The following is a 57671-nucleotide window of genomic DNA, read 5'->3' as shown; positions in this document are numbered from 1 at the left end:
CAACCGGCGGCTCCGGTACCTCCGGTTCCGGCTCGCCCGGCCCGGAAGCCTCCGACGCAACCGGCGGGTCCCCGGCCGGAGGTGAGCCCGGCTCGGCCGCACCGGCACGACGCCAGGCCGGGGACGCCATGGCGCAGGGCCGCAGGGACGCGCCAGTCGTCCTCGTCGAATACGCAGATTTCGCCTGCTCGTTCTGCGGGAAGTTCGCCCGTGACACCGAACCCGGGCTCGTACGGAAGTACGTCGACAGCGGCGTCCTCCGTATCGAGTGGCGCAACCTGCCGATATTCGGCGAGGATTCGGAACGCGCCGCACGCGCTGCCTGGGCGGCCGGCAGGCAGCACCGCTTCTGGCAGTTCCACCGGGCGGCCTACGCCGACGAGGACTCCAAGGCCAAGGGGTTCGGGCAGGAGCGCCTGGACGCGCTGGCGCGCGAGGCCGGCGTCCCGGACCTGAAGCGCTTCCGCCGCGACGCCGGCAGCGACGCGGCACGCGCGTCCGTGCGGCGCGACCAGGAGGAAGGGTACGGGCTGGGCGCGACCAGCACGCCGTCCTTCCTCGTCAACGGGCGCCCGATCGCGGGGGCCCAGCCCGGCGAGGTCTTCAACCAGGCCATCGACGCGGCCACGAAGGCGGCACGCAAGCAGCCGGGCGGCAAGGGGGCCGCCAAGTGACGGAGATCGGTTACCTGGCCGCCTTCCTGGGTGGTCTGCTCGCGCTCGTCAGCCCGTGCAGTGCCCTGCTGCTCCCGGCGTTCTTCGCGTACTCCATCGAGACCCGGGCCCGGCTTTTGGCCCGGACGGGGATCTTCTACCTCGGTCTGGCGACCACGCTGGTGCCGCTGGGGGCGGCCGGTTCCGTTGCGGGCCGGCTCTTCACCGGGCACCGGGACGTGCTCGTGGCCGTGGGCGGCTGGCTCATCATCGCGCTCGGCGTGGCCCAGATCCTCGGCCTCGGCTTCGCGTCCCGCCGGCTCCAGGCGGCGGCGGGACGCATCCGGCCCACGTCCGCCACCTCCGTCTATGCGCTGGGCGCGGTTTACGGGCTGGCCGGCTTCTGCGCGGGTCCGATCCTCGGCAGTGTGCTGACGGTGGCGGCGGTGGGCGGCAGTCCGGCGTACGGCGGCGCGCTGCTTGCCGTGTACGCGCTGGGCATGGCAGCGCCCCTGTTCCTGTTCGCCCTGCTCTGGGAGCGGTTCGACCTGGGCGGGCGCCGCTGGCTGCGCGGCAGGCCGCTGCGGATCGGCCGCCTGCGGCTGCACACGACGTCGCTGGCGTCCGGGCTTCTCTTCGTCGTGATCGGCACGGTCTTCCTGCTGTACGACGGGACGTCGGCGCTGCCGGGTCTGCTCGGCGTCAACAGCGCGTTCGCGGCGGAGCGTTGGGCGCAGCGGCTCGGGGCGGCTGTTCCGGACACCTTGCTGCTGGCGGGTGTGGTGGGGACCGTCGGGGCGGTCCTCGTCGTCCAGGGAGTGCGCGGCCGGCGGTCGCTCCACGAGCGGCGACCGGCCCGGAGCGAACGGCGACCGGCCCGGAGGGAGCGGCGACCGGTCCGGGACTGAAGGCGTACGGGGGGGCGACCCACGCCGGCCCACGGGAGAGCAATCCGCGCTCCGCGAGGCGCACGCCCGCTCCACCCCCGGGTGGGCGTGCGCCGAGCCGTCGGACCCGGGTGACGCGACATTGAACCGACGCGGCCGAACCGACGCGCGACGCGCACGAGGTGACGGCGGAAGCCGAGGCGGGAGGAGGAGGTGGCGCCACGGGCCGATGAGCCACGGTGCAGCGAGTTCCGGTCATCCCGGACCGGGCGGCGCGAGCCGCCGTGAACGGCGGGGGCACCCTGGGCGACCCCGGGCTCACGCCGCGTTCCATCGCCGCGGCTCACCACATCTCCCTCAGCTACCTGCACCGTCTCTTCCAGCACGAGGGGAAGACACTCGCCGCCTGGATCCGGCGGCAGCGTCTGGAGCGCATCCGCCGCGATCTCACCGACCCGGCGCTGGGGGGCACCCCCATCCACGCGCTCGCCGCCCGCTGGAGCTTCCCCCGCGCCGCCGACTTCAGCCGCGCGTTCCGCAGGGCGTACGGGGTTCCGCCGAAGGATTTCCGCCTGGGGGCGCCGGCAGGCCTCGAGGATGCGTGACACCGAGCGGGTACGGACTCTCATCGGGCTCCGGGCGCTCTCCGGCACCGCGGCTCCCGCCCCCTCGTCTGCGCCGCCCGGTCCTCCGCGGGCTCGGCTTCCGGGGCCGGACACCTAGACTGGGCGGCGCGAACGCGGTGGTGACGATCGGGGCGGGACGGGAGAAGGCTGTGGCGGCAGGCGTCGATGGCGTCGAGGATCCGTCCGCGGAGGTACTGGCGGAGGCGGCCGCGGCCTTCGGGCTGCTTGCCTCGTCGGCACGGCTGCACATCATGTGGGCGCTGGCCCAGGGCGAGAGCGATGTGACGCATCTCGCGGACCGTGTGGGCGGGGCCCTGCCGGCCGTCAGCCAGCACCTCACCAAGCTGAGGCTCGCCGGCCTCGTGCGCGCCCGACGCGAAGGACGGCGGCAGGTGTACTTCGTCGACGACCCCGACATCGTCACCGTCGTACGGCTGATGGTCGGGCAGCTCGCCGCACGCGCCGGGGAGGCCTCCGCCCCCGTCGCCCGGCTGCGCGGGACCGGTGCCTGAGAAGGCCGTGGCATCCCGGCACGCCCTGGTCACCGATGCCGGGAGCGGGGAGCCGGGCGCGCCGACCGTACTGCAGGTGCTGCGGCGGCTCGACAGCGGTACGCGCGGGCTGACCGAGGCGGAGGCCGGGGAGCGGCTGGCCCGCTACGGGCCGAACGCGGTGCCGGACCGGCGCGGCCCGTCCTGGCCGCGGCTCTTCGTGGGCGGTCTGCGCGACCCGTTCACCGCGGTGCTGTTGTGTGCCGGGCTGGTGTCGGCGGCCGTGGCCTCGTGGGGCACCGCCTGTGTGGTCCTCGTTCTGGTCGCGATCAGCGGTGCTCTCCGCGCGCAGGGGGAACACCGGGCCGACCGGTCGACGACCGCTCTGCGCGAGCTGGTGGTGAGCACGGCCACCGTGCTGCGCCGCGCCGGTGCGGACGCGACTCCGGTGGAGCGGGAGATCCCCGTGGAGGAGCTGGTCCCCGGCGACGTGATCCGCCTGGGCCCGGGCGACATGGTGCCCGCCGATGTGCGTCTTCTGCGGTCGCACGGCCTGACCGTGCACCAGGCGGTACTCACCGGCGAGGCGTCCCCGGTGGTGAAGGACGCCGCCGACACCGTGGACGTGGCGGGCGGGGGCGTGTTCGGTGTGCCCCAACTGTGCTTCCAGGGCAGCGGCGTTGCGTCCGGCAGCGGCACGGCGGTCGTCGTCGGGACCGGCGAGCGGACACGGTTGGCCGGGGCGTATGCGCTTCTCGCGGTCCGGCGCGGGCCGAGCGCGTTCGACCGCTGTGTGCACGGCGTCTCCTGGACCCTGGTGCGGTTCATGCTGCTGGTGCCGCCGCTGGTGCTGCTCACCGACGCTGCGCTCCGCGGGCACGGTCTGGCGACGCTGCCGTTCACGATCGCGGTGGCGGTGGGACTGGTCCCGGGAATGCTCCCGGTCGTCGTCACCACCTGCCTGGCGCGCGGGGCCGCGGTGCTGGCCCGTACGCGCATGGTGCTCGTGCGGCGGCTGCCGGCGTTGCACGACCTCGGTGCCGTCGATGTGCTGTGCCTGGACAAGACCGGCACGCTCACCCGGGACCGCCCCGCGGTCCACCGCGCGCTGGACGGGCAGGGCCGGGAGGACCCGGAGGTGCTGCACTGGGCCGCCGTCAATGCCTGGTGGACGCTTCAGCTCGCCGATCTGCCCGTGCCGGACGCCCTCGACGAGGCGGTCCTGAGCGCGGCCGGTGAGGAGGGCCCGGCGGCGTACGAGGGGGTGGCGGCGGAACCGTTCGATCCGGTGCGGCGCCTGTCGGTCGCCGTCGTCCGCACCCCGGGGCGGCTCGGCACGCACACGGTGGCCGTCAAGGGCGCGGTCGAGACCGTCCTGGAGCGCTGCGTACTGACGGACGAGGAGCGGGAAAGGCTGTCGGCTCTCGCCGCGCGCAGTGCGGGGCGTGGTCTGCGAGTGCTGGCGGTCGCCACCGCCGAACGGACCGCCCGCCTCCGTACGCCCTCGCCCGCCGAGACGCGCGGCTTGACCTTTCGCGGCTTCGTCACCCTGCGGGACGCGGTGGCGCCCACCGCCGCCGAGGCCCTGGCGGCGCTCGCCGGCCGGAGCGTCGCCGTCAAGATCCTCACCGGCGACCATCCGGGCACGGCCGTGCGCGCCTGTCGCGATCTGGGGATCGCGGTGGCCGCGGGAGGCGTGCTCACGGCCGACCGCATCGACGGGCTGAGTGATCACGAGCTCGTCGAAGCCGCCGAGCACACGACGGTCTTCGCCCGATGCACTCCCGGGCACAAGGTGCGGATCGCCAGGGCGCTGCGCGCCGGCGGACACACCGTCGGCTTCCTCGGTGACGGCATCAACGACCTGCCCGCGCTGCGCAGCGCGGACGTCGGGATCGCGCCGCGCGACGCCGTGCCCGTGGTCCGCGAGGCAGCGGATGTGATGCTCGCCGGGAAGGACCTTGCCGCAATCGGTCACGCCATCGCGGAGGGGCGGCGTGCGACCGGCAACATCATCTCGTATCTGCGCGTCTGCCTGTCGTCGAACCTCGGCAACGTGATCGCGATGCTCGCCGCGGGCCTGCTGCTGCCCTTCCTGCCGATGCTCCCGGCTCAAGTGCTCATGCAGAACCTGTGTTTCGACGCGGCCCAGCTCGCCTTCGCCCACGACCATCCCCCTCCGCAGGTGCTGCGCCGCCCGGCCGTCCTGCGCGCCCGCGAACTGCTGTGCTTCGTCACGGGATTCGGTGCGCTCAACGCCGTCGCAGACCTTGCCACGTTCGGTGTTCTGGAGCTCGCGTTGCACGGATCGGGTGCCCTGGGCGACGAAGCACTGTTCCATTCGGGCTGGTTCACCGAGAATCTTCTGACCCAGGCGGTGGTGATGCTGCTCCTGCGTACGGTTGGAGGCACCGCCCGGAGACGGTGGCCGGGCCCGGTCGCCTGGGCGGCAGTCGCCCTGGCCGCCGCGGGACTGCTGCTGCCGCTCTCGCCGCTCGGCCCGCCGCTCGGTCTGACGGCGCTGCCCCTCCTCTCGTACGCGCTGCTCACGGTCGTACTCGCGCTGTATTCGGCCGTGTTGGCGGCTTTGCGCGGACGGCAGCCGTAGGACGCGGACCACACACGCAGGACGCGGACGTCACCCGTAGGAGAGGCCGGAGCACAGGTCGTCGTCGGCGGACCGGGACCCGTCCTTCACGCTCGGCGGAACGGGGGTCTCCGACGCATCGCCCGTCCCTCCTGAAGGGGACTGCGTTCCCTTCCGCCTGCGTCCGCCCTCGCCGCCCGCGTCCTTGCTGCCCGCTCCCTCGCCGCCCGCGTCCTTGCCGTCGATCGTGCGGTCGTCCTTGATGGCGCGCCACAGGGTGTCGGCGTCCGGCTGGATCAGTCCGACACGCTGACCCTCGTACCGCCAGGGGACCGTGACGAACCTGATGTCGGGCAGGTCGATGTCCTTCAGCGTCATGGCGAACGAGATCAGCCTGCGGGCGGTCCCGAGTCCCGGGTCGACGGTCACGGACTTCGTCGCGGCGTCCGCGAGCGGCAGCAGTTGGGCGGGGGTCAGCCCGTTGCTCTTCACCTTGGTGATCAGACTTGCCACGAATGCCTGTTGCCGCTTGATGCGGCCGATGTCGGAGCCGTCGCCGATGCCGTGCCTGATGCGTACGTAGTCCAGCGCCTTGCGGCCCGCGACGGTCTGCCTGCCCTTGCGCAGCAACCTCTTGCCGCGGGTGGCGCGGCCCGGGTCGAGGTCCTTCTGGTAGACGTCCTGGGGCAGGCACACGGGCACGCCGCCCACCACATCGGTCAGCCGGGAAAAGCCCTTGAAGTCGACGACGATCGTGTGGTCGACGCGCAGCCCGGTCAGCTTCTCCACCGTGTTCTGCGTGCAGGCGGGATTGCCCTCGGGTGTCTGCCCCACCGAATACGCCTCGTTGAACATCGTGTTCCTGCGTGTCCTGGTCCAGCTTCCGTCCGGGAGCCTGCAGGGCGGGATGTCGACCAGGGTGTCGCGGGGGATGGACACGGCGACGGCGTGCCGGCGGTCGGCGTAGATGTGGAGCAGGAAGGCGGTGTCGGAACGGCCCGTGTCGTCCTTGCTGCCGCCGCCCAGCGCGGTATTGCCGGAGGTGCGGGCGTCGGAGCCGAGGACGAGGATGTTCTGGCCCTTGGACGAGCCCCGCCCGGGGCGGTCGCGCGCGATGCCGTCCGCGCCGAACGTGCCGATGTTGCGGTCCAGTTTGAGGTACACCCACCCGGCGCCGGCCATGACGAGGGCGAGCACGACCGCCGTGACGGCCAGGGCCGTCCTCGTACGGCGACGTGCGCGTCCGCGCCTGCGCCGCGTGCCTCCGGCGCCGCGGCGGGTTCCGCGCCCTGGACGACGGTGCGACCTCGGCGGTGTTCTGCGGTGGCGCGGGGTCGCCCGGCGGCTGATCGGCGTCGTGCGCCTCCGTGTGCGCGTGGAACTGCGGCTCATATCAGGTGGGACGAGCGATGGCGTCCATTGGTTGTACAGTTGCGCAATATAGCAATTATTACGAGAGGGAGGGACGGATGTTCCGCAACGCACTCGAACCCTGGCACCTGCTGATCGTGGTGGTCGTCGTCATCGCGCTGTTCGGCTCCAAGAGACTGCCGGACACCGCGCGCGCCTTGGGCAAGTCCCTGCGGATCCTCAAGAGCGAGGCCACGGCGATGAAGGACGACACCCCGCCGGCGCCCGGGCCCCCCGCGTCCACACCCCGTGACGCACCCGGGCAGCCCGTTCCCCATGCCGTCACAGCGGCGCCGGGCGAGGCACCGCGGCACCGGTCCGGCGAGGGCCCGACGGTCCACTGATGTCCGCGCCGGGTCAGGTGGCGTCGGGGTCGAACGGCGGACGCGCGGGGCCCTCGGCGGGTTCGCTCCCGGCCGGGGCCGGGCGGGGCGCCGCGGCCGGAGGCGGCGCCGCGGCCGCTGTCGCGGACCGGCCGTCGGCCACGTCCCGTACGGCGTCGGCGATCTCCGCCATCTCCGCCGTCGGATCGAGGGCGCGCCGAATCTCGTCGAGCCCGGGGCGGCCACCCCCGCTCCGGAGCTGTTTGCGCACGAACGCCCCCGGGTTGAGATCCTCGAACTCGAAGTCCTCGAATTCCGGCCCCAGTTCTGCACGTATCCGCTCCTTGGCGCCATCCGAGTACTCCCGTACCGCGCGCAGAAATCCCAACACCTTCCGTACGGCCTCGGGCAGCCTCTCCGGACCGAACAGCAGGAAGCCGAGGACGGCCATGGCGACCAGCCCCAGCGGGCCCACGTCAGCGAACATCCGTCACCCCTCACGCTCCGCATCACCGGCGCCCTGGACACTTTCAATATTGCGCAACTAATGTAACCATGACGTTCGGGCCGGGCGAGCAGGAGGACCGGTGCCGGGTACGCACCGGAGGGTTCCGGTGCGTACCGCAAGCAGTACGCGTCGTGCGTTGCCGTTCAGAACGTGAGGACGGCGGGGTGGCGGGGGCCGAGGAAGACGGTGACGTCCCCGCTCTCCGGCGCGGGGCGATCGACCTGCCGCCAGCCCATCCGCCGGTAGAAGCGGACGGTGCTGCGGGCTCGTACGGAGGTGAGCAGCCAGCACCGGCCGTCCTCGGCCGCGTCGGTCACCAGTCGCAGGAGACCGGCGCCGAGGCCCAGGCCGCGTGCCCGGGTGCGCACGGCGAGTTCGTCGACCTCGCGGGCGCCGCACAGCCAGGAGCCGGTGCGTTCCGGCCCGAGCGCGGCGGCGGCGAGCGGATAGCCGCGGTCGGCAGGGAAGGGATCCGGGGTGGTCCAAGCGGTGGCGAAGCCCAGCACCCGGGCGCCGTCCCGCGCGAGCGCCGCGACGAACCCCGGCCGCGTCACATCGACGGCCAGGCGCTCCATATACGCCTCGGCCATCGCTTCATCCGCACCCCAGGGCGGCTGGGCGAAGGCGTCCGCGTACACCTGGCGCAACCCTTCGCCGTACGCCAGCAGCCGCTCGCCGCCGACCAGTTCGGCCTGCGGGCTCATGCCACGACCACCGGAACGGATCCGGTGGCCCGGCGGCGCTCCCGGGCCGGCGGGCACAAGCGGGCGCAGGCGGCCACCCTGCCGACCTCGACGAGGCCGCCCACACCGTGAACGGGCGGGGCGGCAACCGCCGTGATTCCCAGCACCACCGGTGACGCCATGCTCCACTCCCCTTGTCCGGACCCGTCGTTGCAACCCAGTGCCTCCCCCGGCAGGGTCTGCCCCACTCGCCGCCCTGGCACAACCGACCGCTGCGTCGTCGGACCAGCCGAGCAGATGCCCCCCACGAGACCGATCCGGCGCCTTGCGTCCGACCGCACCAGGACACCTCGCCGTCGGGCAAACCTCGGCGGGGGCGGCACTCGGCGCAACCAGCCGGGCAGGGGGACGGGGTCCCGGGGAGGAGTCGCAGGTCGCGTGGCCAGTAGAGTTCCCTTCCGAACCGGCCTCCGCCACCCGTACATCCATCCCGTCCCCGAGGAATCCCGCTTGAGCCCCGCACACCGACCCGCCGTGACCGTCGTCGGCATCGGCGCCGATGGATGGAACGGGCTCCCCGCGCCGTCGCAGGATGCGCTGCGGAAGGCGGAGACACTCATCGGCGGGGCGCGCCAGCTCGGTCTTCTCCCCGAGGAGTGCACCGGCGAGCGCGTGGCCTGGCCGTCGCCCCTGCGGCCCGCCGTCCCCGGGCTGCTCGCCGCACACGCCGGGCGCCGGGTGTGCGTCCTGGCCAGCGGGGACCCGATGTTCTACGGCATCGGGCGTGCCCTCACCGACGTGCTGGGCGCCGGGGCGCTCCGGGTGCTGCCGCATCCGTCCTCCGTGGCGTACGCCTGCGCGCGCCTGGGCTGGCCGCTGGAGGACACCGAGACTGTGACCCTCGTCGGGCGTCCCGTCGCGAACCTGGTGGCGGCGCTGCACGACCGCCGCCGGGTTCTCGTTCTCAGCGCCGGATCCACTACCCCGGCCGAGGTCGCCGGCCTGCTGCGGCAGGGCGGGTTCGGCCCGAGCCGGATGCACGTACTGGAGCAGCTCGGCAGCGAGAAGGAGCGGTGCACCGAAGGCATCGCCGACACGTGGGACGAACCTCCCGGCGACGCGCTCAACATCGTCGCCGTCGACTGCCGCATCACCCCGGACGCCGTGCGCCTGGGCTGCGTTCCGGGTCTGCCCGACGAGGCGTACGACCATGACGGCCAGCTCACCAAGCGACATGTCCGCGCCGCGACGCTCGGCGCCCTCGCGCCCTCTCCCGGTGAACTCCTCTGGGACATCGGCGGCGGCTCGGGCTCCATCGCCATCGAGTGGATGCGCGCGCACCGCTCGTGCGCCGCGATCAGCGTCGAGCGCGACCCGGCACGCGCGGAGCGCATCGCCCGCAATGCAGATGCTCTGGGCGTACCGGGACTGCGTGTGGTCACCGGAGCCGCGCCCGGGGCGCTGGCCGGACTGCCCGCTCCCGACGCCGTGTTCGTCGGCGGAGGGCTGACCTCTCACGGCCTGCTCGAGGCGTGCTGGGACGTGCTGCCACCGGGCGGCCGGCTCGTCGCCAACACGGTCACCCTGGAGTCCGAGGCCGTGCTCGCCGGGTGGCACCGCCGCCACGGGGGCGACCTGGTGCGGCTGTCGGCCGCGCACGCCGCCCCCGTGGGCGGTTTCACCGGATGGCGTCAGGCCATGCCGGTGACCCAGTGGTCCGTCCGCAAGGAGACCACCGGCATCACCCCCCATTCCGACAGGATCGCCACTGCCGCCAACATCCCGACGGGAGACGAGAGATGACCGTGTACTTCATCGGCGCGGGGCCCGGTGCCGCCGACCTGATCACGGTACGCGGTGCCCGTACGCTCGCCTCCTGCCGGGTCTGCCTGTACGCGGGGAGTCTGGTACCGCGCGAACTGCTGGACGAGTGCCCGAAGGGCGCCCGGCTGGTGGACACGGCGAACCTCACCCTCGACGAGATCACCGCGGAAGTGGTACGCGCCCACGAAGAGGGGCACGACGTGGCCCGGCTGCACTCGGGCGACCCTTCGGTCTTCAGCGCGGTCGCCGAGCAGATGCGGCGTCTGGACGCGGCCGCCATCCCGTACGAGGTCGTGCCGGGCGTACCGGCCTTCGCCGCAGCCGCGGCCGCCCTGAAGCGGGAGTTGACCGTGCCGACGGTCGGCCAGACCGTCATCCTCACGCGTGTCGCCCAGCAGGCCACGCCCATGCCCGAGGGCGAGGATCTCGGCACGCTCGGGCGCAGCGGGGCCCTGCTCGTGCTCCACCTCGCCGCCAGGTACGTGGACCGGGTGGTGGACGAGCTGCTGCCGCACTACGGCGCGGACTGTCCGGCCGCGGTGGTGGCCATGGCCAGCCGTCCCGGCGAACTGGTGCTGCGGGGAACGCTCGACGGCATCGCGGGCCAGGTGAAGGAGGCGGGCATCGTGCGGACCGCCGTCATCATGGTGGGCCGCACGCTGGGCGCGGAGCAGTTCCGCGACAGCCACCTGTACTCCTCGGAACGCGACCGGCACTAGCGCGGTGCCGCACGGTTGGATCCACGCCGAGGCCGCTCCCCGTCCCGACGCTCCTGTGGGGTCACGGCGTTCGAGATCGAAGGGGGGCGAAACGGCTTCGGGCAGCGGACGAAACGACTTCGGGCAGGCGGTCGAGGTGCCGGGCAGTGTCCGAATTGTGGTCTTCCCCTGTTCCTAGTGCCTGGCAGTGTCCGGGTCGTGAGCAACGTCCGACTCGTGAGCAGTGCCCGGGCCTGGACAGCGTCCGACTCGTGAGCAGTGTCCGGGCGGTGGGCGGGACGTCAACGCCGGGCGTGACGGCCCGTCAACCATCCCCACCCGATCGCCCGGACGACAACGGCACACCCGGGCGCGGTTGCTCGGCCGCTATGCGGGGGCGCACCGGCCCACGATCGTGCCCGCACGGTCGATGCAGATGACGTCGACCGCCACGGGCTCCCCGCGCAGCACCTCCAGGGCCCGGTCGCGGGCGGTCACGGCGACGAGGTCGCCCAGGGGCACGCCCCGCGCCCTGCACAACTGGAGCGCGGCGAGGCCGGTGTTGGCGGCCGCGACCTCCGCGGCGAGAGCTTCGTCGGCGCCGCCGTGCCGGGCGAGCTCCGCGAGGAAGGCCTTGTCGACCTGGGAGCGGGCCGAGTGCAGGTCCAGATGGCCGGCCGCCAGCTTGGACAGCTTGGCGAAGCCACCGCAGACGGTGAGGCGTTCGACGGGGTGACGGCGCACGTACTTCAGCACCGCCCCGGCGAAGTCGCCCATGTCGAGCAGGGCGTCCTCGGGCAGGTCGTACACGGCCACCACCGTCTTCTCGGAGGTGGATCCGGTGCATCCGGCCAGGTGCGTACGTCCCGCCGCCCGCGCCACGTCCACACCGCGGCGGATCGAGTCGATCCAGGCCGAGCAGGAATAGGGCACGACGATGCCGGTCGTCCCGAGGATGGAGAGGCCGCCGAGGATGCCCAGCCGGGGGTTCCAGGTGGAGCGGGCGATTTCCTCTCCGTCGTCGACGGAGAGGGTGATCTCGACGTCGCCGCTGACCCTGTGCCGTTCCGCGACCCGCGCCAGGTGCTCGCGGATCATCCGCCGCGGCACCGGATTGACCGCGGGCTCACCCACGTCTAGGGGCAGGCCGGGGCGGGTGACGGTCCCCACACCCGGTCCCGCCCGGAACACCACGCCCGACCCGGCGGGCAGCGGCCGGACGGCAGCGCGGACGAGGGCACCGTGGGTGACGTCAGGGTCGTCGCCGGCGTCCTTCACCACCGCCGCCATGGCATGTCCGTCGCCCAACTCCTCGGCGGCCAGCGCGAATGCCGGGGTCTGTCCCCTGGGGAGGCTGATCGTCACCGGGTCCGGGAAGTCACCGGTGAGCAGGGCGGTGTATGCGGCGGTGGCGGCCGCGGTCGCGCACGCCCCGGTCGTCCACCCGGGGCGCAGCCCGGTGTGCTTGAGTTGAGCGCTGCGCCCGCCCGCGGCCCTCCGTCCGCCCCTGCCCGACTCAGCCATGAAAGGCTCCCATGCACGCGATACGCCATGTGCTGATCCTCGGCGGCACGACGGAGGCCCGCCGTCTCGCGGAGGCGCTCGACGGCCGCGTCGCGGCCCGCCCGCAGCCGGACCTGCGCGTGACCACCTCGCTCGCCGGACGGGTGGCCAAGCCCGCGCTGCCGCCCGGCCAGGTGCGCATCGGCGGTTTCGGCGGCGCGGAGGGACTCGCGCGGTGGCTGCGCGAGCACAGGGTCGACGCGCTCATCGACGCCACACATCCCTTCGCCGGCACGATCAGTTTCCACGCCGCCGTCGCGGCCGCGGAGGCCCATGTTCCCCTGCTCGCCCTTCGCCGTCCCGGCTGGGTTCCAGGTGACGGTGACAGCTGGCACGCGACCGGTTCGCTGAGCGAGGCGGCCGCGCTCCTGCCGTCCCTGGGGCGGCGGGTGTTCCTCACCACCGGGCGCATGGGGCTCGCCGCCTTCGCGGATCTGGACGGGCTGTGGTTCCTCGTACGGTCCGTGGACGCGCCGGAGGCCCCGTACCCCGCCGCCATGGAAGTCCTGCTGGACCGCGGGCCGTTCACGCTCGACGGCGAGCACGAGCTGCTGCGCCGCCACCGCATCGACGTTCTCGTCACCAAGGACAGCGGCGGCGAGGCCACCGCGCCCAAGCTGTCCGCGGCCCGCGAGGCGGGCATTCCGGTCGTGGTGGTTCGGCGGCCTCCGGTGCCCGGGGGCGTACCGGTGGCGGCAACTCCGCTCGGGGCCCTGGCCTGGCTCGACGCCCTCCCCCGCGCTGTGGAGGCGGACAGGGGTCAGGACTCCGGATAGCGGCGCGGAGTCCAGACGACTTCCTGCCCGTCACCGCGCCGCACCACCCGGGTCTGCGAGGAACCCACGAGGATGATGGAGCGCATGTCGACCGCGGACGGGTCGAGATCGGCCAGGCGCACGATCCGTACGCTCTCCTCCGGACCGCCGACGTCCCGGGCGAGAACGACCGGGGTGTCCGGGGCGCGATGCTCCAGGAGCAGTTCCCTGGCCTTGTCGACCTGCCAGGTGCGGCTGCGGGAACCGGGGTTGTACAGGGCGAGCACGAGATCGGCAGCCGCCGCGGCGTGCAGGCGCCCGGCGATGACCTCCCACGGCTTGAGGCGGTCGGAGAGGGACAGCGCCGCGTAGTCGTGACCGAGCGGGGCACCGGCCTTTGCGGCGGCCGCGTTGGCGGCCGTCACTCCGGGAAGCACCCGGACCGGGACGCCTTGGTACTCCTCATGCGCGGCCGCCTCGAGGACGGCGGTGGCCATCGCGAACACCCCCGGATCGCCGCCGGAGACCACGGCCACCCGGCGCCCGCGCCGGGCGAGATCGAGTGCGAACTCGGCCCGCTCGGACTCCACCTTGTTGTCCGAGCCGTGCCGGCGCTGGCCGGGACGTACGGGCACCCGCTGAAGGTAGGTGGTGTAGCCGACCAGGTCGTCCACGGAGGCCAGGGCTCCCCGCGTCTCGGGCGTGAGCCAGAGCGGGCCGGCGGGCCCGGTGCCCACGACCACGACCTCCCCGGTACGGGCAGCGGTTTCGGTGGCGGTTTCGGTGGCGGTTTCCGTGGCGGTGTCGGTGGCGGTGTCGGCTCCCTGCGTCCCGACTGGTGCGCCGTTACGGCTGGGCAGCACCGCGACCGAGAAGTACGGCACCGACTCCGGGTCGGTGCCGGCCAGTCGACCGGTTCGCTCCCCGGCCATGGTGGCCCGTTCGACGTAGTGAGCCTCCGCCAGGCGCCCGGCGCGCTCGAACGCCCGCCGTACGCGCGGGAAGGTCCGGCCCAGTTTCATGACCACGGCCGCGTCCGTCGAGGCCAGACGCGCCGTCAGTTCCTCCTCGGGCAGAGTGCCGGGAAGGATGGTGAGGACCTCCTCGCCCTCGGCGAGCGGGGTTCCGAGCCGGGCCGCGGCTGCGCTCACCGAGGTGACACCGGGAATCACCTCGGTCGGGTAGCGGTCGGCGAGACGCTTGTGCATGTGCATGTACGAGCCGTAGAAGAGCGGGTCGCCCTCCGCGAGCACGGCGACCGTGCGGCCCGCGTCGAGGTGCGCGGCCAGGCGGGCGGCGGCCTCCGCGTAGAACTCGTCCAACGCGCCCCGGTAGCCGCCGGGATGGTCGGTGGTCTCCGTGGTGACGGGGTAGACCAGCGCTTCCTCGATGTGGTCCTCGCGGATGTGCCGGGCGGCGATGGAACGGGCGATGGACCGCCCGTGCCGGGCACTGTGGTAGGCGATGACGTCGGCCCCGGCGATGGTCTCCACGGCCCGTACGGTCATCAGCGACGGGTCCCCGGGGCCGAGCCCGACTCCGTAGAGCCGGCCGGTCTGCTGCTCGCTCACTCGTCCTCACTCGCGATCGCGTTGAGCGCGGCCGCCGCGAGGGCGCTGCCCCCGCGGCGGCCGCGCACCACCAGGTGCTCCAGGCGCGAAGGGTGCGCGGCGAGCGCGTCCTTGGACTCGACCGCGCCGACGAATCCCACCGGCACGCCGATGACGGCGGCGGGGCGGGGGGCGCCCTCCTCGATCATCTCCAGCAGCCGGAAGAGTGCGGTCGGGGCATTGCCGACGGCCACGACCGCGCCCTCCATGCGCTCACGCCACAACTCCAGTGCGGCGGCGGTGCGTGTGGTGCCGAGCTCCTGCGCGAGTCCGGGCACCGCGGGGTCGGAGAGGGTGCACACCACGTCGTTGTCCGCAGGCAGCCGCTTGCGGGTGACGCCGCTGGCGACCATGGCCACATCGCACAGGATGGGTGCGCCCGCCCGCAGGGCCTTCCGCGCGGCGAGCACCGCGTCGGGGGTGAAGCGGAGGTCGCGGACCAGATCGACCATGCCGCAGGCGTGGATCATCCTGACGGCGACCTGGCTCACCTCGGCGGGCAGACCCGCGAGGTCCGCCTCCGCGCGGATGGTGGCAAAGGACTGGCGGTAGATCGCCGCGCCGTCCTTCTCGTAGTCGAACACGGTGCTCTCTCTCGTCACTGCGTCGGTGGTGTGGTCCTCGCCGCAGCGATCGCGGCGGCGAGGTCGGTGGGTCCGGTGAGTGCCGCGTGTTTCCGTACGCCGCCGGCGCGGATGTCGTAGCCGTCGCGGGTGGCCAGCACATCCACCCAGTCCCCGCGGGGGTGACCGCAGCGGCGTTCGCAGCCGGACCAGTACACGGGGAGCCCGCCGGGTACGGGCGGCGTCAGGGACAGACAGGCGTCGGCCCGTACGTCCGCCAGGGACTTGGCGCACCCGGGTCGTCCGGTGCACGCCCCGACCCCGAGCCAGGGCGACCCTGAGTCGGTGACCAGACCGGCGGCGCGGAGGTCGTCGAGGCAGCGGACGGCGCGCTCACCGGAGAGTCCGGGAACGACCACTCCGCGCCAGGGCGTGAGGCGCAGTTCACCGCGCCCGTCCCGGTGGGCGATTCGCGTGAGCAGCCGCCACTGCGCGACAGTGAGCCGGCCGAGCGGTGCCAGGACCGACAACGCACGGCTGCCGCCCGGTCCTTCGACCGGGCCCGGCGCAGGTCCGGAGCCCCGGGGCAGGACGGCATCGGCCGGAGCGGCCGCCATGCCTTCCCCCACGAGGCGTCCCACCACCTCGCGCGTCAACGCCTCACCGCCGTCGGGCAGTTCGCGTATCCGCCAGGCTCGAGTGCCGCTCTCCCGCCCCGTGGCGAGGAAGGTCTCGGCGGCGGCGAGTGCGGCCCGCGGCGCCTCCTCGGCCGGTACGCGGACTGCCCAGGAGCCTCCCAGGTGCACCGCCGCGTACGGTGAGCCGGTTTCTGCGACGATCGTCACATCGGCGTCGAGTCCGGCGACATCACCGCGCCCGTCGTCGAGGGCGAACAGGAACCGCCCGGAGAGGTCGGCGGCGGCTTCGCTCCCGCACACCAGGGCGTCCAGGGAGCGGGCCCAGGGCTGCACTTCGGGCCGGCCCGATCCGTCGATGCCCGACAGCGGCGAGGCCACGAAGTTGCGCACCCGCTCGTGCCGGGGCGAGGGCAGGAGCTCCGCGGCGCGAAGGCGTTCGGCGAGTTCGCCACCGCAGCCCTCGCCGAGCCCGCGCAGCTGCACATTGCCGCGCGAGGTCAGATGCAGCGATCCGTCGCCGAGCCGTTCGGCGGCTCCGGCGAGCGCCCGTGCCTGGCCCGTGTTCAGCACCCCCGCCGGCACGCGCACGCGCGCCAGCGCCCCGTCGTCCGCGGAGTGGAGACGGAGCGCACCGGGGCACGCGTCGTCACGGTTCCGCGCAGGTGGGAGCGGTGCGGAGGGGGAGGGCATGGCGGCGAGCATACCCATCGCCCCCTCGGCCGTATGCCCCGCATCCACCGGCCGCCCTTACTATGATCCCGGCGGGCCGACCGGCCCGCCATCGCCGATCGACGGCGACAGGGGAGGAAGCCCGGTGCGAATCCGGCGCGGTCCCGCCACTGTGAATTCGGCGACAGCCGGATGAGCCAGGAACTCCCGCCGACCGACACCGCCCGGGGCGCGGACACCCCGAGGAAGGCCAGACGCCGCATGATCCTGCTCCTGTCGACGTCCGACACCGATCTGCTCAGCGCCCGCGCGGCGAACGGGCCCGTGTCCTACCGCTACGCCAACCCGGCGCGGCTCGCCCTCGACGGGCTCCCCGCACTGCTGGAGGGCGTGGACCTGGTGGTCGTACGCCTGCTGGGCGGCGTACGCGCCTGGCAGGAAGGCCTGGACCAACTGCGCGGCACGGGCCGCCCGGTGGTCGTCCTCACCGGTGAACAGGCCCCCGACGCCCAGTTGATGGAGGCCTCCACCGTCCCTGTCGGCATCGCAGCGGAGGCTCACGCCTATCTGGCCCATGGCGGCCCGGCCAATCTCGAACAGCTCGCCCGGTTCCTCTCCGACACCGTGCTGCTCACCGGACACGGCTTCGAACCGCCCGCACCCGCGCCGACCTGGGGTCCGCTGGAGCGCACCGTGCGTACGGACGCCGATGGCCCGTGCGTCGCGGTCCTCTACTACCGCGCCCACCACATGAGCGGCAACACCGCCTTCGTCGACGCTCTCTGCTCGGCGATCGAGGACGCCGGCGGGCGGCCGCTACCCCTGTACGTCGCCTCCCTCCGCGCCCCCGAACCCGAACTCGTCGAGGCGCTGCGCGGTGCGGACGCCGTCGTCACCACCGTCCTGGCGGCCGGCGGCACCAGCCCCGCCGAGGCGTCCGCGGGCGGCGACGACGAGAGCTGGGACGCCGGAGCGCTCAGCGGCCTGGACGTGCCCGTCCTGCAGGCACTGTGCCTGACCGGATCACGCAGCGACTGGGAGCACAACGACGAAGGGGTTTCGCCGCTCGACGCCGCCAGCCAGGTCGCCGTGCCCGAGTTCGACGGCCGGCTCATCACCGTCCCGTTCTCCTTCAAGGAGATCGACGAGGACGGCCTCCCCGCCTACGTCGCGGATCCCGAACGGGCCGCCCGGGTCGCCGGGATCGCCGTACGCCACGCCCGACTCCGCCACATCGCCGCCTCCGGCAAGCGCCTTGCCCTCGTCCTCTCCGCCTACCCGACCAAGCACTCCCGCATCGGCAACGCCGTCGGGCTCGACACCCCTGCCAGCGCCGTCGCACTGCTGCGCCGACTGCGCTCCGAGGGCTACGACTTCGGCGACGAGCCCGTCCCCGGCCTGGAGTCCGGCGACGGCGACGAGCTGATCCGCGCGCTCATCGACGCCGGCGGGCACGACCAGGACTGGCTCACCGAGGAACAGCTGGCCCGGAACCCGGTGCGCATCCCGGCCGCCGACTACCGGCGCTGGTTCGCCACGCTCCCCGCCGCACTGCGGGAAGCCGTCGAGGAGCACTGGGGGCCCGTGCCCGGCGAGATGTTCGTCGACCGCAGCAGCAACCCCGAGGGCGACATCGTCCTCGCCGCTCTGCGCCGCAGGAATCTGCTCATCCTCATCCAGCCGCCCCGCGGCTTCGGCGAGAACCCGATCGCCATCTACCACGACCCCGATCTGCCGCCCTCCCACCACTACTTGGCGGCCTACCGCTGGATCGCGACCCCGGAGGCGGACGGCGGCTTCGGCGCCGACGCCATGATCCATCTCGGTAAGCACGGCAATCTGGAGTGGCTGCCGGGCAAGAATGCCGGACTGTCCGCCGCCTGCGCCCCTGACGCCGCGCTCGGCGACATCCCGCTCGTCTACCCGTTCCTGGTCAACGACCCGGGCGAGGGCACGCAGGCCAAGCGCCGCGTCCACGCCACGCTCGTCGACCACCTCGTACCGCCCATGGCCCGCGCCGAGTCCTACGGGGACATCGCGCGCCTGGAGCAGCTCCTCGACGAGTACGCAGCGATCTCCTCCATGGACCCCGCGAAGCTGCCCGCGATCCGTGGCCAGATCTGGACGCTGATCCAGGCGGCGAAGCTCGACCACGACCTGGGCCTGGAGGACCGTCCCGACGACGACGGCTTCGACGACTTCCTGCTCCACGTCGACGGCTGGCTGTGCGAGGTCAAGGACGCCCAGATCCGCGACGGCCTCCACGTCCTCGGTCAGCCGCCCGCCGGAACCGCGCGCGTCAACCTCGTCCTCGCCATCCTGCGCGCCCGCCAGATCTGGGGCGGCACGGCGGCCCTGCCCGGACTCCGGGAGGCCCTGGGCCTGGATGAGTCCGCGGCCACCCGTACCGCCGCGGACACGGTCGAGGAACGGGCCCGCGCTCTCGTGCAGTCGATGGAGGACGCCGACTGGGACCCGGCCGCCGTCGAGCGCGTTGCGGACGGGCACCCCTCGGACGTGGCCCGCATCCTGGACTTCGCCGCGCGCCAGGTCGTCCCGCGGCTCGCCGCCACGACCGACGAACTCGACCACGCCGTGCACGCGTTGGCCGGCGGATTCGTCCCGGCCGGGCCGTCCGGCTCGCCGCTGCGCGGCCTGGTCAACGTGCTGCCGACCGGACGCAACTTCTACTCGGTCGACCCCAAGGCCGTACCCTCGCGGCTGGCGTGGGAGACCGGCCAGGCGCTCGCCGACTCGCTCCTGGAGCGCTACCGCGGCGACAACGGCGAGTGGCCCACGTCCGTCGGGCTTTCCCTCTGGGGCACCAGCGCGATGCGCACCTCCGGCGACGACGTTGCCGAAGCCCTCGCGCTCCTCGGCATCCGGCCGGTGTGGGACGACGCGTCCCGCCGCGTGACCGGACTCGAACCGGTCCCCCTCGACGAGCTGGGCCGCCCGCGGATCGATGTGACGCTGCGCATCTCGGGCTTCTTCCGCGACGCGTTCCCCCACACCATCGGCCTCCTCGACGACGCCGTGCGGCTCGCGGCCTCGCTGGAGGAGCCCGCCGAGTCCAACTTCGTCCGCGCCCACACCCAGGCCGACCTGGCCGCGCACGGCGACGAACGCCGGGCGACCACCCGTATCTTCGGCTCCCGGCCGGGCACGTACGGCGCCGGTCTCCTCCAGCTCATCGACAGCCGGGACTGGCGCACCGACGCCGACCTCGCGGAGGTCTACACCGTGTGGGGCGGCTACGCCTACGGGCGGGAGCTGGACGGCTGCCCGGCGCGCGAGGACATGGAGACCGCGTACCGGCGCATCGCCGTCGCGGCGAAGAACACGGACACGCGCGAGCACGACATCGCCGATTCCGACGACTACTTCCAGTACCACGGCGGCATGGTCGCGGCCGTGCGGGCGCTGCGCGGCTCGGCGCCCGAGGCGTACATCGGGGACTCCACCCGCCCCGAGACGGTGCGCACCCGCACACTCGTCGAGGAGACCTCACGGGTCTTCCGCGCCCGCGTGGTCAACCCCCGGTGGATCGAGGCGATGCGCCGCCACGGCTACAAGGGCGCCTTCGAACTTGCCGCCACCGTGGACTACCTCTTCGGATACGACGCGACGACGAACGTGATCGCCGACTGGATGTACGACAAGCTCACCGAGACGTACGTCCTGGACCCCGAGAACCGGGCGTTCCTGCAGGGGGCCAACCCGTGGGCGCTGCACGGCATCGCCGAGCGCCTGCTGGAGGCGGAGTCCCGCGGAATGTGGGCCAAACCCGACCCCGCGGTGCTCGACGCGCTGCGCCAGGTGTTCCTGGAGGCGGAGGGCGACCTGGAGGGCGAGGACTGAGGGGCGGCAACGCACAGCCACGCTCGCAGCAAGCCGCCGAGGCTGTCGACACGGTACTGGACGCGATCCTCGTAGACCGCATGAGGTAGTCGTTACTCACGCGTACGCGACCCGTTTCGTACGAGAGTTCAGCACGTCGTACGAGGGCTCCGCACCGTCCTCGGCCGACCACCGGCAGAGCGCCACCACGTATCGCAGCCCTGACCAGCCGCAGTACACCGGAGGTCGACCGTGATCAGCACACCGAGGAATCCAGGCCGTCGCCGCTTCGTCCGGATCGCGTTGGCGGGGTGCGCGGCCGGGGCGATGGGGCTCGCGGGAACCAGAGCGTCCGCGGGGGAAGCGGCCGCGGGGCGCCCCGCCGGTGGAGGCGTGAGGCGAGCGACGGCGAACGGGATTCCCGACCGCCCTGCGGACGCACGGCCCGGAAGTGCCGTACTGGCCGCGACCGATGGCCTGTCGTACGAGGAGCGCGACCAGGTCTTCGCCGACGAGCTGGCAGGCGGCAACCTCCCGGAGTTTCTTCGCTCCTTCATCGAGATCGAGCTCACCGCCTCGGACGGTGCGGGGGCGCAGACGGTCGTCGTCCGCGTGATGCCCGACTATCTCGCCGTGGGCTCCGACGACGACTGGGTCCGCGTACCTCTGATGTGCATGTCGGCGCAGAGCCTGGCCGATGCCTGGGGCATGCAGATCCCCACCACGAAGGTCGTGGACGCCGCCTGGCAGCAGGCGGCGCTGCGGCTCACCCCGTATCCGCTCCCGGCCGGACCGGACATGGGCTCGAACGCCTACATCGCCAAGCACCAGGAGCGCATCGAGGAGCAGCGCGGGGACGCTCCGCACGACCTCACGGCCGGGCAGAAGAAGGATGTGGTGGTGTCCAATCGCCTGGCCTCCCATCCGAGTTCAGTGGCGATCTACGGTTGGCACGGACAGGACGGCGTTCCGATCCAGCCGCTCAGCACGGCTCACGCGAAGACGTACACGGACTACAGCCACGGCATCCGCCTGGTCGGGGGAACGGTACGCGTGGACGGCGAGGACCGTCCGTTCGCTGACGTCGTGGCGGACTCCGCACTGGCCGGGCTGCTCAGCGACGAGGGTCCGATCACCACGCCGCACTACTGAGAAGGGCGCTGGTCCGGGTGGCCGCCGGGAGGTGGGTGTTCACGTGCGGCAGGGTGACTGGAGGGCCTGGGAGTATCGCGTCCACGGTGGAACCGCGCACCGCCGTGGGCGGTCTCACCAAGGGCAGGAGCAGGGCGGGTCGGCGATGTCACTGCCGCCGCACGTGACACCGGCCCGTGGCGAGCCCGCCCGGCGGAGAGGGAGGATCATGGCCAGCGCAGCAGCAGGACCGGCGCAGCGTCCGCGAGAGGTCGAGACGGCGTTCTGGCTGTCGGTGGTCGCAATGGGCGTCCAGCTCGTCATGTGGGTGCTGGACGTGTTCGTCATCGCGCCGACGGGGCTGGAGCAGATGCGCGAGGCGGACGGGCAGCGCGGAGCCGTGGTGCAGGTCGCGATCTCCGGCGGCGTCACGGTCGTCGCCACGGGGCTTTGGCTCTGCGTCGCCGTGATGATGCGGGCGGGCCGCAACTGGGCCCGGATCCTGCTCGCCGTCGGCGGCGCCCTGAGCGTGTTCTTCCTGATGAACAGCTTGGGCATGAGCGGCTTCGCCTGGGAGGAGCTGGTCCGCGTCGCTCCGGACGCGCTGGCCACCGCGGCCATCGTGCTGTTGTTCCTGCCGCCGTCTCAGGCGTACTTCTCCCCCTCGCCGCGGACCGCATAAGGACTTGTTCCGGTCGTGGCCCCGCTCCCGTTCCCAACGGGCGGCGGGGCCACGGACGTTGTGGCCGCCCCCGGGTCGCCCGTCACGGGTACGACCGCCTGGTAGGACCACCCGGTGCGACCGCCCGGTAGGTCCACCCGGTGCGCCCGAACGGCACGACCGCCCCTGCGCGCGCCGGTCGGTGGCGGTCCGCGCTCGCCGCGCCCGGTTCCGCGGTCGGTGACCACGGCCCCGGAGGCGAGCGCTGCCCGGGTGCTCCCCCGCGCGGAAGGGTGTACCCAGCACCACCTCAGAAAGTCGCCTTCCGTCTCCGGGAAGGTGGGCCTCGGCGGCTGGGAGCGAACGTCGCCCATTCCTAGCGTCGGGCCCTGACGTTTTCGCACCTCGAACCCGGAGAAACACCATGAGGCACAACCTCGCGGCCCGGCTCGGCATATGGAGTTCACGCCACCGGAAAACCGCGGTCATCGGCTGGCTGCTGTTCGTCGTCCTCTCGGCCGGGCTCGGCGGCATGTCCGGACTGGACGTGATGACGGACTCGCAGAACGGGGCGGGCGACTCCGCGCGCGCTACCAGGATCCTCGAAGACGCCGGTCTGGAGAAACCGGCCGGCGAGATGGTGATGGTGAAGAGCGCCTCGCCCGGCGGATGGAAGAGCGCGGCGCGCGATGTCTCGTCCGCGCTGCGGGACACCCGCGAGGTACGGCACCTTCAACCGCCGGTGGCCTCCAAGGACGGCCGGTCGGCCCTGATCAGCTTTCAGATGAAGGGCAAGGCCGACACCGCCGGGGAGCGGGTGCAGCCCGTGCTGGACGCGGTCGAGGAGACCGAGTCCGCCCATGACGGCGTCGAATTGTTCCAGTTCGGCAGTGCCAGCGCGGACAAGGAATTCACGGATCTGCTCGCCGAGGACTTCTTCGCCGCGGAGATGACCGCCGTTCCGCTGGCTCTCGGCATCCTGCTGGTCGCCTTCGGCGCGGTGGTCGCGGCCCTGCTGCCGGTCTCGCTCGCGCTGTCCGCGTGCGTGGCGGCGTTCGGCCTGATGTGCCTCGCCAGCAAGGTGATGCCGCTCAGCGAGCAGACGTTCTCGGTGATGTTCCTGATGGGGCTGGCCGTCGGTGTCGACTACTGCCTGTTCTATCTGCGACGGGAGCGTGACGAGCGGGCGCTGGGCCGTGACCCGGAGACGGCGCTCCGGATCGCCGCGGCCACCTCGGGCCGCGCGGTCCTCATCTCGGGGCTGACCGTCATGGTGGCCATGGCGGGCATGTTCCTGTCCGGGATGATGCTCTTCAAGGGCTTCGCCGTCGTGACCATCATCGTTGTCCTCATCGCCATGCTCGGTTCCGTGACCGTCCTGCCCGCCCTGATGGCCTGGCTGGGAGACCGCGTCGAGAAGGGCCGTCTGCCCCTCATCGGCCGCCGCGGGAAGCGTGGCGCTGGGACCGGCGGCCGCTTCGCCGGCCGGCTGCTGAGGCCGGTCCTCATGCGTCCGAAGCTCTTCACCTTCGCCGCGGTCGCGCTGCTCCTCGCCCTGGCCGCCCCGGCGGCCGGGATGAAGACCGAGCAACTGTCCGTGCCGCAGCAGCTCGGCCAGGACTCGCCTCTGGGTGCGGCCGGCGCGGAGATCGCCAAGACCTTCCCGGGCGGGCCCTCTCCCGCGGAGGTCGTCGTCGAGGCCGACGACATCGACTCGCCCAGGATGCGTGCCGCGTTCGCGGACTTCCGCGACAAGGTGACCGCTTCCGGTGAGTTCGGCAAGACGGTCGGCATCACGGTGCACAAGAAGGAGAACGTCGCCGAGATCGAGGTCGCGCTGGCGGGCGACGGACGGGACAAGACCTCACGGCATGCCCTGGAGACCCTGCGGGAGGAGCTCGTCCCCGGCACGCTCGAACCGGTGGCGGAGCAGGCCTGGGTCGGCGGTGACCTGGCTCAATCGGTCGACGCCAACGAGCAGTTGGAGAGCGGCATCATGCCGGTCTTCACCTTCATCGCGGCCGTGACGTTCCTCATCATGCTGTTCTGCTTCCGCTCGATCGTCATCGCGGTCACCTCGATCCTCCTCAACCTGCTGTCGGTCGTGGCCTCGTACGGCGTCATCGTGGCGGTCTTCCAGCACGGCTGGGGCGACGAGCTGTTCGCCACGGAGGCGCCCGGGGCCATCCAGAGCTGGATGCCGCTGTTCGTCCTCGTCGTCCTGTTCGGCCTCTCCATGGACTACCACGTCTTCGTGGTCTCCCGGATCCGCGAGGCCCGCGACCGCGGGCAGTCCACGCCGAACGCGATCGCCGAGGGCATCCGCTCGACCGCCGGTGCCGTCACGGGGGCGGCGGTCATCATGGTGGCGGTGTTCGCCGTCTTCGCCACCCTCTCGATGCAGGACTTCAAGCAGCTGGGTGTCGGCCTCGCCGTCGCCGTCCTGCTCGACGCGACGGTCGTCCGGATGGTGCTTCTGCCGTCGCTCATGGCCCTGCTGGGCGAGCGCAACTGGACGGTGCCGCGGTGGCTCCGCTGGCTCCCCCACATCTCGCACGGGGAAGGAGAGGCGGAGTTGGCGCTCGCCGGGACCCAGGTGGGAGCTGCCGGCGCGGCGGCGGGGGCCGTCCGCTCGGCGCCGGCGGCGTACGCCGGGCAGTCCCCGTACGCGGATCCGGCCCCGTGCGCGGACGACGTTCCGCACGCGGGCGGCGCCCTGTCCCAGCGCGGGTGGGACAGGCCGGGCCACGGCCCGGCAGGAGCGACGGCGACGGGCCACGCCGGGCCACCGCAGAACTCCCCCGGCGCCCCGCCCCGGCAGCGCCGGGAGCCGAGCCGTGACGTGCCTGCGGCCCCGGACCCGGAGGTGTCCACGCGGCACCTGTCGACGCCCCGGGACAAGACGGCTTACGAGGGACCGTACGGGGGCGCGCGTGCGCACCGCCCGCAGGCCGATGTGCGCGTCCCGGCGCCGGTCCCCCACGAACCGGCGCCGGTTGCCCACCGCCGGACGCCGCCCCCCGGACAGACGCCGTACGACCGTCCCGGGCCGGAATGGGCCGGGCAAGGGGACCGTGGGCCGTACCCATCGGGCGTTCCGCGGGACACGGCCCGAGGGGAGCGCCTCGCCCCCAACGGCCTGCCCTACTCCCCCAAGTCGAAGAACGTGGCGGGTGTGCTCCAACTCCTGCTGGGCTTCCTCGGCGTGGGCCGGTTCTACACCGGCCACATCTGGACGGGTATCGCCATGGTGCTCACCGCGGGCGGCGGCATGATCTGGGCCCTGATCGACGCGATCATGTACTTCGTCACAAGTGACCGCACCGACAAGAAGGGGCGCATACTGCACGGCTGAGTCGCGCGGTGAGCGCAACGTCGATGCCGCGGCGCCTGCCGAGCGCCGCGGCATTGCCTGCGCCGTCCGCGATCCACCCGGCAGTCCGCCCCCTCCTCCCCCGGTCATTCCCATGCCTCACCGGGCCGCGTCGGCCACCGGTGAGTCGGCGACCACGGAAGCGGCCCCCGCGATGAGCGCGTCGTCGTAGTCGGCGTCCCGCGTGTCCCGGCTCGACAGCACCGCGATCACGATGGGCTTGCCGCCCGGGGGTGTCACCACGGCGATGTTGTTGCGTGTGCCGTACTCGCCCGCTCCGCTCTTGTCGGCGACGGTCCAGTCCTTCGGTACACCGGCCCGGATGAGCGTGGAACCGGTCTTGTTGGTTCGCATCCATGTCGTGAGCAGGGCACGCTCGTCCTTCCCCAGTGCGTCGCCGAGGGCGAAGGAGCGCAGATCCGTGGCGAGGGAGCGGGGGGTGCTTGTGTCGCGCACGTCGCCCGGGGTCGCCTCGTTGAGTTCCGTCTCGCGGCGGTCCATGTGCGTGACGTCGTCGCCGAGGTCTTCGAGTAGGGCATCCAGGGCCTGCGGACCGCCCAGGGCGTCGAGGAGCAGATTGGCAGCGGTGTTGTCGCTGTAGCGGACCGCGGCGTCGCACAGGGCGCGCAGGCTCATGCCCGTGCCGGTGTGCTTCTCGGTGACCGGCGAGTGGGCGACCAGGTCGTCGCGGTCGTAACGGATCACCTTGTCAACGCCCTTCACGGAGTATTTGCGCAGGATCGCCCCCGCGGCAAGTGCCTTGAACGTGGAGGCGTACGCGAACCGTTCGTCCGCCCGGTAGGCGACCTCGCGCCCCGTACCGGTGTTCAGGGCGTACACCCCGAGGCGGGCGCCGGATTCACGCTCGAGCTTCTTGAACGCGGACGTGGAGGCGGCCGCGGATCCGGTGGCTCCCGGCGCCGCTTCCGATGCGGATGTCTTCCGGGGTGTCGCGGACGAGCCGGCGGCGTCGCCCTGTGCGCAGGCCGCGAGCGAGGCGAGCGTGAGGGCGAGGGCCGCCCCGAGGGCGGCGCGAGGGGCGAAGCGTTTCTGCGTTTTCAACACAATCCGTTACCTCCAGGTGACCGTACGCGCCGGCGCACGGGGCGTCTCATGACGGGGCGCTGTGGCGGGCGCGCCCCGGTTCACTGGGGCAACCCTCGCGTGGCTGGGGTTATGCGGTCCAAGACGCAGATGCGCGGTTCCATGCGGATTCGGCATAGGCTGTGCCTGTGGATCTTGTCGCAGCGTGTCGGGCCTTCATCCATGTGGGCGAGCGCGGCAGCTTCACGATCGGTGCGGCGGCCGCCCGGATGTCCCAGTCGGTCGCCAGCCGTCGTGTCGCCGCACTGGAGAAGCACTTCGGCGAGCAGCTCTTCGAGCGGACCCCGCGCCGCGCCACCCTCACCCCCTTCGGCCGCGACATGCTGCCCATGGCCAGACGGCTCGTTCTCCTCGCCGACGACCTCGAACGCGAGGCGGAGACGGCCAAGCGCAAGCCGCTGCGGCTCGCGGTTCCGGACACCTGCAGCACGGCCTCGCTCGCGCACCTCGTCGCCGACGCGCGCGACCAGGGCATCTCGCTCGAGCTGCGCATCGCTCCGCCCGCGGAGCGGATGGAGCTGGTCCACACGCAGGAGGCCCGTGCGGCGCTGATCGCCGTACCACCCGACCAGGCGTGGTGGTCCGTGCCGCTGGGGCTCGCCGGCCGGCACGACCCCGGGGTGTCCCGCGTCTACGTCGAGACCCTGCGGGCGGGACGCGCCGACCCGTCCCCGCCGCGCCGGATCTGGATCCAGCCGGAGGACGACGTCCCCCACGTCAGGGACCGTATGACGCGCCTGTGCGACGCCGTCGGGTTGCGGCCCGCACAACTCCTCGTCGGGAACAGCCTCCCGAGCGCCTCCGCCGAGGTGCTGTGCTCGCACGACGTCCTGCTGTGCTCGCCCCAGCAGGCCGCCGAACTCGGCCTGCACTGGCGGCCGGTGGGCGAGACGGGCCCGGTGCGGGGTTTCGCCGTCGCGGCCACCGCGGCCGGAGACCCCGAGCGTCTGCGGACGCGCCTGGGCGGCGAGATCGCCCGCTGCCTCGGTGCCTCCCCCGCGACCGGGCAGGAGCGGGACCTGACGGGGGGGGCCACGGTGAGCCCTGAACGGCTGGCGCGCGATCTGCGCCGAAGCCTGGACGAGGGCGGGCTCTACGGATCGTTCCTCGTACGGGATTTGGAGACGGGGGACGAACTGGGCATCGACCCGGACACCGAGCTTCCCTCCGCCTCCCTGGTCAAGGTCCCGCTCGCGCTCGCGACACTGGAGCGCATCCGCCGGGGTGAGCTCGACGGGTCGGCGACGCTGGACGTCCAGCCCGGACGGATCACATCCCCGGGGCCCACCGGGCTGAGCCGATTCCGCCACCCGGCCCGCATCGCTGTCGACGACCTGCTCTACCTCAGCACCTCCGTGAGCGACGGGACGGCGACCGACGCGCTGTTCGGCCTCACCCCGCCCTCCCATGTCGCCCGGATCCTCGGGGAGTTGGGACTGCGCGGGCTGTCCGTGCGCCATACGATGCGTGACCTGGTCGACACCCCGGCGGAACGCTTCGACACCGCGCAGGTGCACCTGGCCCATGCCATCGCGATCGACGCGGGGACGACCGGTCGCGGGCACCGGCTGCCCCAGCTCGATGTGTCCCGCGCCAACACGGGCACCGCACGCGCCTTCGTCGATCTGCTCCAGGCACTGTGGAGGCCGTCGACGATCGACGCCGCGGTGGCCGAGCGGGTGCGTCGCCTCATGGGAGCCAATCTGATGCGCCACCGGCTCGCCCCGGACTTCACGTCCGACGCCTCCTCGTGGTCGTCGAAGACCGGAACGCTGCTCAACCTCCGGCACGAGATCGGCGTCGTCGAGCACGCCGACGGGCAGTCCTTCGCCATCGCGGCCCTTACCGAGTCGCGCGTTCCCGCGAGCAACCAGCCCGGCGCCGAAGCTCTGATGGCGCAGGTCGCCCGTACGCTGCGGGACCGGCTGCGACAGCTTTAGGGTTCATTCACTGGGTGATTCCCCGCATATCACGTCCGACCGATACCGGTCGATGCACGGCCAGGAGAGTTCAGGGCCCCAGGTCGAACCAGAGCACCGTGCCCCTGCCCGAAACTCGGCTGCCCCATTCTCGGGCAAGCTGCTCGACGAGGAGCAGACCACGGCCGCCCTCATCCTCGCGTGCGACGACGTTCGTGCGATGCCAGTCCGCGCGACGACAATCCGTGGAAACGCGAGAACTCCTGGTAGTCGGCTGGGCCCACGAGAACGACATGCTGGGCCCGAGGGACGTCACTACGCGGGCCGAAACGCTCGGCCTCCACGCAGCGCCGGACGCCCGCCGCTTTCCCCGCGCCGAAGACCCGGGCGGGCGGTCAGCGGTTCGTCGCGTCCGGGATGTTGTCGCAGTTGGTGAAGCGGTACCGGGCTGGGCCGTCGGTGCTGCGCAGCACATCCGCGGGCGTCGTCGTCTGTCCGCTCTGGCCACGGTAGAAGTGGCATCCGTCGTAGACGAATCCTCCACGGGTCTGTCGGGGGCCGTCGTACGTGTGGCGGCCGGCCAGGGCGCAGGAGCGGTAGCGGACCGTCGGGCCGTTCCCCTGGTCCCACCACGGCTGCCCGACGTACCGGTGCATCGTCCGCCCGTAGCTCGCGGTGTTCTGCATGGAGCCCACGTCGGAGCAGTCGTCGAAGGTGACCGTCCCGGTGCCCCACGCGCAGTCGATGACCTTGTGTCGGTCGCCCTTGGGCTCGAACCGCACGTCCCGGACGCTGAGTTGGGCTGCCGTCCGGCTGTTGCTCTGCCCGTTCGGCATGAGGAACCAGGTGATCTCCCCGTCCGCCGTGGCCGCGGACCACGAGCCCCGGGACACCCGCAGGGAGCCGCCCTTGTCCAGCCGGAAGACCACCCCGGCGCTGAGGGTGAGGCAGCAGTCCTCAACCCAGTAGTTCAGGAACTGGTTCTGCTGCGGGTACGTGCCGCTGATGCCTCCGGTACGGAAGAAGGCGTCCCGGAAGGTGGAGTTCGTCGCCGTGAACAAGCGCCGGAAACTCATCTCGCTGTTGAGATTCGAGTCCTGGCCGCCGTCGATGCCGAAGACCCGGTCCCAGGGTCCGCTGAATTCCACATCGTGCACATGCCACGCCTGGTTGAACCCCCGGGTGTCGCTCAGGAGATAGGCGAAGCGGTTCTTCGCTCCGTTGCTGACGACACTGAATCCGCCGAGGGTCGCCCAGCGCAAGCGGCGTACGGCGGTGATCAGGTTGTTGGCCATGGGGTCCCCGGGAGCATCCGTGCCCGGGTTGTCCCAGAAGATACGCGTCGAGCGGATTCCCTGGCCCTGGACGGAGAGTCCCTGCAATTGCTCGTCATTGGTCGCGGTGGACGTGAACAGCGGCTTCGTCAGATGGAAATCACCGGGCGGGAAGACCAGCGTTTTGCGGAGGGCTCCCCCCTGCGCACTGGCGATCACTTCGTCCATGGCGGCCTTCATGGCGGCGTCGTTGAACCCTTCCCTGACGACGACGCGCTCCCAGGACCGTTCCGCGACGGCTGATATGGCGGATTCGGGCATGACGTCTCCTCGGCGGGACATGGAACCAAGGTGTTCCGGACATCCCCCGGTCCCCCGTTGTGTGATGTCCCGGTTATCCCCGCCGCTGTCCCCATGCGATCCGCCGCCCAGGACGCGCGTGAGGGCGAAAGGTTGCGAATACCCGTACGGACCGGCCTGATTGCGCGCCTCTTCCGGAATCACCACCCCGCTCGCGCTGAGGGACGATCCCCTTGCAGTGCACGGCCTGAGACGCAGTAGTGGCCCCCGGCCGCACGTGGGGGGACCGGTGACCGGTGTCGACACCCCGGCTAGGCTGCGGGCTCGCACACCCCGCCCCCGCGACGCCTCACCCTGGAGCAGGAGCAGACATGACGCAGAGTCCAGTGGACGGGTCCGCGACGACCTCCCGGCGCCTGAGCATCGCGGTCCTCGGGGCGGGCAGCATCGGATGCCACACGGGCGGGCTTCTCGCGGGCACGGCCGATGTGACCCTCATCGGGCGCACCGCCGCCATGGAGACCCTGCGGCGGAACGGTCTCACCATCACCGGAGGCAGCCGGTCGGTGGAGCTGACCGTGCCCGGCGACCTCCGGGTGGCGACGGGCCCCGAGGCGGCCGCCGGAGCGGACTACGTGCTGATCGCGGTGAAGTCGTCGGCGACCACCACCGCCGCCCGAGAACTCGCGCCGCACCTCGGCCCGTCCACGGTCGTCGTCAGTCTGCAGAACGGCCTGCACAACGCCGCGGCCATACGCCGCGAGATCCCGGACCGCACCGTGCTCGCCGGAACGGTCCCCTACAACGTGGTGCAGACGGCACCCGGCGTCTTCCACCAGGGTTCCGCCGGAGCACTGACCGTCGAGGACCACGACCGGGCCGAGCCCCTGCTGTCGGCGTTCACGGCGGCCGGTATGGCCTCGGAAACCCGCGCCGACATGCGCGAAGTGCAGTACGCCAAGCTGCTGATGAACCTCAACAACGCGCTCAACGCTCTCTCCGATCTGCCGTTGCGCACCGAGCTGTCGCAGCGCGCCTACCGCCGATGCCTGGCCCTGTGCCAGACCGAGGCCCTCGCGGTCCTGCGGGCGGCCGGGGCGAAGCCGGCGCGGCTCACGCCCGTACCGGCGCGGCTCATCCCGTACGTGCTGCGGCTGCCGGACACGCTGTTCCGGGTCTTCGCGGCCTCGACACTGCGGATCGACGCACACGCCCGCTCGTCGATGTGGGAGGACCTCCAGCGCGGCCGCCGCACCGAGATGGACGAACTCCAAGGCGAAATCGTTGCGTTGGCTCAGCGGCACAGCCTCACCGCCCCGGTCAACGCCCGCCTCGTGGACCTGGTCCGGGAAGCCGAGGCGGCGGAGCCGGACGCCCGGCGCAGGTGGCCGGGCGAGAGCCTGTGGCGCGAGCTGCACTCCGCTCACCGGGGCGGCCACAGGGCGCGGCCCGACGGGGCGTGAGGCGGAACGCCCGACTCGGCGCGCGACGGCCCGCCGGCCGCGCCGGCCGCCGGGCCGGGGCTGGTACCGCGCGGAGGCATCGGGCCGGGGCTCGACATCGGGCCAGTGATCGGGCCGGGGCTGGACATCGGGCCAGTGAATCGGGCCGGGGCTGGGCTCAGCCGGGCATCGGGCCGAGGCTGGGCACCGGAGTGATCGGGCCCCGGCTTCAGCGGGTCGCGGCCCATGGCGGCACGGAGCTGGGGCAGCCTGGGGAACCACCTGAGGCCCCGCCCGCGCCGCCCCCCCCACAGAGAGTCCACGCATGGGTACCGACTCCCCTGCCCCGCACGACGCCCCCGAGCCGCCGACGGCGCTGACCACCCGCCATCGCCGCAAGGTCGCCACGGTGGCCGCGCTCGCCTCCTCGCTGGAGTGGTACGACTACTTCGTCTTCGCCGTGGCCGGCGCCCTCGTCTTCGGCCCGCAGTTCTTTCCGTCCGACCGCCCCGTCACGGGCGTGCTGGCGTCCTTCGCCACCTTCGCCGTCGGCTTCGCGGCCCGCCCCGTGGGCGGCATCGTCGCGGGCCACCTGGGCGACCGGCACGGGCGCAAGCCGATGCTGGTGTGGGCGCTTGTGCTGATGGGCCTGGCCACCACCGCGATCGGGGCGCTCCCCTCGTACGGCACGATCGGTGTCGCGGCTCCCGTTCTGCTGGTGATCCTGCGGATCGTGCAGGGTCTCGCCCTCGGGGCGCAGTGGGGTGCCGCCATGCTGATGACCACCGAGTACGCCCCTCCGGGCAAGCGCGGGCTGTACGGAAGCCTCGTCCAGATGGGCGTGCCCATCGGCCTGGTGGTCGCCAACACCCTCTTCCTCGTCTCGTCGGCCGCCATGAGCAACGACGCCTTCTCGTCCTGGGGCTGGCGGCTGCCGTTCCTCTGCGGAATCCTCGTCCTGGTCCTGGCCCGCTACGTCCACCGGCACGCGGAGGAGACACCCGAGTTCCGCGAGGCCGAACGCGAACTCGCCGTGGAGGAGAAGCTCCACTCCCCGCTGCGGACGGTCCTCCGTCACCACCTCGGCACGGTCCTGCTGGCGGGCGGTTCCCTGGCCGTCAACGCCGCGACCTTCTACATCATCGTGACCGGTGTCCTCGACTACGCCACGCGCGAGCTGGGCATGGCCCGCAACAGCGTCCTCGCCGTCTCCCTCCTCGTCAATGTGACCCAACTGGCCCTGATTCCCACCGCGGCTGCCGTCTCCGACCGGGTCGGGCGGCTGCGCATCTATGCGATCGGGGCGTTCGGCGTCGTGGCGTGGGCGGTACCGATGTTCCTCCTGATCGACACCGGGTCACTGGCCCTGCTGGGCATCGGGATCTTCATCGCCAGCTGCTTCGTCAGCATCATGTACGGCCCGCAGGCGGCTCTGTTCGCCGAGCTGTTCACGACCGGGATGCGCTACACCGGCGCCTCGCTGGGCTACCAGCTCGCGGCGGTCCTCGGCGGTGGTCTGGCCCCGTTCGTGATGGTGCTGCTCCTGGAGGAGACGGGGACCTCAATGTCCGTCGCGGCCTACATCATCGGACTCGGGCTGATCGCGCTGGCGTCCATCGCGGTGCTCGCACGTCGGGGGGCCGTTCCCCGTCCGCACGGAACAGGCTAGTCCCGGTTCCGTTCCTGGCTCGGCTCTCTCGAGCCGGATGGGGAGTTCAGCGGCATGCATTGATGGCCGGGAGGCTGAGACGTCCGGCATCCCAACCGTTCACCCATCACCCATCAGCCGTCACCCGTCACCCGTCACCCGTCACCCGTCACCCGTCACCCGTCAGCCGTCAGCCGTCAGCCGTCAGCCGTCAGCCGATGCTTTCCCGGTCGGCGGCGCGAGCGGGGCTGTCCGGACACCGGGGCCGGCGCGGGGGCAGGGCTCTCTGCCGTGTCCGCCGGGGAGGTGGGCACACGTGGGCCCGGGGGCGTTCGTCCAACCCCCGGGCCGGATGCGTAGCTTGGAGGGACCGGGCCCTACTGCTGCGCCAGCATCCTGGTGCGCAGCACGCGAAGGGTACGGGAAAGCAGCCGTGAGACATGCATCTGCGAAATGCCGAGCACCTCACCGATCTGGGACTGGGTCATCTCCTGACCGAATCGCATGCTCAGGATCCGCCGGTCCCGCTCGCCCAGTTCGGCGACGAGCGGCTTCAGTGACTCCAGATTCTCCACACCGTCCAGTGCCGGATCGTCTTCGCCCACGTAGTCGGCGTAGGTGGAGGAGGCCGTGTCGTCCGCGGCCTCGTCCAGCGGGGCGTCCAGAGAGGCGGCGTTGTAGCCGTTGCTGGCCACGATGCCCTCGATGACTTCTTCCTCGCTCAATTCCAGGTATTCGGCGAGTTCCGTGGGAGTGGGATCACGGTCGAGTTCCTGGGACAGCTTCTCGCCGGCCTTCGCCAGCTCGATGCGGAGCTCCTGGAGACGCCGCGGAACATGTACGGCCCAACTCGTGTCCCGGAAGTACCGCTTGATCTCGCCGACGATGTAGGGGATGGCGAAGGTGGTGAACTCCACTTCGCGGGACAGGTCGAAGCGGTCGATCGCCTTGATCAGTCCGATGTGGCCGACCTGCACGATGTCTTCCATTTCATCGGCGCGACTGCGGAACCGTCCCGCGGCGAAACGCACCAGTGAAAGGTTGAGTTCGATCAGTGTGTTCCTGGCGTACTGGTACTCGTGCGTGCCCTCCTCGAGAATGGCGAGCCGGTCGAAGAACACCTTCGACAGCGCCCTTGCGTCCTGCGGCGCCACCTCCGTGGCATCTTCGATCCACGGCAGCGTTCCCTCCCCGGACTCCCTCTCTCCCGCGGAAAGCTCCGGACGCCGTGGAGCGTCGGCCGTCTGCAGGATTGTGGTCATGTAGGTCCGCCCTCCTCTGTGCTGAACCGATGGGACGTGCCACCGAGTGCCCCGTCATCTCCAGGTCAATCCATGATCGTTCAGTGAGCCGCGCCTCATCGCCGCGGAAAGGGTCGTGCACGGGTGGCATCGCCCTCTCGATACGCAGGCTCTCGATACGCAGGCGGATCGTCAGGCTGCCCGCGTCAGTTCGGCTCGGCCGAAGGGGCACGCAACGCCGCGGACACCGTGACGTACGGGTGCCGGGGGCCGGTACGTCCCGGTCCCCGGCACTGGGGAATGACTTGGCCGCAGTCACGCACGGCCGCGTGCGGAACGGGAGACTCCGCCGAAGAGCCGCGCGACGGCACGGAACGGCAGGGTGACCACGGTCGCGATGGCGCCGCCGATCTGGCGGAGAACGTCGGCGATGGCACTGAACACGAGAACTCCCAACGTGAGTTGCATTCCGGTCTGGTCCCGCGAGTTGCCGGGCAGCAGTCGGCCAAACCTGCCGTAGTGATTTCGCAGCATCGGCGGCCGGGGATCCGGCGCAGACGAGCCAGGACCACCTCGCAACCGGGCGCATCGCGCGGCGTGCCGTCACGGCAGCGCCGCAAGGGAAGCCGACCGCCACCGGGACGCCGCAGCACATGGCTCCGGGAAAAGCGGCTGCCAGCGGAGAGCAACGGGGACATCGGAATTCCCTGCTCGGCCCGCAGAACCCCGGCTCGCTCCGCGCGCAGGACGTAACAGCCCGTGATCAGCGCATCATGCCGATGGTCCGGGACGTGACGCGCGTCATCAGAGGAAGCGGACCACGCGCGGTAGCCTGACCGCCGCTTTCGCCCAGCGTCCTTCGCGCCGTACTGGAAGGGGCCGGTCCGCATGTCCATCGACCTCTCATCCGTCATAGCAGCCACCACGCAGTGGCTGGTCAGCGCCTACCCGGCCGTCGGCGGCCCGCTGACGGGCGCGCTGGCCGAAGCGCAGGCGCGCCAGGCAGCCACGGTGGCGGCCTGGCTGCGCTACCCGACCTCGCTCGACGCCGAGCTGCTCACTCTGACCGGCCCCGGTGGATCGGCGCACCTGGACTGGCTCGTCGGCGCCGACTCCGAACAGCCCGAACCCGACCGGAGCGGCTGGCGCACCTGGGTCGACGAGGTCGTGGCCAGCTGGGCGGCCACGCTGCTCACCGATCCCGCCCTCGCCGCCTCGGCCACGGCGGCGCTGGAGGGTTCCGATCATGCCTCCGGTTCCCCGGTCGACTTCCGCCGCCTGACGGACCCCGACGCGCGGGACCGGGATGCGGCTGCCCTGTTGCGCCACCCCGACTGCACCGGCCCCCTCGCAGCCCTGCACCGAGGGGCGCTTCTCGAACGCCTCGGCACACAACGGTTGGCCGTCGACGAAGCCGACGGATAGACGCACCAGTCCCCTGCCCTCTCCGTACCGCACTTCCGCCGGAGCAGCAGCCCCCGGCCCGGCGCCGTACGGCACTTCCGCCGGAGCAGCAGCCCCCGGCCCGGCGCCGTACGGCACTTCCGCCGGAGCAGCAGCCCCCGGCCCGGCGCCGTACGGCACTTCCGCCGGAGCAGCAGCCCCCGGCCCGGCGCCGTACGCATGCACTCTGTGCGCCCGGCTCGTGCCCTGACCCGATCGGGTACGACCGGAGCCGCGGGTGTTGTCACGTAACGGTGGACAGTGGGGCGCTTGAGCGCATCGCGGCACGGCGACCGCGCCGACCGGCTGGACGTACACGTGACCGTGTACGGACTGCTGGCCTTCAGCGGCCGGTCGTGCTGCGGACTGCTGGCGCTCAGCGGCCGGTCGCGCTCCGGTGGAGGTGCTCGAGAGCGTCCCTGACGACCGTGTGCTCGTACCACTCCAGCCACGTGCCCACCTGCGAGCCGATCGTGGTGAGCCGGCGCTCCTGGCCGTTGGACAGGGGCCGGCCCGGGCGCGGAAGGTGCACCGAATACACCCCGAACACCCGGTGGGACCTCCCGGCCATGGGGATGCTGTGCACGGTCCGCGACTCGGCAGCCAGCAGCACCTGGCGGCTCGGCTCGGGGTAGACGGGGTCGGTGGCGACATCGGCCATCACGTACTGCCTGCGGGCCGCTGCCTGGAAGCAGGCGGTCCGCTCACCGTCGACATGGGCGAAGAAGTCCAGGAAATCCTGGTCGAAGCCGTGGTGGTGGTGCATCTCGAGGGCGCCGTTCGCGCCGGTGAGCTGAAGATCGCCCATCTCGCTGTCCGCGCAGGTGAGGGCTTCGGCCAGAAGGGCCTTGATCGTGGCGCTGTGGCCGGCGCTGTCGCCGCGGAGGAACCCGAGCGGGGGTGGCGACGTACGCTGCCGCCCCACGAACCACACCGCGCTGTCGTCGTCAGGGCCGTCGAAGCGGACCACCGCCTCCGCGATCGTCCGCAGCTTCACATTGAACTGCTGCGAGGCCCCCCGCATGAGTGCGAACGCGGCCTCACCGCCCTGCAGTCGGTATCGCTCCTGCAGGATGCCCTGCGCCTGGGCGATGAGCGGGCGCGAGCGGACCTGCCTGCGGAGGTCGCGGATCTCCTGGTGCAGCCGGGCGGCCTCCGCCGCGCCGTCGGGCATCACCCTGACGCCGTCTACCGACTCCGGGGGGCGGGCCGCGTGCGACGTGGATGATCCGGTGACCCTGCACGCGGCGACGGCCGCATCGACGCTCGCGAAGACGTCCAGGGCCTGCGTCGCCTGTGTGACCTGCAGGATCTGTATGACGAGAGGGGAGGGTCCGGCGAGCAGCAGGCGACGCCCCTGCTGGGCCAGCGCCTCCGCGTGCTCCAACAGGGCGCGGACCCCGGCGGCGGACAGCAGCGATACGTCGCTGACGTCGATCACCACATGCGCGAAGGTGCCGTCATCGCCCGCCGTCAGGGCTTCGCGGAGGATGCGCTCGTTCGCGACGTCGACGCAGCCCGTCGCGCGCAGCAGCCTGACGTGACGCGCATCCGATCCGAGTGGCACCGCGTGCACCTGGAGCGGGGAGACATCGAAGGACATACCACACCTCCCGCAGGCACCCGTACACCCGCAAAGTCCACCAGATCATCTGAGGCTGCCCCGGTCAACAGACTCCTGTGGCGAGGTACGGACGCCGCGGTGATCGACTGCTCTCGTTCAGTGTCCGGCGGGATCGCCGTACGAACCCGGGTCGGGCGTTCGGCCCCCTCCTGCCAGTGCACCCGGCAGATGAGGCGGCCCGGGCCGTACGGTTCCGGGGCGCGGCGTCGGCCGGTTCGGACAGCAGCCGACGGCGCTTCCACCCGCCGTCATTTCTCGCCTCCTATGGTGGGCTCCGTCGTCGCATCCGAAACAGGGAAGGCCCTTCATGGGGGTGGGAGTGTCACACCCCGACCTGGGTATGCGGTCCTTCACCGCCCGGCGCGATACCGCTACGAATGGGCGGTAAGTCGGCAAAATCCCTTGAGGAGAGAGGAGACGGCATGTCGTCCAAGCGACGCCGCAAGAAGAAGGCCAGGCGGAAGAACGCCGCCAACCACGGCAAGCGCCCTCAGTCCTGAGCATGAGGGCCCCCGCCGCGACGGGGGCTCTGGTGCCCGGTGCTGAGACTGAACACCTGCCCCGACCGAGCACCTGCCTCGACCGAGCACCTGCCCCGGAAGGGTCCCTGATCACGCGGTGTCGGGAAGGGTTCTGGCGAGTTCCAGTGCCATCAGCAGCTCCAGGGGATTGTCCCGGGTGGAGGTCGGCAACAGCTCCTCCGCACGCCTGACCCGGTGGGTGACGGTGCTGCGCGCCACGAGCAGCCGGTCCGCGGCGCAGCGGAGGCTGCGCTCCGTGGCGAGATAGACCCGCAAGGTCTCGCGCAGCTCCCTCATCCGTGAGTCGCGCGACGCGAGCGGCCCCAGAATCTCGGGGACGAACCACCGGGCGTGCTCCTGGTCGGCGCTCGCCAGCGCGGCGAGCCGCACCTCTCGGTAGTCGCACACCCAGTCTCCCCGGCCGAGCCGTGCCATCCGCTCGGCCTCGCGGGCACCCATGTGGCTGCGCCGCATGCCCGCGGGCCCGTGCGCGGGCGGGCCGAGTGCCAGACGCAGCCCCTCGAAGGGGCCGAGACCGGCGCGTACGGTGTCGGCGAGGAAGGCGTCGGCATCCGCGGGCAGGGCGAGCCACAGCCAGACCGTGTCCTCCCCGACCGGTACCGTCAGCAGTTCGCGGGCCACTGCCGTACGGGCCAACTGGTCCGCGAGCCGGTGCAGCCGATCGGCCGCCGTGCGGGGCCCGGCGGAGTGATCGCACCACAGGATCGCGGCGACGTGTGTCCGCGTGAGGTCGTACCGCAGACGGCGGATCGACGTCTCCTCATCGATCCGCCGCCCCGCGACGATGTCGTCGACGATGTGGCGGCGGGCCGCCTCATCGCTGCCGCGCCAGCGGTCCCTCTCGGCGATGTACTCCTCGGCCATGAGGCCGGCGTGCGCGTCGGCGTAGTGGCACAACAGCTCGTTGAGGCGCCGCAGTTCGGCCGGATGCCGATCCTCGCCGACGTATCGCTCGACGGCCGCCGTGAGCTCCTGGGCGAGGTGGGCGTGACCCAGCCGTATGCCGCGGAGGACCCGGTCGAGCGGAATGCCGCGGCGGGCGAATTCCCGGTCGCCCTCCAGCGCTTCCTCGGTCATGGCCGACACGTCACCGACTCCCTCGTACAGGAGGTGCCGCAGCGCCGCCAGGACGAGGGATTCGGTGGAGCGCCGCAGGGTGCGCAGTGCACCGTGGCCCCCATCGTGCTCGGGCATCTGCTCCATGATCTCGTCGGCTATGGCGTCGGCGGTGCACAGCGCCCATTGGGTGGGGCCGCGCCCCAGTAGGGCTTCGGCCGCGGCGACGGTCGCCGGTGAACTCGAAGGCTCGACCGGGTCGGCCACATGCGGCCGGAGCTGCAGAAGCCACTCACGTGTCACGCCGGGTCCCATCTCGTCCGCCGCCCGTTCCGGACCGACGAGGCGGGCAGCAGCGGCGACGGTCCCCGACCGCCGCGCCGGGCCGGACGGTCCGCAGCCGCTCGCGCGGGCCCCGGTCCGTCGGCTCGACCACCGCCCTTGCCCCGCCACCGGAGTCGTTACCGGAACGCTGGCGGGGCGTCAACCGACTGCGTGAGCCGAGTTCCGAGGAGCGGGCGATGGGGAGGAAGGTGGCCTGAACTCTGCGGCCGCGAAGGTCAGGCTCTCTGCGGTGCGGCATTTCCGGCGAAGTGCTTTTCGAGCACCTTCATCACATCCGCGGCACGGCTGTTGAGGTAGAAGTGTCCGCCGGGGAAGGTCCGCAGGTCGAAGGCCGCCGTGGTGTGCTTCCCCCAGTCGCGGGCCTCGTCGACCGACGTCTTGGGGTCGCGGTCCCCCACCAGCGCGGTGACCGGGCAGCCGACCGTGACGACCGGCTCGCATTGGTAGGTCTCCACCGCCCGGTAGTCGCCGCGCAGCGCGGGCATGATCATCCGGATCAGCTCCTCGTCGCCCAGCAGCCGGTCGTCGGTCCCGCTCATCGCCTTGACCTCGGCGATGATGCCGTCGTCGTCGCGCTGGTGCACGTTCTCGTCGCGGTGGCGTGAAGGGGCGCGCCTGCCCGAGGCGAACAGCCGTACCGGTCCGGTGCCGTCCCGCTCGAGCCGCCGGGCAACCTCGAAGGCGACCAGCGCGCCCATGCTGTGTCCGAAGAAGGTCAGCGGTCGGTCGTCCCGGTCGCGGCGCAGTACTTCGTGGACCCGGTCCGCGAGTGTGCCGATGTCGTCGATCAACGGCTCGAGGCGACGGTCCTGGCGCCCCGGGTACTGCACGGCGACCACGTCGACGCGCGGGCTGAGGGCCGTGGAGACCGGGAGGTAGTAGCTGGCCGAGCCACCTGCGTGGGGGAAGCAGATCAGGCGGTCGGGGGCGTCGGGGGCCGGGTTGAACCGGCGGCACCACAGGCCGTCGTCGGCGGGGGAAACGCTCACGCTGCTCGTCCGTCCTCTGTTGGCGGATTCCAGTGGGTCCGGAGCACTGGCTTGCTTGTTTCGGTTCGGTTGTGCCGGTTCGTGTGCCGGTTCGGTTGTTCCGGCTCGCCGGCACCGGCGTGCTGCAGGGACGCGCGGCCACCGCTTTCTGCCGATGTGCGGCCACTATCCGGCACTCCTGGACCCCGTACGGCTGCAGACGGTCAAAGTCTGGGCGTTTCCCCTGTTCTTGGCCTCGCGGTGCGGGATTGCGTTGTGCGGCCGGCCCGGGCAGTGGCATAAATCGGAACGCCGGACGCGTATCGAGGCGCCGGACGCGCAGCGAGGAGTTCCCATGCCCACCACCACGGGTCGGCGGCCCGCGCCCAGCGAGGCAGCGACGCGGTGAGCCGGGTCACGGGCGGCAGGCTCTTCGCGGTCGGTGACCTGCACGTCGCCTACGAACAGAACCGTGCGGTCGTACGGGACCTGCGTCCCACCGATCCCTCCGACTGGCTGATCGTCGCCGGTGACATCGGGGAGCTGACCGCGGACGTCGAGTGGGTGCTCAGGCTGCTGGCCGACCGGTTCGCGACCGTCGTGTGGGTACCGGGCAACCACGAGCTGTGGACACATCCCGACGATCCGGTGGACCTGCGTGGCGAGGCCCGCTACCACGCCCTGGTCGAGCTGTGCCGGTCGCTGGGGGTGCTGACCCCGGAGGACCCGTACGTGCAGTGGCCCGGCCCGGACGGACCGGTGGTGATCGCCCCACTGTTCCTGCTGTACGACTACTCGTTCCTGCCGCCGGGCGCGACCGGCACCGCCGACGCGCTCGCCCGCGCGGAGAAGGCGGGGGTCGTGGCCACCGACGAGTTCCTGCTGCACAGCGACCCGTACCCGGACCGCGCCGCCTGGTGCCGGGCCCGGCTGGCGTACACCCGCGAGCGGCTGGACGCCTGCCCGCCGGACCTGCCGACCGTGCTGGTGAACCACTTCCCGCTGATCCGCGAGCCCACCCGCATCCTGCGGTACCCGGAGTTCGCGCTGTGGTGCGGGACCACCGCCACGCACGACTGGCACCGGCGCTACCGGGCGGCCACCGTCGTCTACGGCCATCTGCACATCCCCCGCACCACCTGGCACGACGGGGTCCCGCACCGAGAAGTGTCCCTGGGCTACCCCCGCGAGTGGCAGGCCCGCGGGATGCCCGATCCGCTGCTGCGCGAGATCCTCCCCCGGCGAGGTGCCCGGTGACGCCGCCGACGCGCCGGCTGCCGACGGAGGCGCACCGCGGACGGCGCCGCTGCCCGAGGTGCAGACCGCACGGTCCGCGGCAGGAGCTGCGGACCGACGATCCGATGTGAGAGGCAGCGATGCCCCGACTCAACGCGACCGGGCCGACGCCCGACACCGATGCGCTCCTCGCCGCACGGCTCGCGGTGTCCGCGAGCGCCGACGGCGGCGAGGCGATGTCCGACGTCGGGTTCTTCGCATGGCTGGACGAGCGCCGGCGCAAGCACAGCCAGGAGGTGCGCCGCACCACCTTCGCCGAGCTGTCCGGCTGGCACTTCGCCCCGGACACCGGTGACCTGGAGCACCGCAGCGGCCGCTTCTTCGCGGTACGGGGGCTGCGAGTGCGCACCGACTTCGGTCCGGTCCCGGAGTGGAGCCAGCCGATCATCCGGCAACCGGAGATAGGCATTCTGGGCCTGGCGGTTCGCGAGATCAACGGCGTGCTGCACTGTCTGATGCAGGCCAAGTCCGAGCCGGGGAACGTCAACGGGGTGCAGCTCTCGCCGACCGTGCAGGCCACCAAGAGCAACTACACCAGGGTGCACGGAGGTTCGTCGGTGCCGTATCTGGACTGTTTCCGCGAGCCACGGGCCCGGGGCCACCGGGTGCTTGCCGATGTGCTCCAGTCCGAGCAGGGGTCGTGGTTCTTCTGCAAACGCAACCGCAACATGATCGTCGAGGTGGGCCCGGAGGTGGAAGCGGGCGAGGACTTCTGCTGGTTGACGCTGCGTCAGGTCAATGGGCTGCTGCACTACGAGAACCTGGTCAACATGGATGCCCGCACGGTGCTGTCCTGTCTGCCCGACTGGCACCACGCCGCGCGCCCGGCCCCAGGCATCCACTCCGATGTCGCGGTCCGCAGCTGGATCACCACGCAGCAGAGCGAACGGGAGGTCAGCGCGGCCCTGTTGCCGCTGCGCGAGGTGGAGGGGCGCGGCTGGTACCGCACGGAGGACCGCATCTCCCACGAGCGCGGCCTCTTCTTCAGCATCGTGCCGGTGGACGTCGTCTCCATCCGGCGCGAGGTGGCGTCCTGGTCGCAGCCGCTGCTCGAACCGCACGGCACCGGGGTGGTGGCGATGCTGATGCGCCGGATCGACGGCGTACCGCACTGCCTGGTCCACGCACGGGTGGAACCGGGCTACGTGGACGTCGTCGAACTCGGCCCCACCGTGCAGTGCACGCCGGAGAACTACGCCCATCTGCCCGCGGACCGCCGCCCCCGTTTCCTCGACCTGGTGGAGGCCGCCCGCTCGGAGCAGATCCTGTTCGACACCGTGCTGTCGGAGGAGGGCGGCCGGTTCCTCTTCGCGCAGAACCGCTATCTGATCGTCGAGGTGGACGACGGCATCCCTGGCGATGTCCCGGACGAATACCGATGGGTGACGTTGCGTCAGTTGGGCGAGCTGCTGAAGTACAGCCACTACCTCAATGTGCAGGCGCGGACCCTGGTCGCGGCCCTGCGCACGGTTACGGGCATCGCCGACGGCCTGCCCGTGGCCGGGTTCGGGCTCCAGGATGTCGGCAGGATCCTTCCGGGCATGGGAGCCGGTCGTGCGGATCATCGGTGACGGATTCCTGGGGCGCAATCTGGCCGCCGCGTTCGGCGAGCGCTTCCCGGACGTGACGGCCGTCGCCTGCGGGGTGTCCAGCACGACGACAGCGGCTCTCGCCGAGTACGACCGCGAGGCCGGCGTCGTCTACGACGCGCTGGAGACGTGCCGGCGGGAGGGGCTGCGTCTGCTGTTCTTCTCCACGGCCTCCTTCTCCATGTACGGCTTCCCCGACGGCGAGGCGGCCGAGACGGATCCCGTACGGCCGCCGAACGCGTACGGGCGGCACAAGCTGGCCCTGGAGACCGTCGTGCGCTCCTCGGGAACCGAGCATCTGATCCTGCGCCTGAGCCATGTGGTGGGCCGCCACCAGCGGCCGCATCAGCTGCTGCCCACGCTCGTCCGGCGCATCGGAGAAGGCGAGGTCACGGTCCATCAGGGTGCCCACCGGGACCTTCTGGACGTACGGGACCTGCTGCATGCCATCGGGCGGCTGCTCGAAGACGGGGTGACCGGTGAGGTGCTCAACGTGGCCTCCGGGATTCCGCAGCCCGTGGACGCGATCGTGACGGCGATCGAGCGGCGCCTGGGCGTGACGGCACGCCACGTCCACCGCCCCGGCTCCCCGGCCATCACGCGTGCGTCGGTGGAGCGACTGCGCGGATTCGTACCGGACTTCCGCTCGGCACCGGATCCGGAGTACCTGGGCGCCCTGCTGGACGCCTATCTGCCGTACTACACGGCCCTGTCGAAGGACCTGGCGGGACTTCCCGGCCGGTGACGTGCGCCGACTGCGAGAATCCCTAGACATCTCCCTCGGGCGCGGACTGAAGCGCTTCGTCCGCCTAGCGTGTGCCGCATGATCGAGCTTGTGGGAGTGACCAAGCGGTACGGCGAGAAGGTGGCGGTCGACAACCTCACGTTCAAGGTCCGGCCCGGTTGCGTCACCGGATTCCTCGGCCCCAATGGGGCGGGCAAGTCCACCACGATGCGGATGATGCTCGGTCTCGACCGCCCGACCTCGGGTCACGCGCTCATCGACGGCAAGCCCTACGCCCGGCTCCGCAAGCCGCTCCGCCACGTCGGGGCCCTGCTGGACGCCAAGGCGATGCACGGCGGGCGCACCGCGTACGAGAACCTCAGATGTCTGGCGCTCACCAACAACATCCCAGTGTCGCGGGTCGAGGAGGTCCTGCACGACGTCGGGCTGGGCAAGGTCTCCAAGAAGCGGCCCAAGGGCTTCTCCCTGGGCATGGGGCAGCGGCTGGGCATCGCGGCGGCGCTGCTGGGCGATCCGAAGATCGTGCTCCTGGACGAGCCGGTCAACGGTCTCGATCCGGAGGGCATCCACTGGGTGCGCACCCTCATGAAGCGGCTGGCGGAACAGGGACGCACGGTCTTCGTCTCCAGCCATCTGATGAGCGAGATGGCCCTCACCGCCGACCATCTGATCGTGATCGGCCGCGGGAAACTGCTCGCCGACACCAGCATGCAGAACTTCATCGACAGCAGCTCCCAGTCGGTCGTACGGATCCGCACTCCCGAACCGGAACGACTCCGGGACGCGCTCGCCGCGTCCGGTATCACCCCCGCCGAGGACGGGGTCGGCACGTTCGAGGTGACCGACGTCCCGGTGGAGTGGCTCGGGGAGCTGGCACTGCACCACGGCATCCTGCTGCACGAGCTGAGTCCGCAGCACGCGTCTCTGGAGGAGGCGTTCATGGCGCTCACCAGCGATGCGGCCGAGTACCGCACCGAACCGGCCGCCCGGGCCGCGTCGAACGGCGGCCGGCCGGCGTCCCATGCCGGCGGAAGGGGGCGCTGACCGATGCCCGCGTCCCTGCGCTCCGAGTGGGTCAAGCTCTCCACGGTCCGTTCCACGGGGTGGACCCTGTTCGCCGCCTTCGCCGTCACCGTCGCCTTCGGCACGCTGGTGAGCGCACTGTCCAACGCCAACTACGACGACCTGTCCCGGCAGGAGCGGCTCACCTTCGACGCGGCCGGCACCAGTTTCACCGGAGGCATCCTCGGCCAGCTCGCGATGATCGCGTTCGGGGTCATGGTGATCGGCTCCGAGTACAGCACCGGCATGATCCGCAATTCGCTGACGGCGGTGCCGCGGCGCGGCGTCTTCTACCTCAGCAAGCTGACGGTGGCGACCTTCGCCGCCCTGGTCGTCGGCATGATCACCAGCTTTGTGACCTTCTTCGCCGGCCAGGCCGCGCTGGGTTCGCACAGCACGACGCTGGGTGCGGACAATGTGCTGCGCGCGACGCTGGGTGCGGGGCTCTACATGGCGCTGATGGCCGTGTTCTCGATGGGCGTGGCCACGATGCTGCGCAGTTCCATGCTGGCCATGGGCATTCTCATGCCGCTGTTCTTTCTCGTGACCCGCATTCTCACCTCGGTGCCCGGTGCCAAGAAAGTCGCGCATTACCTTCCCGACCAGGCCGGCGAGGCGATGGCACGGGTGGTGGCCAAGTCCGATGTCCCGTACGGGCCGGGCGGCGGTCTCACCATCATGCTGCTGTGGGTGGGTGCAGCGGTGATCGGCGGCTACATGGTCCTGCGCAAGCGGGACGCCTGAAACGGCGGACGATCGGCGAAACGGCGGACGAGCGGACCGGCGACCGGCGACCGGCGACCGGCGACCGGCCTGGAAGTCTAGGAGATTGCCCGCACTCCGCGGGCCACACTGAACGCGGCATTCCACGGCTTCAGGGAGATTTCATGACCGACATCAGGCCCGTTCAGGTAGCCGAGGGCGTTTCCGTCGTCGTCCCGCAGACGGAGGGCGCACTCTTCTCCGAAGTCGACTTCATCTACAACGAGATATTCGTCGAACGCACCTATCTCAAGCACGGAATTCAGCTCTCCGATTCCTCGCGGATCGTGGATGCCGGTGCGAACGTCGGCCTGTTCTCCCTCTTCGTCAAGCGGGAATTCCCCGGCGCGAAAATCCTGGCCTTCGAGCCCATCCCGGCCATCCACCAGGCGCTGCTGGCGAATTTGGACAGCCACGGCGCGAAGGACGTCGAGGTGATGCGCTCCGCGCTGGGCCGCCGTCACGAGGACCGGGTCCGCTTCACCTTCTATCCGTCCCTGCCCGGCAATTCGACGCGCTACCCGGAGCAGAAGAAGGTCGGTCAGGAGCTCACGGTGGAGCAGATCGGCCAGGAGGCCCTGGACCGCATCATGGCCGGCATCGAGGTGGAGGCCGAGGTGAACCGGCTCTCCGACGTGCTGTGCGGATGGGCTCCCGAGGGTCCGGTCGACCTGCTGAAGATCGACGTGGAGGGCGCGGAACTGGAGGTCATGGAGGGCCTGGACGCGGCGGACTGGCGGCGGGTGCGCCAGGCCGTCGTCGAGGTGCAGGACCTCGACGGCCGCCTGGAGGCGGTCCGGGGCATCCTCGACGCCCAGGGTTTCGCCGTGACGGTGGAGAGCGCGGCGAACCTGCCGGAGGTCTTCCGCTACTCGATGGTGTACGCCCGGCGCGAGGGGTGATGCTGCGGGGCCGCTCCGGCCCCCGGCCGCCGCGGCCCGGCGCGGAAGCGCCCTCCCGGCACGGAAGACCCGGCACCTCCCCCTCGCGGCCGGGTCTTCCGCCGTTCCGGCATCCGACGGCGCCGGCCGGGCCATCGGAGGGCCTTGCCCCCGTCACCCGACGGCGCGGCCCCCGGGTCTGCCGGCTTTCAGGACACCGGCTGCTTCCGGGCCCAGGCCGGGATCTCCAGGATGGTGAGGACGGCGGATGTGGACACCCAGCCGGACGCCGACGTCGTCATCAGGATGTGGTCCCCGGGGGACAGCATGCCGTTGAGCAGCAGGTGGTTGAGGGAGACCGCCATGTCGCAGGCGCCCATGTGGCCGTACTCCTTGCCGAAGTCCCAGGTGGAGCGGGACATCGGCAGGCCCAGCGGCTGCATCTTCGTCTGGTCGATCATGCGGGAGTCGCTGTTCGCGGCCACCACCCAGCGCAGGTCGGCCGCGTTCAGTCCAGCGTCCACCAGTGACCGGTGCACGACGTTCAGCTCGAAGTCGTGGATCATCTCCATGCACTTGTCCAACGGCATCACATGCAGGTTGAAGTAGGACAGCAGCTCCATGGTGCTGGACGCCTTGCGGTCCTCTCCCCGGAAGGGCAGCAGCGACTCCTCGCCGCGGTGCCACTGCTCCAGTTCCGGCAGGGTCCCGGAGTTCACCGCACGCACTGCGGCGAAGCCGCCCTGGCCGCTGAGGAGAACGGCGGCACCGCCGTCGCTGGCGGTGAATCCGGTGCCGAATCCCGTCCAGCGGTCGATGAGGGGGCTGGTGAAGTTCTCCGCGGCGGTCACGAGCGCGTTCTCTGCCCCGGCGGCTCCCGTCAGCTGCCCGACTGCGATTTCGATACCGGCCAGCAGCCCGTTGGAGTGCTGGCGCACGTCCGTGCTCGGCACTCCGCTCGCACCCAGCTCGCGCAGCACGTAGCCGGGGGCGTAGAACCCTTCGGGGCCGTGCTGCACGGCGGTGCAGTGAACGTGGAAGTCGAGGTCGTCGACCTCGACCGCCGACCGGCGGAACGCCTGCCGGGCGGCGGACACCGCCATGTCCAGCGCCGGCAGGTCGTCAGCGATGTACGCGGCGGTGAGCCCGGTCCCGTACTGGACGGAGAACTCGTCGTAGAGCCCTTCCTCGACCGCCTGCTCGACGCTCACCCAGCGGTCCGGGATGTAGGCCCCGACCGTGTCGACATAGACACCGTCCGTCTTCATCTGTCGTGGTTCTCCTCGGGTGTCGTGGCATGTGCGGGATGAGGTGCGGTCACGGTTGTCATGGGCGCAGGATCTCCTCCCTCAGGTGGGTCGCCAGCCGTTCGGGGGTGTCGACATCGAACAGCACGGCGGCGGGCAGTCTCAGGCCCGTGGTCTCGCGCAGCCGGTTGCGCAGTGCGAAGGCGGTGAGCGAGTTCAGGCCGATGTCCCGGAAGGGTCGCGTGGCCTCGACGGCCTCGGGCGAGGGATAGTCGAGCACCGCCGCCACGTCGGTGCGCACCAACTCCATGAGGACGGCGTCGCGTTCGGCGTCGACGAGCGGTGCGAGCCGGCGCCGCAGTGCACTGAGGGCTCCCTCGGGCCCCCGCTGCCCGACCCGCCGCCTGGCCGGTGGTGCGGCGAGCCCGCGCAGGGGCGCGGGCAGGGTGTCGGTGCCGGCCCCGCCGGCGAGGGCGGCCGCGTCCGGGCGGAGCAGGACGGCGGTGGGGGCGTCGAGGGCACACGCGGCGTCGAACAGGTCCAGGCCCGCGGTGTGCGCAAGTCGCCCCACCCCTGCGGGCGCGCGCCACGCCGCACCTCCTTCGATGTCCCAGGGTCCCCATGTCAGCGACATCCCCGGCAGTCCCGCGGCACGGCGTCGCGAGGCGAGGGCGTCGAGGAAGGCGCCCAGGGCGGCCTCGCCGCCCCGTCCGGCAACGCCCAGCGTGCCGGCCGCGGACGAGAGGAAGACCAGGGGGATCGCGGCGGCACCGCTGCCCCCTTCCGTGAGGTCGGCGAGGTTCCGGGCCGCCCGCAGCTCCGTCTCCAGGAGCTCCTCCTCCGCGTCCGCTCCGCCCCCGGGCTCCGGCACCTGCGCCGCGTGCACGGCTACGGTGAGCGGATGACGGTCGGGCACCGACTCGAGCAGCGCGGCAAGGCCCTCCCGGTCGGCCGGATCGCAGTCGGCGAACGTCAACTCGGCACCGAGGGCGGTCAGTTCCGTCTCGAGTCGGGCACGCTCGTCGCTGTTCGCCGGGGCGGCGAGCAGTAGCCGGCGCGCGCCCCGCCGCGCCACCAGATGCCGTACGACCGCGGCGCCGGCCGGCCGGGTGGCACCGGTCACCAGAACCGTGCCTGCCGGGCCGGGAGGCAGGCACGTGGCACCGGCCGCACCCGTGCCGGTCGGCACGGCGGCGAAGCGCGGTACGTGCACGGCTCCATCGACCAGGGCGAGTTGGGGTTCGGGCGTGGCCATCGCGCCGGGCAGGGCACGCCACGAGGCACGGGTGCCGTCCAGGTCGGCCAGGACGAGCCGGCCGGGGTCGACCTGCTGTGCCGAACGGATCAGGCCCCATACGGCGGCGGCCGCCGGGTCCGGAGCCGCGGCGCCGTCGACGGCGGCGAGCGACCCCCGGGTGAGGAACACCAGCCTGGCGTCGGCGAACCGCTCTTCGGACAGCCATTCCCCGACCACTTCGGCCGCCTGCCGGACCAGTTGGGCGGCGGTGGCGTCCTCCGGCCCGGGCACACAGCCGACCAGTACGGCCTCGGGCGGGGCGACCCCGGAGTCCACCGCCTTCAGAAGGCGGCCCAGGGTGTCGTACGCCTCGGTGTAGAGACCGGCCTTCATGAGGGCCGCACGTGCGCCGAGCATATCGGTGCCGACGATCACCCAGCGGGGTCTGGCCTTGGGGGACTCGCACGGCACCTCGGGCCATTGCAGCCGGAGGAGCGGTCCGTGCTGGGCGGTACGGGCGCCGGTGAACCGTGCGGGATCGGCGGGGCGGAGCCGGACCGAGCCGATGGAGGCGACCGCCAGTCCGGTGTCGTCGGCCGCCTGGACGGCGACGGTGTCCGTGCCGGTCCGGGTCAGCCGTACCCGGAGGGCCGTGGCGCCCTCCGCGTGCAGCGCCACCTGGTGCCACGCTTCGGGCACCGGGGGTGGGTCCGTCGGCGCGTCGTCCTGCGCGGGGGCGAGGGCACGCAGGGCGGAGTCCAGCAGGGCCGGGTGCAGGCCGTACCGGGCGCCTTCCGGCCGCTGTTCGGCGGTCAGCGCGACCTCGGCGAACAGCTCGTCACCACGGCGCCACAGACCGACCAGTCCCTCGCCGCCGGGCGTGGGCGTGCCGTCGAAGGCGACCGGCTCCGCCTCGGCGGGCGGCCAGATCTCCAGGTCGAAGGGGGCCGCGCCACCGGCTGAGGACAGCACTCCACGGGCATGGCGGGCCCAGGGTGCGCTGGGCAGGGCGCCCGCGGGCCGGGAGTGGATCCGGATGGGCCGCTCCCCCGAGGCGGCCGGTTCGCCGACGGTCACCCGCAGCCGGAGTTCGTCGCCCTCGGGGAGGATCAGGGGGCCCTCCGCGGTCAGTTCGGCGATGCGGTCGCAGCCGACCCGGTCGCCGGCCTGCACGGCGAGTTCGACGAGCACCGTCCCGGGCACCTCGGCAGCGCCCGCGACCGCCTGGGCGGCCGCCCACGGCCGGTCGGCGCGGGACAGTGCGCCGGTGAGCAACAGCTCGCCCCGCTCGGGCAGTTCGACGGCCGAGTCCAGCAGCGGGTGCCCGTCCCCGCCCGCACCCGCCGGCCCCGCGGCGGGCTCGTCGGCATCGCGCCCCCGAGCGGGGATCATCCAGTAGTGGCTGCGGTGGAAGGCGTACGTGGGCAGCGGCACCCGGCGGGCTCCGGTGGGTGCGAACACGGCGTCCCAGTCGATGGCGACGCCCCGGACGTACAGGTGCGCGAGCAGCGACGTCGGGTCGAGCCCGTCCGGGCCGGTGAGCGACACCAAGTCCGCCTGCGTACCCGGTTCGGCAGGGCTGCCTTCCAGGTCCGCGCCCTCGTCCGGCTCGCTGTCGCCGGTGAGGAGTGCGGCACCGAGGACGACCATCGTGCGGTGTCCGCTGTCGAGCAGCGTACGCAGGGCCTGGCCGGTCCGGCCGGGTCCGCCCGCCAGGTCCGCGGCCCACCGTTCGGCGTCGGTCCCCTCCCCCGCCTCCAGCCAGTCGCCGGACACAGCCGAGCAGAACGGCACGTCAGCGGGGCTGAAACGGACCGTCGGCAGACCCGCGTCGGTGCCGCCGCCGTGGTGGACCGCGAGCCGGGCACCGGTCTCCAGGGGCAGCAGCCCGGCGGCGCAGGCCGCAGCGATCTCGCCGTCCCCCTGTCCTGTCACCGCCGCCGGCTCGACGCCGTACGCGCGCAGTTGTGCGGCCAGGGCGACGGCCACCGCCCAGCCGAGCGGCACGGCGATCCCGGGCCGCCGCTGCCAGTCCGGCTCGGTGCGTCCGGCCAGGACGTCCGCGGGGGTCCAGTCGACCAGTCCCTGCAGCGCTCGTCCGCAGGCCGCGAGCGTCTCGGCGAACACCGGGGCGGATCCGGCCGGCGGGGCGGCGCTCGCGGTCCACCCGGCGTCGGCGGGCGGGAAGGCGAGCACGACGGGCGGCTGTTCGGCGCCCGGCCGGGCGGTGCCGCTGATGACCGGTGTGTCGGGTTCGGTGCCGTCCGCGAGTGCCTTCAGGACGCGCAGTGCGGTGTTGCGGTCGGACACGGTCGGCACCATGCGGTGGTCCAGGGCGGAACGGGTGGTGGCCAGGGACAGTGCCACGTCGTCCAGCCGCGGTGCCGGTTCGTCCGACAGGAGGGCGTGCAGGCGGGCCGCCTGTCCGCGCAGCGCCTCGGGGCTGCGGGCGGACAGCGGCAGCGGGATGCGGCCCGGCAGCAACGGGGCCCCGGTCCGGGTGCCGTCGGCGGCCTGGGCAACGACAGGGGTGTCGGTGCCGCCGATGGCTGTCTCCCCGTCACGGGGCGGCTCTTCGATGATCACGTGGGCGTTGGTGCCGCTGATGCCGAAGGAGGAGACGCCGGCCCGGCGCGGTCGGTCGCCGGGCTGCCACGCCACGTCGTCGCGCAGCAGCTCCACACCGCCCGCCGACCAGTCGACATGCGGGGAGGGCCGTTCGGTGTGCGGGGTACGGGGCAGAACACCGTGCCGCATCGCCATGATCATTTTGATGATGCCGCCCGCACCGGAGGCGGCCTGGGTGTGACCGACGTTCGCCTTCATCGAGCCCAGCCACAGCGGCCGTTCGCGGTCCCTCCCGTAGGTCGAGACCAGCGCCTGGGCCTCGATCGGGTCGCCGAGCGGGGTGCCGGTGCCGTGGGCCTCCACGGCATCCACGTCGGCGGCGGTGAGCCCGGCGGAGGCCAGCACCTGGCGGATCAGCCGCTGCTGGGCCGGGCCGCTGGGGGCGGTCAGCCCGTTGGAGGCGCCGTCCTGGTTGATGCCGCTGCCCGCGATCAGGGCGAGGACGGTGTGGCCGCGCCGCCGGGCGTCGGAGAGGCGTTCCAGCAGCAACAGCCCTACGCCTTCGGCCCAGTTGGTGCCGTCGGCGTCGGCGGAGAACGGCTTGCACCGGCCGTCCGGGGCGAGGGTGCGCTCCCGGCTGAAACCCACATACGGGTCCGGCTGCGACATGACCGCCACACCCCCGGCGAGCGCCAGGTCGCAGGCGCCCGCGCGCAGTTCCTGCGCCGCCAGGTGCAGGGCGACCAGGGAGGAGGAGCAGGCGGTGTCCACCGCGACCGACGGTCCCTCCAGGCCGAACGCGTACGAGACCCGGCCCGCGGCCACGTTGCCCGCCGTGCCCATCTGCATTCCGGACGCGTAGTCGTGGTAGGTCACGCCGGCGAACACGCCGGTGCGGCTGCCCTTGAGGGACGCGGGGGCGATCCCGGCCCGTTCGAACGCCTCCCAGGCGGTCTCCAGCAGCAGCCTCTGCTGCGGGTCCATGGCCAGCGCCTCGCGCGGCGAGATGCCGAACAGCTCGGCGTCGAACTCGCCGGAGTCGTACAGGAATCCGGCCTCGCGGACGTACGTGGTGCCGGGACGGTCGGAGTCCTCGTCGTACAGTGCATCGAGGTCCCAGCCACGGTCGGCCGGGAAGGGCCCCAGCCCCTCGCCGCCCGCTGCGACCAGCCGCCACAGCGCTTCGGGCGAGTCGGCTCCGCCGGGGAAGCGGCAGCCCATGCCGACGATCACCACCGGATCGTCGTCGGGGACGACCGTTCCGGTACGGGCGGGCACGTCGTCCCTGTCGCGCTGCTCGGCATCCACGCCCAGTTCCGTGGCCAGATGACGTATCAGGGCGCCGGAGGTCGGGTGGTCGTAGACGAGGGTGGCGGGCAGGCGCAGGCCCGTCTCCTGGCTGAGCCGGTTGCGCAGATTGACGGCGGCGAGCGAGTCGAAGCCCAGTTCCTTGAACGGCTTGTCGGAACCCACCCGGTCGGAGCTGTCGTAGCCGAGCAGCGCGGCGATCTGCCCGGTGACCAGCTCGGCCACCGCCCGGTGCCGCCTGGCCCGGGGCAGCGAGGCGAGCCGCCGGGCGAATCCGCCGTCCGGGCCGGCTCCTGTGCCCGCGTCGCGGCGTACGGTGACCCGGAGCAGTCCGCGCAGCAGGTAGGGCAGTTCACCGGCTTCGGCCCGGGACCGGAGGGCGCCGGTGTCGAGCCTCATCGCCAGCAGCAGCGCCCGGCCGGAGGCGGTGCCGGCGTCGAAGAGGGACAGGCCGTGTCCGGCGGAGAGCGGGATGACGCCCTGGGCGGCCATACGGGCGGTCCGGGTGCGGTCCAGGGTGGCCGTCATGCCGCCGAATTGCTCCCACGGCCCCCATGCCAGTGAGGTCATCGGCAGTCCGGCGGCGCGGCGATGCTGGGCGAGGGCGTCGAGGAAGGTGTTGGCGGCGGCGTAGTTGGCCTGCCCGGGGTTTCCGAGCAAGCCCGCCGCGGAGGAGAACACCACGAAGGCGGAAAGACTTTGATGGCGCGTCAGCTCATGCAGATGCGCGGCGGCGGCGACTTTGGCGCGGAAGACGGTGTCCAGGCGCTCCGGGGTGAGAGAGGTGAGCAGGCCGTCGTCGAGGACACCGGCCGTGTGGACCACGGCGGTCACCGGGTGCTCCTCCGGCACCGCGGCGAGGAGGGCGGCCAGGGCGGTGCGGTCGGCGACATCGCACGCCTCGACCGCGACCTCGGCGCCGAGCGTGATCAGTTCCTCGCGCAGTTCGGCCGCGCCCGCCGCCGCGAGGCCGGACCGACTGACCAGCAGCAGCCGCCGCACGCCGTGCTCGGTGACCAGGTGCCGGGCGGCCAGGGCTCCGAGACCGCCGGTGCCGCCGGTGATCAGGACAGTGCCGTCCGGTCCGAACGGGGCCGGCGCTTCGCCGGGAGTCGGCGGTCCCTGGGCGGGACCCGGCGCTTCCCGGGCGGGGAACGGCAGTTCTTCGGCGAGTGACGCCGGTTCCCCGGCGGGGCGCGCCGGTTCCAGGGCGGGGCGCGGCGCTTCCTGGTCGGGGCGGAGCACGTCCTGGTCGGGGCGGAGCACGTCCTGGTCGGGGCGGAGCACGTCCTGGTCGGGGCGCGGCGCGCGGACCACGCGGGGTGCCAGCAACAGGTCGCCGCGTACGGCGAGTTGGGGCTCGGCGCACATGAGAGCGGACGGCGGCAGGGCGTCGGCCCTGTCGCGGTCGATGAGCAGGAAGCGCCCGGGGTGCTCCGACTGGGCCGTACGCACCAACCCCTGTACAGGGGCGTATGCGAGGCCGGACACGCTGTCGTCGGGGGCTGCCGCAACGGCGTGGCGGGTGAGCACCGCCAGCCGGGACCCGTCGAGGCGCTCGTCCGCCAGCCACTCCTGGAGGGTGGCCAGTACGCCCGCGGTGGCCTCCTGCGCCGCCGCGGCAAGTCCGTCGCTGTCGTTGAAGCCGTCGGCGGGACCGTCGTTGTCGGAGGAGCCGTCGCTGTCGGCGGAGCGGTCGCTGTCGGCGGAAACGCCGGTGGAGCCGACCGGCAGCAGAACCGTCGCGGGCGGTGCCCCTCCCTCGTCGAGTGAGGCCCGCAGGGCGGCGAGGTCCTTGTGGGCACGGACGGGAAGGCCCAGTTCGGTGAGATGGCCGGCGAGGCTCGCGCCGTCCGGGCCCAGCGCCGCCCAGCCGCCGTCCTCCCGCCCGGCAGCGTCTGCGTCCGACTGACCGGACACGGGCACCCAGTCCAGTACGTACAGCCCGTCGACCGGTCTGCCATCGGCCAGTTCCGCGGCGGGGACGGACGTCAGGGTGACGGTGTCCACGTCGGCCAACGGCCGGCCCTGAGTGTCCGTCAGGGCGAACGAGACCCGGTCCGTACCCGCACCGCCGACCCTCAGCCGGGCGGTCACCGCCCCGGTCGCGTGCACGCTCACCCCGTGCCAGCCGAGGGCCAGGGCGATCCGGCCCTCGTCGGTCTCGGGCGCCGCCGACAGAGCGGTCTGCACGGCGGCGTCGAGCAACGCGGGGTGGAGGCCGAAGGCTCCTGCGTCCTGGCCGCGCAGCTCGTCCGGGACAGCGAGGTCGGCGAACAGGTCGGTGCCGTGGCGCCACAGGGCGCGTACGGCGCGGAAGGCCGTGCCGTAGGAGTGGCCGCGCAACGACAGCAGGTCGTACAGGCCGTTCACATCGGCCGGTTCGGCGTTCTCGGGCGGCCAGATGCCGGTGTCCTGCGCATCTCCGGCAGGCTGTGGGGCTGTGGTCAGGATGCCCTCGGCGTGGCAGCGCCAGGGCTGGTCGCCCTCGTCGTCGTCCGGCCGGGAGTGGACGGCCACCGTCTTCCGTCCCGTGTCGTCGGCGGCGCCGACCAGGATCTGCATCCGCACCGCGCCGCTCCGGGGCAGCGATAGCGGTTCACGCAGGCTCAGTTCTTCCAGGACGGTGCAGCCGGCCTCGTCACCGGCCCGGACGGCGAGTTCGACGAGGACGGATTCGGGCAGCAGCGGGGTGCCCGCCGTCTCACGGTCGGCGAGCCAGGACTGCGACCGTACGGAGAGCCGCCCGGTGAGCAGCATGCCGCCGGCGTCGGCGAGTTCGACCGCGGCCCCCAGCAGCGGGTGCCGGGCGGCGCCGAGGCCCGCGGCTCGGATCCCGGCGGCGCCGGACGGCGTGGCGGGCAGCCAGGCGCGGCGCCGCTGGAAGGCGTAGGTCGGCAGCGGCTCGTGCGGTACGGGCGGGGCGCCGGCCCCGGTGCCTGTTCCGCTGCCGCTGCCGCTGCCATCTGTGCTGATGGTGGCGGTGCCGGTTCCCGTGAGGTGTGTCGTCCAGGCGACGGGTGCTCCCCGCGTGTGCAGCGCGGCGAGAGCGGCCTCGAAGGCCCGTGGCCCGGACTGGTCCTTGTGCTGCGCCGGGACGGCGAGCACGTCGTCCTCCGACGGCAGGCTCTGCGCCGCCAGCGCGGAAAGCGTGCCGTCGGGGCCGAGTTCGAGGCAGCGCGTGACACCGAGGCCGCTCAGGGTGCGGACTCCGTCGGCGAAGCGGACGGGGTGTCTGACGTGCCGCACCCAGTACTCGGAGTCGGTCAGGTCGTCGGGGTCGGCGGGTCGGCCGGTGAGATCCGACACGAGGGCCAGGCGCGGCGGGTGGAACTCCAGCGACTCGGCGACGCGCCGGAAGTCGCGCAGCATCGGTTCCATCAGCGGTGAGTGGAAGGCGTGGCTCACGCGGAGCGCGGTGACCCGGTGGCCCTGCGCCTTCGCCTGCCCCGCGATCTCCTCGATATCTGCGGCGACTCCCGCGATCACCGTGGTCCGCGGCCCGTTGACGGCTGCGATTCCGGCCCGCTCGGTACGCCCTTCCAGCAGTGGCAGCACCTCGTCCTCGGGGAGCTGCAGGGAGACCATGGCGCCGCCCTCCGGGAGCGCCTGCATCAACCGGCCGCGCGCCACCACCAGGCGGCAGGCGTCGTCCAGGGACCACACCCCCGCGACATGCGCAGCCGCCAGTTCGCCGATGGAATGGCCGAGGAGGACGTCGGGGCGTACGCCGAAGGACTCGGCGAGCCGGAACAGGGCGACTTCCAGGGCGAAGAGGGCCGGCTGCGCGTAGGCGGTGCGGTTCAGCAGTTCGGGGTCCTCCCCGAACGCGACCTCTTGGAGCGGCCGTTCGAGGGTGGTGTCGGTCTGCGCGCACACCTCGTCGAAGGCATCCGCGAACACCTCGTACGTGTCGTACATCTCCCGCCCCATGCCAGGGCGTTGGGACCCCTGTCCGGCGAAGAGGAAGGCGGTCCGGCCGGATCCGGATGCGGAGCCCGTGACCAGGCCGGGCCGCGTGCGGCCGGCGGCCAGGGCGTCCAGACCGTCCAGCAGTTCGTCGTGGCCGGTGCCGAGCACCACGGCCCGCTCCTCGAACACGGACCGGGTGGTGAGCAGCGCGGCGGCGGTGCGCGCCGGGTCCGTCCGCGGGCGGGACCGTACGAAGCCGGCGAGCCGACGGGCCTGATCGCGCAGGGCCGCGGGGGTGCGGCCGGTGACCACCCACGGCACCGCCGTGGACGGCAGGCGCAGAGCGGGCGGCACGGAGGCGGGGGCGCCAGGATCGGGGTCCGGCGCCTCGGGGGCCTCCCCGAGAACGACATGCGCGTTGGTGCCCGAGACGCCGAACGCCGACACACCCGCCTGCCGCGGCCGGCCCGCCACCCGCGGCCAGTCGGTGGTCTCATGGACCAACCGGACATCCCCCGCCGCCCAGTCCACACGCGAACTGGGCTCGTCGGCGTGCAGCGTGCGCGGCAACATCCCGTGCCGCATCGCCAGCACCATCTTGATCACACCCGCGACACCCGCAGCCGCCTGCGTATGACCGATGTTCGACTTCACCGACCCCAACC

The 57671-nt window shown here is 72.2% G+C and carries 40 protein-coding genes, 3 pseudogenes and 1 riboswitch (1 of these 44 running past the window's edge); of the genes and pseudogenes, 26 read left to right on the top strand and 17 right to left on the bottom strand.

Annotated elements, in window-relative coordinates:
- The 5 genes and pseudogenes from AB0M26_RS23510 to mgtA all read left to right on the top strand — a co-directional run.
- Positions 1–674 carry the 3' portion of a thioredoxin domain-containing protein gene (locus tag AB0M26_RS23510; protein WP_365263781.1) on the top strand. The gene continues 106 nt to the left of window position 1, outside the view, so 674 of the gene's 780 nt are visible here — the last part of the coding sequence; its start codon lies off the left edge, out of view; its stop codon occupies positions 672–674.
- The gene (locus AB0M26_RS23505; protein WP_365263780.1) at positions 671–1561 is read left to right on the top strand and encodes a cytochrome c biogenesis CcdA family protein; all 891 of its coding nucleotides are present in this window, start codon (positions 671–673) and stop codon (positions 1559–1561) included. Before AB0M26_RS23510 ends, AB0M26_RS23505 begins: the two co-directional genes overlap by 4 nt.
- A 281-nt stretch (positions 1562–1842) precedes the next feature.
- Positions 1843–2145: pseudogene (locus AB0M26_RS23500) on the top strand (helix-turn-helix domain-containing protein); the annotation flags it as partial.
- A gap of 170 nt (positions 2146–2315) precedes the next feature.
- Positions 2316–2678, top strand: coding sequence for a metalloregulator ArsR/SmtB family transcription factor (locus tag AB0M26_RS23495; RefSeq protein ID WP_365263779.1), 363 nt, complete (start codon positions 2316–2318; stop codon positions 2676–2678).
- Between the two features lie 7 nt (positions 2679–2685).
- The gene (gene mgtA / locus AB0M26_RS23490; RefSeq protein WP_365263778.1) at positions 2686–5265 is read left to right on the top strand and encodes a magnesium-translocating P-type ATPase; all 2580 of its coding nucleotides are present in this window, start codon (positions 2686–2688) and stop codon (positions 5263–5265) included.
- A 30-nt stretch (positions 5266–5295) separates the two neighbouring features.
- Here the strand turns inward: mgtA and AB0M26_RS23485 are convergent, their stop codons facing one another.
- Entirely contained in the window at positions 5296–6426 is a 1131-nt protein-coding gene (locus AB0M26_RS23485) for an LCP family protein (protein ID WP_365263810.1), read from the bottom strand.
- Between the two features lie 287 nt (positions 6427–6713).
- On the opposite strand from AB0M26_RS23485, the gene tatA reads away from it, so the two are divergent.
- Positions 6714–6998, top strand: a complete 285-nt coding sequence (tatA, locus tag AB0M26_RS23480) for a Sec-independent protein translocase subunit TatA (RefSeq protein WP_365263777.1) — start codon at positions 6714–6716, stop codon at positions 6996–6998.
- 13 nt (positions 6999–7011) lie between these two features.
- Here the strand turns inward: tatA and AB0M26_RS23475 are convergent, their stop codons facing one another.
- From AB0M26_RS23475 to AB0M26_RS23465, 3 genes are all read right to left on the bottom strand, one after another.
- The gene (locus tag AB0M26_RS23475) at positions 7012–7464 is read right to left on the bottom strand and encodes a Sec-independent protein translocase subunit TatB (protein ID WP_365263776.1); all 453 of its coding nucleotides are present in this window, start codon (positions 7462–7464) and stop codon (positions 7012–7014) included.
- Between the two features lie 164 nt (positions 7465–7628).
- A complete protein-coding gene (locus AB0M26_RS23470) occupies positions 7629–8189 on the bottom strand; it encodes a GNAT family N-acetyltransferase (protein ID WP_365263775.1) in 561 nt (186 codons plus the stop codon).
- Complete coding sequence (locus tag AB0M26_RS23465; protein ID WP_365263774.1) at positions 8186–8350, bottom strand: hypothetical protein; 165 nt, start codon at positions 8348–8350, stop codon at positions 8186–8188. Before AB0M26_RS23465 ends, AB0M26_RS23470 begins: the two co-directional genes overlap by 4 nt.
- A 328-nt stretch (positions 8351–8678) precedes the next feature.
- On the opposite strand from AB0M26_RS23465, the gene cbiE reads away from it, so the two are divergent.
- On the top strand, positions 8679–9971 hold the full coding sequence (gene cbiE, locus AB0M26_RS23460; RefSeq protein ID WP_365263773.1) for a precorrin-6y C5,15-methyltransferase (decarboxylating) subunit CbiE: 1293 nt from the start codon (positions 8679–8681) through the stop codon (positions 9969–9971).
- A complete protein-coding gene (gene cobM, locus AB0M26_RS23455) occupies positions 9968–10711 on the top strand; it encodes a precorrin-4 C(11)-methyltransferase (RefSeq protein WP_365263772.1) in 744 nt (247 codons plus the stop codon). The genes cbiE and cobM overlap by 4 nt, the downstream gene beginning before the upstream one ends.
- 366 nt (positions 10712–11077) lie before the next feature.
- On the opposite strand, the gene AB0M26_RS23450 is transcribed toward cobM, so the two are convergent.
- On the bottom strand, positions 11078–12214 hold the full coding sequence (locus AB0M26_RS23450) for a cobalt-precorrin-5B (C(1))-methyltransferase (protein ID WP_365263771.1): 1137 nt from the start codon (positions 12212–12214) through the stop codon (positions 11078–11080).
- 11 nt (positions 12215–12225) lie between these two features.
- On the opposite strand from AB0M26_RS23450, the gene AB0M26_RS23445 reads away from it, so the two are divergent.
- Positions 12226–13029 (top strand): cobalt-precorrin-6A reductase, encoded by an 804-nt coding sequence (locus tag AB0M26_RS23445; RefSeq protein WP_365263770.1) that lies wholly within the window; start codon positions 12226–12228, stop codon positions 13027–13029.
- Here AB0M26_RS23445 and AB0M26_RS23440 read toward each other — a convergent pair.
- The 3 genes from AB0M26_RS23440 to cobG are packed head-to-tail and all read right to left on the bottom strand — an operon-like array spanning position 13014 to position 16521.
- Entirely contained in the window at positions 13014–14579 is a 1566-nt protein-coding gene (locus AB0M26_RS23440) for a precorrin-2 C(20)-methyltransferase (protein WP_365263769.1), read from the bottom strand. The genes AB0M26_RS23445 and AB0M26_RS23440 overlap by 16 nt on opposite strands.
- A complete protein-coding gene (locus AB0M26_RS23435) occupies positions 14576–15202 on the bottom strand; it encodes a precorrin-8X methylmutase (protein WP_365263809.1) in 627 nt (208 codons plus the stop codon). The genes AB0M26_RS23440 and AB0M26_RS23435 overlap by 4 nt, the downstream gene beginning before the upstream one ends.
- Before the next feature lie 14 nt (positions 15203–15216).
- Positions 15217–16521 carry a precorrin-3B synthase gene (gene cobG, locus AB0M26_RS23430; RefSeq protein ID WP_365263808.1) on the bottom strand — a complete coding sequence of 435 codons (1305 nt, stop codon included), beginning with the start codon at positions 16519–16521 and terminating at the stop codon, positions 15217–15219.
- Positions 16522–16622: 101 nt separating this feature from the next.
- A riboswitch (cobalamin riboswitch) is annotated at positions 16623–16695 on the top strand.
- A gap of 54 nt (positions 16696–16749) precedes the next feature.
- Here cobG and cobN point away from each other — a divergent pair.
- The 5 genes and pseudogenes from cobN to AB0M26_RS23405 all read left to right on the top strand — a co-directional run bounded on the left by cobN (position 16750) and on the right by AB0M26_RS23405 (position 25475).
- A complete protein-coding gene (gene cobN, locus AB0M26_RS23425; RefSeq protein WP_365263807.1) occupies positions 16750–20349 on the top strand; it encodes a cobaltochelatase subunit CobN in 3600 nt (1199 codons plus the stop codon).
- A 372-nt stretch (positions 20350–20721) separates the two neighbouring features.
- Entirely contained in the window at positions 20722–21480 is a 759-nt protein-coding gene (locus tag AB0M26_RS23420; protein WP_365263768.1) for a hypothetical protein, read from the top strand.
- A gap of 208 nt (positions 21481–21688) precedes the next feature.
- Positions 21689–22141, top strand: coding sequence for a hypothetical protein (locus AB0M26_RS23415; protein WP_365263767.1), 453 nt, complete (start codon positions 21689–21691; stop codon positions 22139–22141).
- Positions 22142–22544: 403 nt separating this feature from the next.
- Positions 22545–24635 (top strand): annotated as a pseudogene (locus tag AB0M26_RS23410) (MMPL family transporter); the annotation flags it as partial.
- A complete protein-coding gene (locus AB0M26_RS23405; RefSeq protein WP_365263806.1) occupies positions 24609–25475 on the top strand; it encodes an NINE protein in 867 nt (288 codons plus the stop codon). The pseudogene AB0M26_RS23410 and the gene AB0M26_RS23405, both read left to right, overlap by 27 nt.
- Before the next feature lie 117 nt (positions 25476–25592).
- Here the strand turns inward: AB0M26_RS23405 and bla are convergent, their stop codons facing one another.
- Positions 25593–26558, bottom strand: coding sequence for a class A beta-lactamase (gene bla, locus AB0M26_RS23400; RefSeq protein ID WP_365263766.1), 966 nt, complete (start codon positions 26556–26558; stop codon positions 25593–25595).
- Positions 26559–26719: 161 nt separating this feature from the next.
- On the opposite strand from bla, the pseudogene AB0M26_RS23395 reads away from it, so the two are divergent.
- Positions 26720–26854, top strand: a pseudogene (locus AB0M26_RS23395) (LysR family transcriptional regulator); the annotation flags it as partial.
- Between the two features lie 780 nt (positions 26855–27634).
- Positions 27635–28537: a serine hydrolase gene (locus AB0M26_RS23390; RefSeq protein WP_365263805.1), complete on the top strand. Its 903-nt coding sequence runs from the start codon at positions 27635–27637 to the stop codon at positions 28535–28537.
- A gap of 374 nt (positions 28538–28911) precedes the next feature.
- Here AB0M26_RS23390 and AB0M26_RS23385 read toward each other — a convergent pair whose 3' ends face one another.
- Positions 28912–30111: a hypothetical protein gene (locus AB0M26_RS23385; protein ID WP_365263765.1), complete on the bottom strand. Its 1200-nt coding sequence runs from the start codon at positions 30109–30111 to the stop codon at positions 28912–28914.
- Positions 30112–30461: 350 nt separating this feature from the next.
- Here AB0M26_RS23385 and AB0M26_RS23380 point away from each other — a divergent pair, with 350 nt between their 5' ends.
- Entirely contained in the window at positions 30462–31553 is a 1092-nt protein-coding gene (locus tag AB0M26_RS23380; RefSeq protein WP_365263764.1) for a 2-dehydropantoate 2-reductase, read from the top strand.
- Positions 31554–31857: 304 nt separating this feature from the next.
- Positions 31858–33201, top strand: a complete 1344-nt coding sequence (locus AB0M26_RS23375; protein ID WP_365263763.1) for an MFS transporter — start codon at positions 31858–31860, stop codon at positions 33199–33201.
- Positions 33202–33557: 356 nt separating this feature from the next.
- On the opposite strand, the gene AB0M26_RS23370 is transcribed toward AB0M26_RS23375, so the two are convergent.
- Together AB0M26_RS23370 and AB0M26_RS23365 are read right to left on the bottom strand one after the other, a co-directional pair.
- Positions 33558–34442, bottom strand: coding sequence for an RNA polymerase sigma factor SigF (locus tag AB0M26_RS23370; protein WP_365263762.1), 885 nt, complete (start codon positions 34440–34442; stop codon positions 33558–33560).
- 294 nt (positions 34443–34736) lie between these two features.
- Positions 34737–34865, bottom strand: a complete 129-nt coding sequence (locus AB0M26_RS23365; protein ID WP_365263761.1) for an LPFR motif small protein — start codon at positions 34863–34865, stop codon at positions 34737–34739.
- Between the two features lie 444 nt (positions 34866–35309).
- Here AB0M26_RS23365 and AB0M26_RS23360 point away from each other — a divergent pair, with 444 nt between their 5' ends.
- Positions 35310–35846, top strand: a complete 537-nt coding sequence (locus tag AB0M26_RS23360) for a hypothetical protein (RefSeq protein ID WP_365263760.1) — start codon at positions 35310–35312, stop codon at positions 35844–35846.
- A 394-nt stretch (positions 35847–36240) separates the two neighbouring features.
- Here the strand turns inward: AB0M26_RS23360 and AB0M26_RS23355 are convergent, their stop codons facing one another.
- Positions 36241–37467, bottom strand: coding sequence for an STAS domain-containing protein (locus AB0M26_RS23355; protein WP_365263759.1), 1227 nt, complete (start codon positions 37465–37467; stop codon positions 36241–36243).
- Positions 37468–37865: 398 nt separating this feature from the next.
- Between AB0M26_RS23355 and AB0M26_RS23350 the strand changes: the two genes are divergently transcribed.
- The gene (locus AB0M26_RS23350; RefSeq protein ID WP_365263758.1) at positions 37866–37988 is read left to right on the top strand and encodes a hypothetical protein; all 123 of its coding nucleotides are present in this window, start codon (positions 37866–37868) and stop codon (positions 37986–37988) included.
- Between the two features lie 111 nt (positions 37989–38099).
- On the opposite strand, the gene AB0M26_RS23345 is transcribed toward AB0M26_RS23350, so the two are convergent.
- Entirely contained in the window at positions 38100–39389 is a 1290-nt protein-coding gene (locus AB0M26_RS23345; RefSeq protein ID WP_365263757.1) for a helix-turn-helix domain-containing protein, read from the bottom strand.
- Positions 39390–39646: 257 nt separating this feature from the next.
- Positions 39647–40420, bottom strand: a complete 774-nt coding sequence (locus AB0M26_RS23340; protein ID WP_365263756.1) for a thioesterase II family protein — start codon at positions 40418–40420, stop codon at positions 39647–39649.
- A gap of 384 nt (positions 40421–40804) precedes the next feature.
- Here AB0M26_RS23340 and AB0M26_RS23335 point away from each other — a divergent pair, with 384 nt between their 5' ends.
- The 6 genes from AB0M26_RS23335 (at position 40805) to AB0M26_RS23310 (ending at position 46755) form a co-directional block, all read left to right on the top strand.
- The gene (locus AB0M26_RS23335; RefSeq protein WP_365263755.1) at positions 40805–41656 is read left to right on the top strand and encodes a metallophosphoesterase; all 852 of its coding nucleotides are present in this window, start codon (positions 40805–40807) and stop codon (positions 41654–41656) included.
- Between the two features lie 119 nt (positions 41657–41775).
- Positions 41776–43266: an NDP-hexose 2,3-dehydratase family protein gene (locus tag AB0M26_RS23330; protein WP_365263754.1), complete on the top strand. Its 1491-nt coding sequence runs from the start codon at positions 41776–41778 to the stop codon at positions 43264–43266.
- Positions 43250–44029: an NAD-dependent epimerase/dehydratase family protein gene (locus AB0M26_RS23325; protein WP_365263753.1), complete on the top strand. Its 780-nt coding sequence runs from the start codon at positions 43250–43252 to the stop codon at positions 44027–44029. Before AB0M26_RS23330 ends, AB0M26_RS23325 begins: the two co-directional genes overlap by 17 nt.
- Before the next feature lie 78 nt (positions 44030–44107).
- A complete protein-coding gene (locus tag AB0M26_RS23320) occupies positions 44108–45073 on the top strand; it encodes an ATP-binding cassette domain-containing protein (protein ID WP_365263752.1) in 966 nt (321 codons plus the stop codon).
- Positions 45074–45076: 3 nt separating this feature from the next.
- Positions 45077–45835: an ABC transporter permease gene (locus AB0M26_RS23315; RefSeq protein ID WP_365263751.1), complete on the top strand. Its 759-nt coding sequence runs from the start codon at positions 45077–45079 to the stop codon at positions 45833–45835.
- Positions 45836–45978: 143 nt separating this feature from the next.
- Positions 45979–46755, top strand: coding sequence for an FkbM family methyltransferase (locus tag AB0M26_RS23310; RefSeq protein WP_365263750.1), 777 nt, complete (start codon positions 45979–45981; stop codon positions 46753–46755).
- A gap of 188 nt (positions 46756–46943) precedes the next feature.
- Here AB0M26_RS23310 and AB0M26_RS23305 read toward each other — a convergent pair whose 3' ends face one another.
- Positions 46944–48002 carry a ketoacyl-ACP synthase III family protein gene (locus AB0M26_RS23305; RefSeq protein ID WP_365263749.1) on the bottom strand — a complete coding sequence of 353 codons (1059 nt, stop codon included), beginning with the start codon at positions 48000–48002 and terminating at the stop codon, positions 46944–46946.
- A gap of 58 nt (positions 48003–48060) precedes the next feature.
- Positions 48061–57660 (bottom strand): type I polyketide synthase, encoded by a 9600-nt coding sequence (locus AB0M26_RS23300; protein ID WP_365263748.1) that lies wholly within the window; start codon positions 57658–57660, stop codon positions 48061–48063.
- Between the last annotated feature and the right edge of the window lie 11 nt (positions 57661–57671).

Source organism: Streptomyces sp. NPDC051776, assembly GCF_040681345.1.
Lineage (GTDB): Bacteria > Actinomycetota > Actinomycetes > Streptomycetales > Streptomycetaceae > Streptomyces.
The sequence above is the reverse complement of the archived record's forward strand: the minus strand, read 5'-3'. Positions and strand labels throughout refer to the sequence as shown.

Excerpts from the sequence above, each read along its gene's own strand:
- AB0M26_RS23375 (WP_365263763.1), top strand. The coding sequence starts at position 31,858 with ATGGGTACCGACTCCCCTGCCCCGCACGACGCCCCCGAGCCGCCGACG.
- AB0M26_RS23370 (WP_365263762.1), bottom strand. The coding sequence starts at position 34,442 with ATGACCACAATCCTGCAGACGGCCGACGCTCCACGGCGTCCGGAGCTT.
- AB0M26_RS23450 (WP_365263771.1), bottom strand. The coding sequence starts at position 12,214 with ATGGCTGAGTCGGGCAGGGGCGGACGGAGGGCCGCGGGCGGGCGCAGC.
- AB0M26_RS23355 (WP_365263759.1), bottom strand. The coding sequence starts at position 37,467 with ATGTCCTTCGATGTCTCCCCGCTCCAGGTGCACGCGGTGCCACTCGGA.
- tatA (WP_365263777.1), top strand. The coding sequence starts at position 6,714 with ATGTTCCGCAACGCACTCGAACCCTGGCACCTGCTGATCGTGGTGGTC.
- AB0M26_RS23305 (WP_365263749.1), bottom strand. The coding sequence starts at position 48,002 with ATGAAGACGGACGGTGTCTATGTCGACACGGTCGGGGCCTACATCCCG.
- AB0M26_RS23415 (WP_365263767.1), top strand. The coding sequence starts at position 21,689 with ATGGCCAGCGCAGCAGCAGGACCGGCGCAGCGTCCGCGAGAGGTCGAG.
- AB0M26_RS23385 (WP_365263765.1), bottom strand. The coding sequence starts at position 30,111 with ATGCCCGAATCCGCCATATCAGCCGTCGCGGAACGGTCCTGGGAGCGC.
- AB0M26_RS23315 (WP_365263751.1), top strand. The coding sequence starts at position 45,077 with ATGCCCGCGTCCCTGCGCTCCGAGTGGGTCAAGCTCTCCACGGTCCGT.
- AB0M26_RS23350 (WP_365263758.1), top strand. The coding sequence starts at position 37,866 with ATGGGCGGTAAGTCGGCAAAATCCCTTGAGGAGAGAGGAGACGGCATG.
- AB0M26_RS23380 (WP_365263764.1), top strand. The coding sequence starts at position 30,462 with ATGACGCAGAGTCCAGTGGACGGGTCCGCGACGACCTCCCGGCGCCTG.
- cobM (WP_365263772.1), top strand. The coding sequence starts at position 9,968 with ATGACCGTGTACTTCATCGGCGCGGGGCCCGGTGCCGCCGACCTGATC.
- AB0M26_RS23310 (WP_365263750.1), top strand. The coding sequence starts at position 45,979 with ATGACCGACATCAGGCCCGTTCAGGTAGCCGAGGGCGTTTCCGTCGTC.
- AB0M26_RS23485 (WP_365263810.1), bottom strand. The coding sequence starts at position 6,426 with ATGGCCGGCGCCGGGTGGGTGTACCTCAAACTGGACCGCAACATCGGC.
- AB0M26_RS23475 (WP_365263776.1), bottom strand. The coding sequence starts at position 7,464 with ATGTTCGCTGACGTGGGCCCGCTGGGGCTGGTCGCCATGGCCGTCCTC.
- AB0M26_RS23320 (WP_365263752.1), top strand. The coding sequence starts at position 44,108 with ATGATCGAGCTTGTGGGAGTGACCAAGCGGTACGGCGAGAAGGTGGCG.
- AB0M26_RS23445 (WP_365263770.1), top strand. The coding sequence starts at position 12,226 with ATGCACGCGATACGCCATGTGCTGATCCTCGGCGGCACGACGGAGGCC.
- AB0M26_RS23465 (WP_365263774.1), bottom strand. The coding sequence starts at position 8,350 with ATGGCGTCACCGGTGGTGCTGGGAATCACGGCGGTTGCCGCCCCGCCC.
- cobG (WP_365263808.1), bottom strand. The coding sequence starts at position 16,521 with ATGCTCGCCGCCATGCCCTCCCCCTCCGCACCGCTCCCACCTGCGCGG.
- cobN (WP_365263807.1), top strand. The coding sequence starts at position 16,750 with ATGATCCTGCTCCTGTCGACGTCCGACACCGATCTGCTCAGCGCCCGC.
- AB0M26_RS23360 (WP_365263760.1), top strand. The coding sequence starts at position 35,310 with ATGTCCATCGACCTCTCATCCGTCATAGCAGCCACCACGCAGTGGCTG.
- AB0M26_RS23330 (WP_365263754.1), top strand. The coding sequence starts at position 41,776 with ATGCCCCGACTCAACGCGACCGGGCCGACGCCCGACACCGATGCGCTC.
- AB0M26_RS23470 (WP_365263775.1), bottom strand. The coding sequence starts at position 8,189 with ATGAGCCCGCAGGCCGAACTGGTCGGCGGCGAGCGGCTGCTGGCGTAC.
- AB0M26_RS23405 (WP_365263806.1), top strand. The coding sequence starts at position 24,609 with ATGGCCCTGCTGGGCGAGCGCAACTGGACGGTGCCGCGGTGGCTCCGC.